The 42,344-nt window shown below is 42.6% G+C and carries 41 protein-coding genes and 4 tRNA genes; 27 read left to right on the plus strand and 18 right to left on the minus strand.

Annotated elements, in window-relative coordinates:
- Positions 1–284: 284 nt before the first annotated feature.
- Both FN961_RS22900 and FN961_RS22905 read right to left on the minus strand, forming a co-directional pair.
- Positions 285–3,404 carry an efflux RND transporter permease subunit gene (locus tag FN961_RS22900; protein WP_144042476.1) on the minus strand — a complete coding sequence of 1,040 codons (3,120 nt, stop codon included), beginning with the start codon at positions 3,402–3,404 and terminating at the stop codon, positions 285–287.
- A 25-nt stretch (positions 3,405–3,429) separates the two neighbouring features.
- The gene (locus FN961_RS22905) at positions 3,430–4,593 is read right to left on the minus strand and encodes an efflux RND transporter periplasmic adaptor subunit (protein WP_144042477.1); all 1,164 of its coding nucleotides are present in this window, start codon (positions 4,591–4,593) and stop codon (positions 3,430–3,432) included.
- A gap of 393 nt (positions 4,594–4,986) precedes the next feature.
- Here FN961_RS22905 and FN961_RS22910 point away from each other — a divergent pair, with 393 nt between their 5' ends.
- Together FN961_RS22910 and FN961_RS22915 are read left to right on the plus strand one after the other, a co-directional pair.
- Positions 4,987–5,355 (plus strand): cytoplasmic protein, encoded by a 369-nt coding sequence (locus FN961_RS22910; protein WP_144042478.1) that lies wholly within the window; start codon positions 4,987–4,989, stop codon positions 5,353–5,355.
- Positions 5,356–5,548: 193 nt separating this feature from the next.
- Entirely contained in the window at positions 5,549–5,764 is a 216-nt protein-coding gene (locus tag FN961_RS22915) for a hypothetical protein (protein WP_144042515.1), read from the plus strand.
- A gap of 49 nt (positions 5,765–5,813) precedes the next feature.
- On the opposite strand, the gene FN961_RS22920 is transcribed toward FN961_RS22915, so the two are convergent.
- Positions 5,814–6,182 carry an acyl-CoA thioesterase gene (locus tag FN961_RS22920; protein ID WP_144042479.1) on the minus strand — a complete coding sequence of 123 codons (369 nt, stop codon included), beginning with the start codon at positions 6,180–6,182 and terminating at the stop codon, positions 5,814–5,816.
- Between the two features lie 348 nt (positions 6,183–6,530).
- Between FN961_RS22920 and FN961_RS22925 the strand changes: the two genes are divergently transcribed.
- Positions 6,531–7,334, plus strand: coding sequence for a phosphate/phosphite/phosphonate ABC transporter substrate-binding protein (locus tag FN961_RS22925; protein ID WP_144042480.1), 804 nt, complete (start codon positions 6,531–6,533; stop codon positions 7,332–7,334).
- A gap of 14 nt (positions 7,335–7,348) precedes the next feature.
- On the opposite strand, the gene FN961_RS22930 is transcribed toward FN961_RS22925, so the two are convergent.
- Positions 7,349–8,893 carry a BCCT family transporter gene (locus FN961_RS22930; protein ID WP_144042481.1) on the minus strand — a complete coding sequence of 515 codons (1,545 nt, stop codon included), beginning with the start codon at positions 8,891–8,893 and terminating at the stop codon, positions 7,349–7,351.
- Positions 8,894–9,277: 384 nt separating this feature from the next.
- Between FN961_RS22930 and FN961_RS22935 the strand changes: the two genes are divergently transcribed.
- The 4 genes from FN961_RS22935 (at position 9,278) to FN961_RS22950 (ending at position 14,581) form a co-directional block, all read left to right on the plus strand.
- Positions 9,278–10,270, plus strand: coding sequence for a catalase family peroxidase (locus tag FN961_RS22935; RefSeq protein WP_144042482.1), 993 nt, complete (start codon positions 9,278–9,280; stop codon positions 10,268–10,270).
- Positions 10,271–10,493: 223 nt separating this feature from the next.
- Positions 10,494–12,011, plus strand: a complete 1,518-nt coding sequence (locus tag FN961_RS22940) for an alkaline phosphatase family protein (protein ID WP_144042483.1) — start codon at positions 10,494–10,496, stop codon at positions 12,009–12,011.
- Between the two features lie 30 nt (positions 12,012–12,041).
- Positions 12,042–13,697, plus strand: a complete 1,656-nt coding sequence (locus FN961_RS22945) for an alkaline phosphatase (protein ID WP_144042484.1) — start codon at positions 12,042–12,044, stop codon at positions 13,695–13,697.
- A 107-nt stretch (positions 13,698–13,804) separates the two neighbouring features.
- The gene (locus FN961_RS22950; protein WP_144042485.1) at positions 13,805–14,581 is read left to right on the plus strand and encodes a hypothetical protein; all 777 of its coding nucleotides are present in this window, start codon (positions 13,805–13,807) and stop codon (positions 14,579–14,581) included.
- 64 nt (positions 14,582–14,645) lie between these two features.
- Here FN961_RS22950 and ltaE read toward each other — a convergent pair whose 3' ends face one another.
- Positions 14,646–15,659 (minus strand): low-specificity L-threonine aldolase, encoded by a 1,014-nt coding sequence (gene ltaE / locus FN961_RS22955; protein WP_144042486.1) that lies wholly within the window; start codon positions 15,657–15,659, stop codon positions 14,646–14,648.
- A gap of 346 nt (positions 15,660–16,005) precedes the next feature.
- On the opposite strand from ltaE, the gene FN961_RS22960 reads away from it, so the two are divergent.
- The gene (locus FN961_RS22960) at positions 16,006–16,653 is read left to right on the plus strand and encodes a trimeric intracellular cation channel family protein (RefSeq protein ID WP_144042487.1); all 648 of its coding nucleotides are present in this window, start codon (positions 16,006–16,008) and stop codon (positions 16,651–16,653) included.
- A 56-nt stretch (positions 16,654–16,709) separates the two neighbouring features.
- On the opposite strand, the gene FN961_RS22965 is transcribed toward FN961_RS22960, so the two are convergent.
- The 3 genes from FN961_RS22965 to FN961_RS22975 form a co-directional block, all read right to left on the minus strand.
- A complete protein-coding gene (locus tag FN961_RS22965) occupies positions 16,710–17,534 on the minus strand; it encodes a mechanosensitive ion channel family protein (protein WP_144042488.1) in 825 nt (274 codons plus the stop codon).
- Between the two features lie 123 nt (positions 17,535–17,657).
- The gene (locus FN961_RS22970) at positions 17,658–18,233 is read right to left on the minus strand and encodes an OmpA family protein (protein WP_144042489.1); all 576 of its coding nucleotides are present in this window, start codon (positions 18,231–18,233) and stop codon (positions 17,658–17,660) included.
- Between the two features lie 213 nt (positions 18,234–18,446).
- On the minus strand, positions 18,447–18,857 hold the full coding sequence (locus tag FN961_RS22975; RefSeq protein ID WP_144042490.1) for a PACE efflux transporter: 411 nt from the start codon (positions 18,855–18,857) through the stop codon (positions 18,447–18,449).
- An 84-nt stretch (positions 18,858–18,941) separates the two neighbouring features.
- On the opposite strand from FN961_RS22975, the gene FN961_RS22980 reads away from it, so the two are divergent.
- Complete coding sequence (locus FN961_RS22980; protein WP_144042491.1) at positions 18,942–19,820, plus strand: LysR family transcriptional regulator; 879 nt, start codon at positions 18,942–18,944, stop codon at positions 19,818–19,820.
- Positions 19,821–19,873: 53 nt separating this feature from the next.
- On the opposite strand, the gene FN961_RS22985 is transcribed toward FN961_RS22980, so the two are convergent.
- Together FN961_RS22985 and FN961_RS22990 are read right to left on the minus strand one after the other, a co-directional pair.
- Complete coding sequence (locus tag FN961_RS22985) at positions 19,874–20,326, minus strand: DUF924 family protein (protein WP_144042492.1); 453 nt, start codon at positions 20,324–20,326, stop codon at positions 19,874–19,876.
- Positions 20,327–20,564: 238 nt separating this feature from the next.
- Positions 20,565–21,158 (minus strand): DUF4136 domain-containing protein, encoded by a 594-nt coding sequence (locus FN961_RS22990; protein ID WP_144042493.1) that lies wholly within the window; start codon positions 21,156–21,158, stop codon positions 20,565–20,567.
- 169 nt (positions 21,159–21,327) lie between these two features.
- Between FN961_RS22990 and FN961_RS22995 the strand changes: the two genes are divergently transcribed.
- From FN961_RS22995 to ruvX, 4 genes are all read left to right on the plus strand, one after another.
- A complete protein-coding gene (locus FN961_RS22995) occupies positions 21,328–21,642 on the plus strand; it encodes a hypothetical protein (RefSeq protein ID WP_144042494.1) in 315 nt (104 codons plus the stop codon).
- 164 nt (positions 21,643–21,806) lie between these two features.
- Complete coding sequence (gene yciH, locus FN961_RS23000; RefSeq protein WP_144042495.1) at positions 21,807–22,136, plus strand: stress response translation initiation inhibitor YciH; 330 nt, start codon at positions 21,807–21,809, stop codon at positions 22,134–22,136.
- Between the two features lie 33 nt (positions 22,137–22,169).
- Positions 22,170–22,730 (plus strand): YqgE/AlgH family protein, encoded by a 561-nt coding sequence (locus tag FN961_RS23005; RefSeq protein WP_144042496.1) that lies wholly within the window; start codon positions 22,170–22,172, stop codon positions 22,728–22,730.
- Between the two features lie 39 nt (positions 22,731–22,769).
- Positions 22,770–23,189 (plus strand): Holliday junction resolvase RuvX, encoded by a 420-nt coding sequence (gene ruvX, locus FN961_RS23010; RefSeq protein WP_144042497.1) that lies wholly within the window; start codon positions 22,770–22,772, stop codon positions 23,187–23,189.
- 76 nt (positions 23,190–23,265) lie between these two features.
- Here the strand turns inward: ruvX and hemH are convergent, their stop codons facing one another.
- From hemH to FN961_RS23025, 3 genes are all read right to left on the minus strand, one after another.
- Positions 23,266–24,294 carry a ferrochelatase gene (gene hemH / locus FN961_RS23015; protein WP_144042498.1) on the minus strand — a complete coding sequence of 343 codons (1,029 nt, stop codon included), beginning with the start codon at positions 24,292–24,294 and terminating at the stop codon, positions 23,266–23,268.
- Positions 24,295–24,536: 242 nt separating this feature from the next.
- On the minus strand, positions 24,537–25,649 hold the full coding sequence (locus FN961_RS23020) for a PilT/PilU family type 4a pilus ATPase (protein WP_144042499.1): 1,113 nt from the start codon (positions 25,647–25,649) through the stop codon (positions 24,537–24,539).
- A gap of 28 nt (positions 25,650–25,677) precedes the next feature.
- Positions 25,678–26,715 (minus strand): type IV pilus twitching motility protein PilT, encoded by a 1,038-nt coding sequence (locus FN961_RS23025; protein ID WP_144042500.1) that lies wholly within the window; start codon positions 26,713–26,715, stop codon positions 25,678–25,680.
- A gap of 36 nt (positions 26,716–26,751) precedes the next feature.
- Between FN961_RS23025 and FN961_RS23030 the strand changes: the two genes are divergently transcribed.
- The 8 genes from FN961_RS23030 (at position 26,752) to FN961_RS23065 (ending at position 33,702) form a co-directional block, all read left to right on the plus strand.
- The gene (locus tag FN961_RS23030; protein WP_144042516.1) at positions 26,752–27,453 is read left to right on the plus strand and encodes a YggS family pyridoxal phosphate-dependent enzyme; all 702 of its coding nucleotides are present in this window, start codon (positions 26,752–26,754) and stop codon (positions 27,451–27,453) included.
- Positions 27,454–27,593: 140 nt separating this feature from the next.
- Complete coding sequence (gene proC / locus FN961_RS23035) at positions 27,594–28,412, plus strand: pyrroline-5-carboxylate reductase (RefSeq protein ID WP_144042501.1); 819 nt, start codon at positions 27,594–27,596, stop codon at positions 28,410–28,412.
- A gap of 58 nt (positions 28,413–28,470) precedes the next feature.
- Positions 28,471–29,019: a YggT family protein gene (locus FN961_RS23040; protein ID WP_144042502.1), complete on the plus strand. Its 549-nt coding sequence runs from the start codon at positions 28,471–28,473 to the stop codon at positions 29,017–29,019.
- A complete protein-coding gene (gene yggU / locus FN961_RS23045) occupies positions 29,019–29,306 on the plus strand; it encodes a DUF167 family protein YggU (protein WP_144042503.1) in 288 nt (95 codons plus the stop codon). Before FN961_RS23040 ends, yggU begins: the two co-directional genes overlap by 1 nt.
- 73 nt (positions 29,307–29,379) lie before the next feature.
- Positions 29,380–29,814, plus strand: a complete 435-nt coding sequence (locus FN961_RS23050; protein WP_144042504.1) for a DUF4426 domain-containing protein — start codon at positions 29,380–29,382, stop codon at positions 29,812–29,814.
- A 140-nt stretch (positions 29,815–29,954) separates the two neighbouring features.
- Entirely contained in the window at positions 29,955–30,557 is a 603-nt protein-coding gene (rdgB, locus tag FN961_RS23055) for an RdgB/HAM1 family non-canonical purine NTP pyrophosphatase (protein ID WP_144042505.1), read from the plus strand.
- Positions 30,557–31,693, plus strand: a complete 1,137-nt coding sequence (gene hemW / locus FN961_RS23060; protein WP_144042506.1) for a radical SAM family heme chaperone HemW — start codon at positions 30,557–30,559, stop codon at positions 31,691–31,693. Before rdgB ends, hemW begins: the two co-directional genes overlap by 1 nt.
- Before the next feature lie 161 nt (positions 31,694–31,854).
- On the plus strand, positions 31,855–33,702 hold the full coding sequence (locus FN961_RS23065; RefSeq protein WP_144042507.1) for a DUF885 domain-containing protein: 1,848 nt from the start codon (positions 31,855–31,857) through the stop codon (positions 33,700–33,702).
- 789 nt (positions 33,703–34,491) lie between these two features.
- Here the strand turns inward: FN961_RS23065 and FN961_RS23070 are convergent.
- From FN961_RS23070 to trmB, 5 genes are all read right to left on the minus strand, one after another.
- On the minus strand, positions 34,492–35,433 hold the full coding sequence (locus tag FN961_RS23070; RefSeq protein ID WP_144042508.1) for a LysR family transcriptional regulator: 942 nt from the start codon (positions 35,431–35,433) through the stop codon (positions 34,492–34,494).
- A 349-nt stretch (positions 35,434–35,782) separates the two neighbouring features.
- Positions 35,783–36,607 (minus strand): YggN family protein, encoded by an 825-nt coding sequence (locus FN961_RS23075; RefSeq protein WP_144042509.1) that lies wholly within the window; start codon positions 36,605–36,607, stop codon positions 35,783–35,785.
- A gap of 247 nt (positions 36,608–36,854) precedes the next feature.
- A complete protein-coding gene (gene glsB, locus FN961_RS23080) occupies positions 36,855–37,769 on the minus strand; it encodes a glutaminase B (protein WP_144042510.1) in 915 nt (304 codons plus the stop codon).
- Positions 37,769–38,092 (minus strand): 50S ribosome-binding protein YggL, encoded by a 324-nt coding sequence (locus FN961_RS23085; RefSeq protein ID WP_144042511.1) that lies wholly within the window; start codon positions 38,090–38,092, stop codon positions 37,769–37,771. The genes glsB and FN961_RS23085 overlap by 1 nt, the downstream gene beginning before the upstream one ends.
- 45 nt (positions 38,093–38,137) lie before the next feature.
- Positions 38,138–38,854 carry a tRNA (guanosine(46)-N7)-methyltransferase TrmB gene (gene trmB / locus FN961_RS23090; RefSeq protein WP_144042512.1) on the minus strand — a complete coding sequence of 239 codons (717 nt, stop codon included), beginning with the start codon at positions 38,852–38,854 and terminating at the stop codon, positions 38,138–38,140.
- Between the two features lie 232 nt (positions 38,855–39,086).
- On the opposite strand from trmB, the gene mutY reads away from it, so the two are divergent.
- The 6 genes from mutY (at position 39,087) to FN961_RS23120 (ending at position 41,785) form a co-directional block, all read left to right on the plus strand.
- Positions 39,087–40,172 carry an A/G-specific adenine glycosylase gene (gene mutY, locus FN961_RS23095; RefSeq protein ID WP_144042513.1) on the plus strand — a complete coding sequence of 362 codons (1,086 nt, stop codon included), beginning with the start codon at positions 39,087–39,089 and terminating at the stop codon, positions 40,170–40,172.
- Positions 40,173–40,174: 2 nt separating this feature from the next.
- Positions 40,175–40,453, plus strand: a complete 279-nt coding sequence (locus FN961_RS23100) for an oxidative damage protection protein (protein ID WP_144042514.1) — start codon at positions 40,175–40,177, stop codon at positions 40,451–40,453.
- Positions 40,454–40,747: 294 nt separating this feature from the next.
- Positions 40,748–40,823, plus strand: a tRNA-Phe gene (locus FN961_RS23105).
- 121 nt (positions 40,824–40,944) lie between these two features.
- Positions 40,945–41,020: transfer RNA gene (locus FN961_RS23110), tRNA-Thr, on the plus strand.
- A 492-nt stretch (positions 41,021–41,512) separates the two neighbouring features.
- Positions 41,513–41,588: transfer RNA gene (locus tag FN961_RS23115), tRNA-Phe, on the plus strand.
- A 121-nt stretch (positions 41,589–41,709) separates the two neighbouring features.
- A tRNA-Thr gene (locus FN961_RS23120) sits at positions 41,710–41,785 on the plus strand.
- Positions 41,786–42,344 lie beyond the last annotated feature (559 nt).

Here is a 42,344-nt window from a genome sequence, read left to right on the forward strand (position 1 = left end):
TTATGAGTTCATTCAACGTAGAAGTAGGCAGCCAAAAACACTCCTTACAGGCGAGTTTTAGCGGTTCTGATCCTGTGTTAACGAGCTTAACCGTAGAATAACTATGCTCTTCACTCGTTGCCTTGCTTCAGGACCGCTAAACTCTCGCTGAGCGATCAAATCTTTATACTGATTGGTATTATGCAACTGTATCCTCTCCTTTTTCTATTAGCCTTACACATAAAAAAAGCCCGCCGACTAGGCGAGCTTTTCACTAAATAATCAAACAAATCAGTTTAATAGAATTACTCCGCCTTAGGCTGCCCCTTAAACTTCTCTCTCATCGTCTGCATCATCACGTAGAACACTGGCACTAACAGAGTCCCCACTATGGTTGCTGCTAACATACCGCCAAATACAGAGTAACCAAGCGCGCGGCGACTGCCTGCACCAGCACCGGTTGCAAGCACCAGTGGCAGAACTCCCAATAGGAAGGAGAATGCCGTCATCAATACAGCACGGAAACGCAGTCTTGCAGCAGTTTCTCCCGCATCGAGAATACTCTTGCCCTCCTCTCTTAACTGCTTAGCAAACTCCACAATCAAGATGGCATTCTTACAAGCAAGACCAATCAAGAGCACTAAACCAATTTGCGCATACAAGTTCAGATCTGAGCCCACCAGCAAGATATTCAAAAATGCACCCAATACCGCAATCGGTACAGCCAAAATAACCGCAAATGGGATGGTCCAACTCTCATACTGAGCCACTAGGAATAGATACGTAAAGATGAGCGCTAATCCGAAAATTAACGGCGCTAAGTTACCCGCCTTAATTTCCTGATAGGTCTGTCCAGTCCATTCGAAGGTGTAACCGCTAGGAAGCGTCTCGTTTGCCGCTCTTTCCATCGCAGTAATCGCGTCTCCAGAGCTAAAGCCTTCAGCCGGAAATCCATTAATGGTCGTTGAGTTGAACATGTTGTAAGAGTTCATCACATCAGGACCTAGAATTGGCGTCACCTTAACTAACGTACTTAGCGGCACCATCTCTCCAGTGTTGGAACGCACATAGAACTTAGAGATATCTTGATCAGAATTACGGAACTCCCCTTCAGCTTGTAAAATAACCCTGAACACTTTACCAAAGCGATTGAAGTCGTTGACATACATAGACCCCAACATCGTCTGCATCGTCGTAAATATCTCATTAAGTGATATCCCCATCGCTTTAGCTTTATCCCTGTCGACATCCACATACATCTGTGGAACATCGGCGCGGAAGTTACTAAATGCCATGGCAATCTCAGGCTGCTCATTGGCCTTCATAATCAAAGCACGCATCACTGAAGCAAGCTCTTGAGGTGTTCGCCCTTGTGTATCTTGCAACACAAATTCAAATCCACCTACACTGCCCACACCAGGAATAGGCGGCAGTGAAAAAGCCATAGCCTTCACTGAAGGGTTCGCCGAGTATTTGGCCTGTAACTTAGCCACAATGGCAGCTTCAACCATGTCAGGCGAGTCTCGCTCATCCCATGAGGAGAGAGAAACAATCATCAAGCCACCATTAGAGGAGACTGAACCAGATAAGATACTAAAACCACTGGCATGAATCACGTTCTCAACGCCCGGCTCCGCTAACGTAAGTTCAACCAGATCCTTCATCACCGCTTCTGTACGGTTCAAAGAGGCGCCATCAGGAAGCTGAATATCAACCATGAAGGCTTTCTTATCTTCCATAGGCACAAAGCCCGATGGCAAGATTTTCGCAATACCTCCAGTAGCCGCAATCAAACAAGCATAAACAACTAAGACTAAACCAAGCTTACGAGTCAGTGATGAAACCAACCACATATACTTGCCAGTCACACGTTCAAAGTACTTGTTAAAGCCCGCATGGAAACCTTTAGTGTGCTTCTTTGGTGGTCGTAACAGCGACGCACAAAGCGCAGGACTAAGTGTCAGTGCATTGATTGATGAGATAAGAACAGAGATACAGATGGTCACAGAGAACTGTGCGTACATCTGGCCAGTAATACCAGGCATCACCGCAGTCGGTGCAAATACCGCCAGCAGAACTAAGGTGGTCGCAATAACAGGCCCCGTCACCTCTTTCATCGCTTTAATGGTGGCATCTTTCGGTGAGAGTCCCTCATCTTGCATCAGACGAGTCACGTTCTCGACCACCACAATCGCGTCATCCACCACAATACCAATCGCTAAGATCAGTGCGAATAACGACACGGTATTGATGCTCATTCCGAAGGCGAGCAAAAAGGCAAATGTACCAATCAATGAAACAGGGATCGCAATGGCCGGAATAAGTGTGGAACGTACATCTTGCAAGAAGATAAACACCACAAAAACCACAAGTGCCACCGAAATAAACAGGGTTTGCACGACCTCATCAATTGACGTTTCAACAAACTCAGTGGTGTCGTATAACACCTCGTAGCCAAGATCTTGCGGAAAACGCTCTGCAAGTTTTGCCATCTCAGCTTTAACAGCTTTACCAACATCCAGTGCGTTAGCATCCGGAGACTGATAAATAGCGATAATCGCCGACGGCTTATTGTTCAACTTACCTTGAGCATCATAAGTCTGAGAGCCCAGTTCAACACGAGCCACATCACCCACAATCACTTTCGAGCCATCATTGTTGGCGCGGATCATGACGTTCCTAAACTCTTTAGGATCTTTCAAGCGTCCCTTGGTCTGGAGTGTGTATTGAAACTGTTGATCTGGATCCACCGGTGCGGCGCCAATACGGCCCGCTGCCACTTGGATGTTTTGCTCTTGCAGTGCACCAATCACATCTTTGGCGGTGACGCCCAAACTTGCCATCTTGTTTGGATCAAGCCAGATACGGATCGCATAATCGAGCGAACCAATCACCTGAACCTTAGAGACACCATCTTGACGGGCTAATGCGTCGGTTACATTCAACCCCGCATAGTTGGTAATAAACAGAGAATCAAAAGTCTCATCGGGGGACACTAAGTTCACCACCATCAAGATATTAGCACTCTGTTTTTCGACGTTAACGCCCTGACGCTTAACCTCTTCGGGCAGCCTTGGCATCGCCTGCTGAACACGGTTTTGTACTTTAACCTGAGCCATATCAGGATCGGTACCCACCTCAAACGTCACACTCAAAGAGTAACTGCCATCATTGGCACTCTTTGATTGCATGTAGAGCATGCCTTCAACACCGTTCACTTCAGCTTCAATCGGCTGCGCAATGGTGTCTTTAACGATATTGGCACTGGCGCCAGAATAGCTGGTCGAAACGTTAATCTGTGGTGGAGCAATCTCCGGAAATTCCGCAACAGACAAAATAGGAATGGAGATAAGACCTACAATTGTCAGCACAATGGCAATGACAAAAGCAAACTTAGGTCTTTTAATAAAGAATTCACTAATCATGACGTAACCTTATCTTGATAGATGACTATTGAGGAGCTGATACAGACTCTTTAAAAGGGATGATCTCTTGCTCAACCGCTTTCACCTGAATGCCTGGACGAATTTTCTGTAACCCATCTACCACGAGTCGCTCACCGTCTTTAAGGCCACTTAATACACGCCAATCAATACCGAATCGCTCACCTAACTCAACAATACGTTTCTCAACTTCATCTTTATCATTTAGCACCATCACAAAACGGCCCTGTTGATCTTCTTGAACCGCAGACTGAGGGATAAGTAACGCATTCTCTTTAACGGGAGATTCGATGATTAACGTCACAAACATGCCAGGCAACATAAACTTATCTTCATTTTTGAACGTCGCGCGAATAGGCAAAGTTCCCGTTGCTGCATCAACTCGGTTACTGACAAAATCCACATAACCTGTTTCAGAAAAAAGACTGCCGTTAGGGAGACGTAAGCTAATGACGATATCGGAGATATCTATCTCTTTTTTCGCCGCTTTAGCAAAGTTTTGACGAGCATTTATCAAGGCTTTTTCAGCGACTTGAAAATTAACCCACATAGGTTGTAGTTGAACTAGACTGGCCATCTCAGAGTTAGAGCTGATGATGTCACCCGTACTCACTTTAGCGTTACTAATACGACCCGAGATTGGCGCATAAATTTTGGTGTAACTCAGTTGTAATTCAGCGCCTTGAACCGCGGCCTCTGCTTGAACAACACCCGCTGCAGTGGTGAGTTTACGTGTTGTCAGCTCATCCATGTCCTGAGCGCTTATCATGCCATCAGGCAGTAATCGACGACCACGTTCCCAGTTCATAACAGCTACATCACGTGAAGCGAATGCTTGTTTTAATACAGCCTTATGTTGAGCCAGTTCAGCAGCATAAGTGGCAGGGTCTATCTCGAACAACAGATCACCTTTGTTGATATCGTCACCTTCAACAAAAGCGCGATTTAATAACTGTCCCTGTATTTGAGATTTTATCATCACATCTTCAGAAGCATGAGTACGGCCCACTATCTCCGTTTTAGATTGTATCTCTTCTGTTTTAGCCGTATTAACAATCACACTCGGCAGCATCGCTTGCTGAGGTGCAGAGGCTTCACCACAGGCCGTTAACTGCAATCCCAAAACGAGAAAGACGCACCACTTTAATTTTGAAACGGTTTGAGCAACCATTTAGGCCTCCGGTAGATAGGGTAAACTTATAATTAATCTAGAAATTATACTCAGATAAGCTGTTATTTAACACCGATTTACAAACTTATTTCACAAAAACAACAGATTGGCACCATAACTAAAGCCAAACACTGCCGCAGTGACTTGTATGATCAAACTAAAGGCTTTCATTAGTTGTTGCTTTATTAACCAAGCAAAAAACAATAATCTAAAATGAGATCTAGCACATAGTTATCGCCAATTAACTCATGCTAAAAATAGAAATAGAGAAGCTTATAGATGATGTCTTAACAAGTTATTTTTTAAATAAGTAAAGACGAATTAAGAGTTGACCGAATACAAAAGCAATGTCTATGATGGCATTAGTATCCGCATATAGAAGGTAGGTAGCATATGACAGCAATTTCTCATGTTTACAACTATACAGTTCGATGCCCGCACATAAAGGATCCGTCTCACCCAACCACTTGGCAAAATCATGTTGAATTCAATCAATCATGTGAAATCGGCTTAAATAGACTGACTAAATGGCATGGTCGTTCTGGTCACCGAGTACTTGAAGTTGATGGTTTTGTGGTTCGAGAAGCTGACACTGAAAGCGCCTATTTCGCGATGCAAACCAGCCGACTCAAAGGTGACGGCCATGCAATTGTGACGTTTAAAATCTTTATGGGTGATGAAACAAAAGACACATCAGTTCAAGAGATCATGCAATATCTTATCGAAGATTATGGTAAGAAAATCGCTGATATTCAACTTTAGTTCCTATTACTGCATTCATTGATTTCTTAAGGTTATAATACCGTCTCTTCATTGAGGCGGTTTCCCTTTTCTCCTGCAATATCTTGCGCCTTAATTTTTCAACCTCTATTCCTTTAAAATATACCCACGCTCTTTTTATTTTCCCCAAAAGGGATAATATCAATACCACGAACCACCCACTGATATAAACATGATGTCAAAAACATTGAATCTAGCACTCATACTCGCAGTTCTCATTAGCTTGTCCGCCTGTGCGGAGTTAAAAGAGACTGGCAGATCTATAGGTCAAAGCACCAAGGAAGTCACCACCGAAATTGGCCATGCCACCCGAGATGCGACTAAGGCTATCGGTCACGCTTCGCGCGATGCGGTAAAATCTGTCAATGATGATCTCAGCAAGAAAGACTGAGACTCATGACATGATATCGCTCGCACTCATCCGAGCGATATCATTAACATTAAGCCGCGTTAGCCCTAATCCCATGTGGCGTCGGTAACCCTTTTTCATCGACATTAACAAATACCATTTTATTGATGCTCACAATGGGTAAATGCGACACTTTACTCCTGACTTCGCACCTAACCGTAATAGAGCTGCTTCCGGCACTGATTAATTCAAGCCCAAACTCAATCACATCACCTTGTTTCGACGGCGTCATGAAATTGATCTCAGAAATCAACTTAGTCACCAACTGTTGACTCTTCATCTGACAGCCAGCAAAAATTGCAGCCTCCTCATCAATCCAGCTCAATAGTTGTCCACCGAAAAGTGAATTCGCCGGGTTTAAGTGTTCAGGTTTAATAAATCTGCGACTGTAATATTTCATATCATGCCCCTTTGTGAATAAGTCGCCACTTCAAAAGTGACAAAGAGTTAACCATTAACCTTCAATACTAAGATCAAGATTAATACTCACAAATAGGTAGCAAGTTAAGTACCAACTAATAAACTAAACAAATACAAGGCATTATAAATTCCTCAATTAAAATCAATGCACCAAACTTGCACAGTTCTCAATAATACAGTGCAACTTGTATCAAAATTTTGCTGTCATTAGGCTAAAAGTGGTAAAATCGATGCGTTAAATTTACTGCTCTCCTTTAGTAAACTAACCAATCACTTTATGACTCTTCTTGAGCGCCATAGCCTCTTTTTACCAACGAAAACTAAGCTGATGAATACTTTGAAATTGACCTCTTGCATGGCGGGCAACGCCGATCCTTTTGTTAACGCGTTAACAGAGTACCTCTCTGAGAAGTTACAACGTTCAATAGAGCCAATCCTCGATATCAGCTGGCAAGAAAGGGAGCTGAGATTCGATAGTGGAGAGATAGATATCTGCTGGATCTGTGGTCTCCCCTACGCTTGGAAAGCTGATAAACCTGATAGTACAATCGAGCTGTTGACCACCCCTGTACTTAAAGCAAGTCGTTATCAAAACCTTGCGGTTTATTACTCCGACATTGTGGTTCCCGTTGACAGCCACATTCAGACCTTTGCCGATCTCAAAGGAGCAAGCTGGGCCTACAACGAGCCAAACTCACACTCAGGCAGCTATTTGATGAGAAGTCATTTGGCCAAACTCGGGCTAGATAGCAGTTATTTAGGCAAGGTTACCGAATCTGGCGCCCACCAGCAGTCAATTGTCATGCTGCTTAATGGTCTAGTGGATGCGTCAGCCATCGACAGCTGGGTTTTAGAGTTGGAGCTAGCACGAGATCCTTCGTTAAAATCAAAGATTCGAATTATCGATACCTTAGGACCTAGCGGTTTTCCGCCATTTATTGTCTCAAAGCATGTTCCGCAAGCATTACGTCAAGCACTGAGGCAAGCCATGTTAACCATGGATCAAGACCCATTGGGTCGTAAGATATTAGACTCAGTGCAGATATCTCACTTCACCCAAAATGAAGACAAAGATTACGACTCTATTCGCCACATGGCACAACAAGCGCAACGAATAGAGTGGACACAGTAATACAATTAGTCTGACTAACTTGTGCCTTTATGAGTTATCACTTCTTTAATCAAAATACAGGTCTGTGCCAGTAAAATAAGCGTGAATGGTACAGCGCCTAGTATGGCGATCTGCTTGTTCAAGTTGATATCATTTTTCAATATTAATGCAGTGGTGATCGCCACTAACGTCAAACTCCACATCAGTTTTGATCTCAACTTGCTACTGCCCGTCAACATACCACTGACGAAGATTGCAGAATCTGCGCTAGTAATAACAAACGTCACCAACAATAAAATCGCACTGAAAGCCAATATATTGCCGTAAGGAAGATACTCAAAGAAGGTAAACAGGCCATTGGTGACATCTTTATTCGTGGCAGCAATCACATCATCGAAAATACTCATCTCAAACACACTGCCACCAAAGGCACTAAACCAAACAATGGTAGTGATAGTCGGAATAAAAATAGTACAAAGTAAGTATTGGCGAACACTTCGACCTCGACTAATCCTCGCGATGAACGGGCCCACAAAAGGCGCCCAAGCTATCCACCAGACAAAATAAATAATACTCCAGCCCTCGCTCCAAGTACGAGAATCTGGATCGATAGAAAATGAGAGCGAAGGTAACAAACTTAAATAACTGGCGGTTGAGGTGATAACCGTACCTGCCACTTGAATAGGATCCACTAGGCTTATAACAGCAACGAGCATTGCAACCACAAACAGTAAGTTAAAAAGACTCATCTGCTTAATGCCCTTCTCCAGCCCTAATGTCGAAGAGACAGTAAAAGCCAAAGCAATCGCTAAAAGCAGGACTAAACGAAACATCAAACCTGCGATATCCCAAGGCACGAGATGCTGTAAACCACTTTGCACCAAAGCAATGGTATTGGCTAAGGTTCCCGCAACCCCAAAGATAACCGCAATGACTGCGAGGAAGTCAAAAACTTGAAATTTACTGCCTTTTGCCTTATCGGTAAAACTTGCCGAAATGGTCATGCTCCGAGAGCGATTAAAAGCAAACCATGCCATCACTAACCCTGAAATGGCATAAACCGCCCAAGCATGCACGCCCCAATGAAAGTAGGTCAGCGCCAAAGCGGTATCTTTTGCATTTGCGGCATTGGATAACAGTGGCGATTCAGTCACAAATGCCGGTGGGTGTGCAAAATGAACTATCGGCTCAGCCACTCCCCAAAAAATAAGACCAGAGCCCATACCCGCAGCAAACAACATCGCCGTCCAGCTGATAAATCCAAACTCAGGTTTTTCACCTTTCCCCCCTAACCTCACCTTACCAAACGGAGTACAGGCGATAACGAGTGACAAAATCACTAACAGCGAGGGAAAAACGATAAAACCTAAGCCAAACTCCTTGATCGCGTGATCAGAAATACTGGCCGCAAACGTAACCGCAGTTTCAGGAAACAGTAAAAAAACGGAGGCCAATAGCAGGCAGGAGATAAAACCAATCGCTTCTTTACTAAGAGAGCCATGATTGAACACACGAGCTTTTACAGCACTAATCTTGGATTTATTTGATAAATCATCGGGACGAGCAATCGTTTTTTTCATAGAAGTAATTGAATTTATTAGGGGAGATGAAGGCTAACGCGATAAGACAGCACGATAAGCCAGAGCTATAAAGACAAATCCAATCATAGTACTGAGCAAAAAATGAGTTGGGATTGCTGCATTGTGGCAAGCTCAAATGAAAAACGGGGCAACTCTAGCATAAAATACCGACTTTATTAACTCCCATATACCACCATTAACCTTGATTACCGATTAGGCTTAGAAGCCACTTATCGAGAGCCTGCAAGACTTTGGGAGCTAGATCACATTTCTGACGACTAAGGCCTATTGATTTAGATAAACCCATCGATGTGTGAAAGATTCGTCGCCCGTGCCCTTTCTATATCCACTCATAAATCAATTTATTTTAAGAAAGGAATTATTATGGTGCCCACTAAACTGGCAGTGCTCAGCCAAGTTTGTTTAATTTCTACCTTGTCTATCCTAGCCACGCCACTTTTTGCCAGTGAAAGGAGTATTCCAGAATTGGTTGATGCCGTGAATGGTACTCCTGATGATGCGAGCCGCGAAGCGGGTAAAAAAGTCAAATTACGTAACCATGCAAAGGGCTTTTGTACATCAGGAGAGTTTACACCTAACCCTGCTTTGCAAGACTTCCTTACTATCCCATTTTTTAATCAAGCAGAAATAGACATCACTGCCCGCTTCTCACTCGGAGGAACAAACCTGCACGCGTCAGATAAGGCCTCCGGCCGGTTTATGTCGCTCAAAATTGACAGTGATAAAGAGAGTCTTAACTTTGTCACCACGAATGCTGAACGCTTTTTTGCAAGTAATCTTGAGGATTTCTTTATCTTTCAAACCAAAGTGAAACAAGGGGCTGAGGGCAAACAGTGGTTGATTGATAACAAACCTGACGCAAGCGCTTTCTTTGATTACATAAAGCTGCTGCCACCGAGCGCCAGTTTTGCAAATAGCCGCTATTTTGGTGTGAACAGCTTTCTATTCAGTGCAAGCACTGGTGAAATAAAGCCTGGTCGTTGGATTTTTGAACCCGTATCAGGCGTTATCAATCTGTCTCAAACTGAACTGGCAAACCTTTCCGATGACTTCTTGAAAACCGAGCTGCTCACTCGCATCAAAGAAAAGCCTGCGGTATGGGATCTTTATATTCAACTCGCACAGGAAGGTGATGAGATAGATGATCCCACTGTACTGTGGCCTGAAACTCGTCAACGACTGTTAGTTGGCCAAGTGATTGTTAACGGTGATCGGGACACTGAGACATCAACTTTGCAGTGTGACAAAGGGATTTTCAATCCTTTATTACTGCCCAAAGGAATAGCACCCTCTGCCGATCCTATTTTAAATGCACGTACCGCCGCTTATGTAGAGTCCTTTATTCGACGCCTATAACCTAAAGTTCGATATCTAAATCTAGAGACACCCTTATTATTAACCTAATTAAATCACTCTACTCAGAGTGATTTATAGCAATAAAATTCAAGCATATAACCTTACCCTTCAAACCTATGTAACAAAACTGCCATCCCGTTGTCCTCTCACCGTCATATAAATACCCGACTATCGTCGCGTTAACTAACTAGGCTCAAAAATAGACCTCAATAATATAAGGGTGATGATAGTGATTAATATGAAAAATATAGCTGCGCTCGCTTCATGCAGCTTAGTGACAATGACTGTAACGATGGCAGCCAATGCTGCTGTACTGCCCTCGAATCAAACAAACAGCCAATGGTTTAAATCCAGCGCGCTTAACTTCACCGAAAAAACCCAACAAGAGAACAAAGGGAAAGCAAAAAATGTCATTCTTTTTGTGGGTGATGGCATGGGAGTGTCAACCTTAACCGCAGCACGTATCTTTCAAGGGCAGCAGGTACAAGGCAATGAGGGCGGAGAGGAGAATTTCCTAAGCTTTGAGCAGTTCGCTCATACCGCGTTAGTAAAGACTTACAACACCAATCAACAAACCCCTGATTCAGCAGGCACCATGACGGCGATAGCCACGGGCGTTAAATCGAAAGCTGGCGTCTTATCAGTCTCTGACACTAGCCTACGTGCAAACTGCTTATCATCTAAAGGAAATGAACTCATTACCTTGGTTGATCTCGCTAACGCAAAAGGCCTCTCTACTGGCGTTGTCAGCACTGCGCGTATTACCCATGCAACGCCAGCGGCTACCTACTCAAATACCCCAGAACGTAACTGGGAAGCTGACAGCAACCTGCCAGCAGAAGCCGTGGCTAATGAATGTAAGGATATCGCCTATCAGTTAGTGATGCGCGATGAAGCCAATGCACTTTCTGTTGCCCTAGGCGGTGGACGCCGTAACTTTATTCCCGATACGGTCACTGATGAAGAGAACAAAAAGGGCAGACGAAGCGATGGTGTCAATCTGACAAAGAACTGGACTGATAATTTGAGCAATGCCGCCTACGTGTGGGATAAAACAGGCTTTGATGCTATCGACACTGCCTCGACGGATCATTTACTAGGCCTGTTTAACTCTTCTCATATGGAATATGAAGCTGACAGACAGGATGATACTGCAGGTGAGCCCTCACTAACCCAGATGACCACTAAGTCTATCGACATCTTAAAAAAGAACGAGCAAGGCTACCTCTTGATTGTTGAGTCAGGTCGAATCGATCACGCTCACCATGCGGGCAATGCACATCGCGCCTTAATGGATACCGTTGAACTTTCAAATGCAGTTCAGGCTGCTGTAAACAGCACAGATCCTGATGACACCTTAATCATGGTGACCGCAGATCACAGCCATGTATTCACCATCGCGGGTTACCCTAAACGTGGTAACCCAATTTTAGGTTTAGTACACAATGTAGATGGCAATGTCGCCATTGCAGATGACGGTAAACCTTATACCACACTAGGCTACACCAATGGTCCAGGGGCTGTGATTGGCCAACGCGACGATCTCACCTCAGTCGATACCCAAGAGAAAGGCTTTATGCAACAAGCTTTAGTACCAATGGGAAGCGAAACTCATGCAGGTGAAGATATCAGCTTACATGCGACAGGTCCGGGTTCGCATCTTGTACAAGGGGTTATCGAGCAGAATGTTATCTTCCATATCATCAATCAAGCCCAGTCCCTTGGCGGCACGAAATACTAGTCAAACAGTACTCAATTTTGGAGCAAAAAAATGAATAACAAACTACTCGTACTGTCTATGGCAGCAATTTTAGGTCTAGCAGCATGTGGCGACGGTGATAACGGCACCAATGGCAATAATGGTAACGACGGGAACAATGGCGATAATGGTAACGACGGGAACAATGGCGATAACGGTGCTGATGGTAAAGACTGGACTGCTGTCAATGAGTGGTACATCGACGGTCAGCGCCGCGTCACGAAAGCAGCCGATATATCAGTCAATAATGACGCGGGGGCGGCAAAAAATGTCATCCTGTTTGTCGGTGACGGAATGGGCATATCCACAGTGACTGCCGCGCGCATTCTCGAAGGTCAATTGAAAGGCCAAACAGGTGAGGAGAACTCGCTGTCTTTTGAAACCTTACCTCATTTAGGGTTAGCCAAAACATACAATGTTGACGGACAAACACCTGACTCTGCTGGCACAATGACAGCAATGGTCACCGGCGTAAAAACCGATGTAGGCGTCCTATCTCAAGCAGAAGGTGTCACCCGAGGCAATTGCGCATCCACCTCTGGTCAGAACTTAGTGACATCTTTAGAGCTTGCCGCGATGGCAGGTCTGTCTACCGGCGTGGTATCAACTGCACGCATTACCCATGCAACGCCAGCGGCAACTTTTGCCCATGCCCCTGAACGCAATTGGGAAAGCGATGCAGACCTGCCCGCAGAAGCTGTCACCAATGGTTGCAAAGATATCGCCAGTCAACTGCTCGACTTTAGTTATGGCAATGGTATCAATGTGGTAATGGGCGGTGGACGTCGCGCCTTTATTCCCAATACTGTCACCGATGCCGAAGGCAAAAACGGTAAACGCCTAGATGGTCGTAACCTCACTGATGAGTGGACAGCTAAATACGCTAACTCAACTTATGTCGAAGACAGAGATGGCTTTTTAGCGATAGATCCAGCAACCACTGATCATGCCCTTGGTCTATTCAACTCATCTCATATGGAGTACGACTTTGACCGCACTGTCGATGGCGTAGAAGGTGAACCTTCACTGGCTGAGATGACCGCAAAAACCATTGATATTTTAAAGAAGAATGACAAAGGATTTATCCTCATTATCGAAGCGGGACGTATCGACCATGCACACCATGCGGGCAATGCAGCAAGAGCACTATACGACACTATCGCCCTGTCTGAAGCTGTGCGAGTGGCCATGGAGAAAACCTCAAGCAAAGATACTCTCTTGGTCGTCACGGCCGATCACAGTCATGTCTTTACCATTGCGGGTTATCCGACCCGAGGCAATCCAATACTTGGTTTGGTAAAAGGCAATGATGCATCGGGTCTACCGGGCGTGACAAATTCCACCGACAGTAATGGCTTACCCTACACCACCGTTGGCTACACCAATGGCCGCGGGTTTGCAAATCTAAGCACCGGTGGCGATGAACGGTACGGTTACCCAATAGAAGCTGGGCGTGTCAACCTTAACTATGTTGATCCTCAAAGCGCAGGCTTTCATCAAGAAGCACTTATTCCTTTATCGAGCGAAACACATGCTGGTGAAGACGTTGGCATATTTGCCAGTGGCCCAGGCTCGCACTTAGTACAGGGAACGGTTGAGCAAAACCATATTTTCCATGTCATTAACCATGCAGCCAACTTAGTCGTTAAAGCTGAGGCAGCTCAGTAAGCAGAGTCTCTTACTAAGCTGGGCCTCTGAGTCAATATGACTTATCCAATGATGGCCACTCAACACTGTATGAGTGGCCATCAGTTTTAAGCTCAATGGGAGTTGCTATGAAATATTCTATGCTAGGTGCTGCACTACTTACCGTAAGTCAGACAAGTATTGCTCAGTCTGACCAAGACACAAAACTGCTACAGAATAAGGGGGCACTAACATTTCAATGCGATCAACTTAACTCGACCAACATTGATGTGCGCTATGAAATAGTCCGCTCAAATGGAACAGATAGAGCGGTACCAACACAACAGATCCAGTTAATTAAGAACCAGCAACAAGTGATCTATAAACGTTCACCAATGACATTCGAAGCTTGGGATCGCAACGGCGAATATATTCGTTACTTCCCGCAGGAGCTTCGCTCTATTACTTATCGCCCAAGCGATCTTCGCTCACTCAATATGAAGTACGATCTTGCGCAGCAATTTCACTTAGTGTCGCCAAAGGTAAAGTCTCAACTGAACAGAGGTGAAGTCAGTCAAGCTTCCTGTTTCCAAGTGGTCCATTATTCAGGCCAACAAGCAGGACAAGAGGTTGAGCTAAAATGGATAGACTCACTCAACCTTCCCTTCGAATTCACGTTAACACAAGGGCAAGGAAATCTAACCTACCGTTTAATTGAAGCCAGCCCTATCAGCAATGAAGCAGTTAATGCTCTCACTCAAGGGTATAACGACTTAGATTTTGCAGATGTCGGTGATAGTGAGTCAGATCCCTTTATCGCTAAGATGATCACTCAAGGTTTTATCCAACATGGAGGTTTAGGATTCTATGACAGTAATGGCAACTCACTTTCAGACGGTAAACATCATGGTGGACATGCACATTAGCGTCAGAAGTCACAAAAAAGAAAAGTCTGCAGATGCAGACTTTTCTTTATTAAAGCCAACTTACTTATGACGTTAAGTGGCGTTTTAGCTCAGTAATAAAGGTATCAATATCTTGGCGACTGATATCAGCATGCGTCACTAAACGGATTGTTGCACTTGGACTGATGAGTATGCCATTTGCTTTCAATTTAGCGGCAAGCAGAGCAGTATCCAGCCCAGTTGCAACTTGAACATAAACCATATTGGTTTGCACTAAGGAAAGATCGACACTTAGTTCATCCAAATTTGTCAGCTGCTCAGCAAGGTATCGCGCATTATCATGATCGATAGCTAAACGCTCAACTTGATCTGTTATTGCTAAACTCGCCGCAGCAGCCAAGATCCCAGCTTGACGCATTCCGCCACCAAGCATTTTACGCCAGCGTCTGGCTTTACCAATCAAGCGTTCATCACCTAATAAAATGGAGCCTACTGGTGCACAAAGCCCTTTAGATAAACAGATAGACACGGAATCAAAATATTGGGTTATTTCACTTATCTCAATATTTTGTGCCACTGCCGCATTCGCGACACGAGCACCATCTAAATGTATTTTGAGCTTATTGTCGAAAGCTAACGTTTGCGCTTGAGCTAAATACTCTTGAGGAAGCACCTTTCCCCCAATGGTGTTCTCTAAGCTAAGAAGTCTTGTCTTAGCAAAATGAATATCATCGGGCTTTATCGCAGCTTTGATCTCGGCAAGTAAGATAGAACCATCGGCCTGATTATTCAAAGGCTGAGGTTGAACACTACCAAGTACAGCAGCTCCTCCACCTTCAAACTTATAGTTGTGGGCTTGTTGGCCACAAATATACTCATCTCCACGTTCACAGTGGGACATTAAGGCTAACAAGTTAGCTTGAGTACCTGACGAGGTAAAAAGCGCAGCATCGAAACCATACATTTCGGCTGACATCGCCTCTAAATGGTTTACCGAAGGGTCATCACCATACACATCGTCGCCAACTTCGGCATTGGCCATCGCCTTGCGCATTGCTGGCGTTGGCATGGTTACAGTATCGCTACGGAAATCTATCATAAGCTCACTTCAAAAGAGTTAAAATCGGTCAAGATTAGGCATACTAACCTTACCGCTACCAGGGCGCCAGCGTTAATCGAGCAGATAATTAACTGCTATACGATACTCATACAAATCATGACTCTGACAACAAATAAGAACAAAGTCTTCACTCACACAAATTTATAACACTTATGATTAGCATAACTATCAATCATTAACCCTGAAACCAAATAAAATAAGGGGATTAAGTAAATACAATTAATTAAACATTAGTAAATCTAATCTAAAAAATTAATAAATGTTTATTTTATTTTTGACATTTTTCATGCAAAATCCCCTCTCTTTTTTCACGATGGCTTTTCCAATGCAAGAAGTTCAATTTATCAGCCTACTCTGGCTTATCGGTATCATTGCTGAAGCTATGACTGGCGCGTTAGCTGCTGGGAAAAAACAGATGGATCTATTTGGTGTTGTCATCATTGGCTGTGCAACGGCCATTGGCGGCGGAACCTTGCGTGACATGATGTTAGGCAACTACCCATTAATCTGGGTTGAAAATGTGCATTATCTCATTGCGATTGCACTTGCATCGCTATTAACTGTGTTGATAGCGCCAGTGATGCGCTATTTATCTAAGCTATTTCTAGCAATCGATGCGCTAGGATTAGCTGTGTTCTCTATTATAGGTGCGCAGAAAACATTGATGTTAGGTTTCAGTCCTGTTGTCGCTGTCGTTATGGGGGTTGTTACAGGCGTATTTGGTGGCGTGATCCGCGATATATTATGTAACCAAGTGCCACTCATCTTTAAAAAGGAACTGTATGCCTTAGTGGCATTATTAACTGCATCTCTCTATGTCTGCCTAAAGCATTTAGAAGTGACTGAGTGGATTAATTTAGGGATATGTCTATCTTTTGGCTTCAGCTTTAGAATGTTATCAATTAAATTTCGCTGGGGAATGCCCAAATTCGACTATCAATATGAGCATGGTCACGATGGTACGTCACATTAAAAAAGGTCGGCTATTGCCGACCTTTTTTAATTCACATTACAGATAATTCAATCGAATTATACTGATGGAGTTTCCTTCACGTGAAGATCCATTTGTGGGTATGGAATACCGATGTTCGCTTCATCTAGGGCTATTTTGATCTGCTCTAACAATTCAAAATATGCAGGCCAGTAATCACTGCCCTTCACCCAAGGACGTACGACAAAGTTCACTGAAGAGTCAGCTAATTCAGAAACAGCAATAGTGTAAGCAGGATCCTTTAGGACATACTGATTACTCTCTACTATCTGTGTCAGAATCTTCTTCGTGTCAGCCAAGTTAGCATCGTAAGAAACACCAATCACCAAATCAACTCGACGCTTATCCATCGCAGAGTAATTAATAATCGTTCCATCCATCATTGCAGAGTTAGGCGCAATAATGAGTTTATTATCGGGCGTAAGTAGCTTGGTAGAAAAGATAGTGATCTCATTTACAGTTCCGGCAATACCTGCAGCCTCAACATAATCACCAACACGACAAGGACGGAATAACACCATCAAGACGCCAGAAGCAAAATTAGAGAGTGAACCTTGAAGTGCAAGGCCTACTGCTAAGCCTGCGGCACCAATTACAGCAACCAGTGATGCTGTTTGAACGCCGATCTGACCTAATGTAGCTACGATAGTGAACACAAGTACCAGTGCCCAAGCCATATTACCTACGAAAGAAGCAACAGTTTCATCGACTTTTCTCTTAAGTAGCAGCTTACACGTTATCTTTTTCGCTAATCCCGCTAAGTATTTACCGACAACGAAAATGACAATAGCTAAGAGCACTTTCATGCCATACGACACGATAAGATCAGGTGCTTGTTCAAACAAACCTTCCAAGTTTTCCATTTATTTACTCCCTAAATTAGCCAAATAGAGTTTGGCTATAAAATTTTTAACTCATTAATTAAACACAGTTAGTGAGTTAATTCAAAACAACAAATTCGAGACTATCGATAACAATCATTGACGTTACTCAAATTCGACAAACAGTTCCACCCTCCGGTTTATTGCTCTCCCTTCGGGCTGTACATTACTTGCGATTGGAGCCTTATCAGCCATACCTTTGACGATAAAACGCTCAGGTTTAAAACCGAGATCATCCACTAAAATCCGTTTAACATTCGCGGCCCGCAAATTGGATAACTCTACATTACCCGCTTCACTTCCTATGGAATCTGTATGTCCTACTAAACATAGGTTTACATCATGCTCCAAAAGGAAAGATTTAATACGCGTAAAGACCTGCCATTGAACAAACATAACGTCAGCTTTAGCAAACTCAAAGTTCAAAACCAAAGGGGTAGCTTGAGTACATGTCTCTGGATACAGCCCGTCATCCACAGTGAACAAACAGATCTTATCTTGGCCATTCATGACATGACAGCCACTAGAGTTAACTAATACCCCAACTTTTGTTCCCAAACAGGCATCTTTAACATCAGGTACACCGTCATTATCAAGATCTACCCAAGCCCAAGTTGAAGCAGCAAAGCTAAATAAAAAACCAACAGATACGATAAATCTCACGCCAGACCAATGACTCATACTTACCCACTCGCTAAAGTTTTCACTCTAGGTTTTAATCCTATATGAACCTTGTATAGCCCATGGAGGTAAAATAGACAAATCCAAGCACAGCCTCAATGAATTGCAACCATTTTATAACCTTCTGGCAAATTCGTAAACACTTAGAGCAAAACACTTAAACATTAGCTAATGACAACCAATTAAATCGAACCTTAATAGATCAACTTTAACTTAAACTGCCACCACTCGTGTCCTGATATTGTCGTAACACCAGTTAAAAGCGATGGCATAGAAAAAGAAGAAGATGAGAAAAGCAGCTTCCATCAAAAGTGCAGCACCTAAACTGATGCCTAGAAACCAGGCGACAAAGGGGACTGTGATAAAAATGATACCGGACTCAAACCCCAGAGTATGGCCAATTCTCAACAATAAACTTCTTGTTGCTCGCTCGCTACCAAACTGTTTATCAAACCAAATATTATAAAAATAATTCCAGATCACAGCATAGAAACTTAATCCAACACCAACGACCATCAAGGAGGACGCCTCTTTGTTGCTAAACATCGCAGCCGCAGGAATAACGATAGCTAAGGCTATCAGTTCAAATATAATCGCGTGAAACACTCTCTCTTTAGTTTGCATACCATAGACTCCAATAAGTAACTTGCAGCTATTATCATCTCTATATATGATGATTAATAATCACATACCATCACTTTTACTGATATTTCTACCATTGAACAACTCACGTCATTTGTCACTACCGTCGAATCTGGTTCATTTTCAGCTGCCGCCCGCAAGCTAGGTAAAGTGCAGTCAGCTGTAAGTCAAAATATCATGAACATGGAGATAGACACTGGGCTTCAGTTATTTGATAGAACGGGTCGTTACCCAACACTCACTGTTAAAGGTGAGAAGTTACTGCCGCAAGCTAGAGCTGTTATCGCTCAGCACCGCCGGCTTGCTCAACAAGTCGATGCGCTAGAGTCCGATGAGGTGAGTAAACTCACTCTGGCTATCGATGAAGGAATTCCCTATGGTAATCTTATCAAGTTGCTACCAGAGCTTGAAAAAGCCCATCCAGCTCTAGAGTTAGAGTTTCTCTGCGCTTCGAGTCAAGATGTGATCCAACTTGTGATAGATAAAAGGGCGAGCTCAGGCTTAGTCTTTAGTGACAACTTATATCCTGAGTCTATCGACTTCGAAACCCTAGGCACCGTAGAGTTCGATCTCTTAGTCAGTCCCCTGCACCCTTTAGCTCAAATGGATTCGGCTCACATTGATATCTTAAAGCTGCATAGACAGTTGGTCATCAGCTCTAAAGGCTCAAAAACAACCTGGTTCAATCAAGCTCATTCACCTGATGTCTGGCATGCTGATAACTATTATGTGTTACTGGAATTGGCTAAATCGGGGTTTGGTTGGACCTTGCTTCCTTTGCACTTAGCAAAAGACGCACTCGAGGCTAATGCACTGTGTAAAGTGCCGGTACAATTTGAACAACTCGGCTGGCAGGCAAATGTCGATGTGATACAACATAGCTCAGTGCAAGTCGCGGCTAACGATACCTTACGTACCTTACTTAGACGATTGCTGCAGATGTGAATGACAAAAGGAAAACAGGTTTGAGTTAATATAATTCAAACCTGAAATAGTATTTATGAGTTAAGCGAAGAAGCCTGTGCATACCAAGTAGACCACACTGTTTTTTCCGGCATATCAACCTGAGACTCCATCCCTTCGAGCAAACGGAGTAACAAATCTCTGTCTTTATTCACTGAAGAATAGAAAAGTGGATCATAAAAACAGCGTCGCTGTACAAGATCAAGCTGAGTATCGAAACCTAAGTCGACACCTTGTATACACAAATCTCTGGCACGTCGATTTAGTTCATTAACCTCACTATCAGCCAGCAGATGTGCAACTGGTCCCATGAGTAAGATCAACGACATCCTACCCGGTGGAGTTTTCTGCCAATCACTGAGTTTGCCTAACTTTGCGTCATCTAACAAGGCGCGCCAATGAGACTGAGTTTGAGCCGAAAGTGAATTCTTAACAACGCCTTCGCCCTTGTTGTATTCACTAAACCACTGATGTAAAAACTGATCCACAAAACCACCCTTAAATTGATATAAGTTAATAATCATGAACAGGTATCAGGATAGCTTTCTCTGAGTCTGCTTTTAAATAAGAAGCCTGAGGGTATCACTCTGTACAAGGGATTAGATGTTCGACTTTAGTCTAGACTGTCGACAACGCACACTATTTGAGTGGCTTGGATGCCAACAAACAGCCACAAAAAAGGCGACCTTACTGGTCGCCTTTATATATTTTAATGGCCCTAAGTGACTATTTCGCCTCAATCTTAGGAGGATAATCCATTAGCATGGAAGAAACGGCTTCATTCACAATTCCCACACGCTCATCTGGCGTATTTTCATTTCGAATGGTATCAGTAACGGTACCACGCCAAATTAATCTGCCAGACGCTCTATCAATCATATCTAAGATTAATGTGCCCACTTCATATTCGCGAACCGTAGTTTGCGTATTCATTGCACGGCTCATACCCCAACCATAACCATAACCGTATGGGTTGTAACCGTAACCATAGGGATTGTAACCATAGTTAGTGTTAAAGGTATCGACATTAATCTTCTTATCGACCTTAGTTAAATAATTTACCAACACATCTGCAGTTTCAGCATTAGTCAGCTTAAGGCCTTTTTGTGCGAGCTGCTTATCTACAGCAGCGCGAACACGTTGGTCCATTAACCCATCTAAGTGATAACTATTTTCCTGAGTTTGAGGTTCAACCCAAGCAAAAGTTTTAATATCGCCGAAATTAGCTGCAGGATCGTAATCCGAACTTGATCTCATTGAGCTACACGCGCTAAGGGCACTAAGTGATAGTACTGCTAAAATTAACTGAACTTTTTTCATGTTAACCTCGTAAAATCCTAGAAGTGCAATATATTAATACATATGTAGCCTGCCTAGCAATGTTATCTTCAAAAACCCAATTTTGTTGACATAACTGCCTCATTCAACTTGACTTAATTATTAATGCAAATGATAATAATTATCAATTACTGATTTTAAGAGATTAAACATGCTTTGGTTTATTGCTGCTTTTGTTATTGCTACTGGAGTGTACAAATTTGCTCCAGCAAACGTCACGACCCAAAGCATAGCCGACTCAAGCAAAGACGGCTTAGGGCATGTCGGTCTATTTATCTTACCCGGCCTTGTTTTACTTTGGTTACTCTTCACCATTTTACAAGAAGGGAGCAACAGCTATGGTGCAGCATCATTAGGATTTGTACTGACAGCCTGCTCTATCGCCATGACAAGATTTCACAAATACATGATCCCCTGCGCCTTTATCACCATCATTTCAACTATCATCGGTGCTTTGTACGCATAACTTGCCTAACATATTAGTCCCCTCCTAAATCCTAGAACTCCAATATTATTTAGAGAAAAGGCCATATCTAATGGTCTTTTTACTTCTAAAGCTCGCGATAAACTCCCACAAGTTTCAGCATTTTGTTAGACTCGAGCTAATTGTCGCTAATTAATGACTATCCCATGCAAAAAGATGCAAATGTAACACTTGTCTACAGTACTGATATTGGCCGTATAGCCCCTGAAAAAGAGGCCCTAGACGCGCCAATAGGCGATGGCATTGTTAGGATCCATAAAGACAGTAAAGGAAGGAAAGGTAAAGGGGTCTCTATCATCAAAGGGTTAGGATTAGATGAGAAAGAACTCAAAGCCTTAGCTCAAAAGCTTAAAAAGCAATGTGGCTGTGGTGGTACGGTTAAAGAGTTTACTATTGAAGTTCAAACTGACAATAGAGAACAACTCAAAACCTTACTTGAAAAACTAAATTATCAAGTAAAACTAGCCGGTGGGTAAGCTAGCCATTCGTTGAATTCATTGGAGCTAAAGATGGACAGTTTACAAAATCACTTGTTAATCGCTATGCCCTCTCTTGATGATACTTTTTTTGAACGCTCGGTGATCTACCTTTGCGAGCATGATGAAAAAGGAGCCATGGGGATTATGATTAACCAACCAATCGGTATTGATGTCAACGAACTCTTAAAGCAGATGCAGCTCGATGAAGAACCTGATTCCATCGTCTCGCTAGGTTCAACCGTGCTCGTTGGTGGACCAGTAAATCCAGATAGAGGCTTTGTGTTGCATACCCCACAACCGAACTGGAACAATAGCCAAGCTTTGACCGATGAAGTGATGCTCACCACATCCAGAGACGTGTTGACCTCTTTAGGCACAAGTGCCGCGCCCAATAACTTCATTGTAGCCCTTGGATACGCCGGTTGGAGCCGAGATCAGCTCGAACAAGAACTCGCTGATAATACTTGGCTCTCGACTCCTGCAACAAAAGAGTTGTTGTTCGATATAAGCTTTGACGATAGATGGCAACAAGCCACTGAATCACTTGGATTTGATATTTGGCAACTGTCGAGCCAGACGGGTCACGCATAGTTTTAATATTATATACGGTTAACAATTAAGAAGTTGATTATGAGTTCACAAACGGTTTTAGGTTTTGATTTTGGCACTAAGAGTATAGGTATTGCGATAGGACAATCACTTACTGGCAGCGCAGCCCCATTACAATCGATAAAAGCCGTCGATGGGATCCCTAAATGGGAAGAGATAGGATTATTGATCGAAGAATGGAAACCTGACTTAGTTGTCGTCGGCCTTCCCCTGAATATGGATGGGTCGGAGCAAGAGATGACCCAAAGAGCTAAAAAGTTCGCCAATAGAATCAATGGTCGATTCGGAGTAAAGATTGCCACACAAGATGAAAGACTGACCACAGCAGATGCTAAAACTAGACTATTTGAAATGGGTGGCTATAAAGCACTAACAAAAGGTCAGGTCGATGCCATGTCTGCAGTGTTGATCATAGAAAGCTATTTCGAGAATCAGTACTAATTTGTATTAGTACTGTAAAAAGACAAACATTAAAAAAGGGAGCTGAGCTCCCTTTAGTTATTTAGCATCACCTTACTTATAGATAAGGCCTGACTAAGTTTGCCATCATCTTAATGTGCAATTCATCATCGTTAAGTGCCGGAATGTACCGATATTCCTGGCCACCAGCTTCTTCAAAAATCAATCGATTCTCTCCAGCTATCTCCTCTAATGTCTCTAAGCAATCAGCACTAAAAGCAGGACACACGACAGCAATATCTTTAATACCTTGTCCGGGCAGTGACCCCATGGTCGCATCAGTATAAGGCGTTAACCACTTAGCCTTACCAAATCGAGACTGGAAAGTCGCAATATATTGATCTTCAGTTAACCCTAACTGCTCAACCACCAACTTAGTCGTCTTCATGCAGAAACAGTAATAAGGATCGCCAAGATGCAAGTTACGTTCAGGCATACCATGATAAGACATGACTAATTTCTGCGGCTGACCGTTTGCTTCAAAGTCACGTTTTATCGACTCAACTAATGCATGAATAAAATCAGGGTTATCATGGTAAGTATTGATAAAATGTAATGAAGGCATATACCGCCAACTGGTAAACTCTTTGGCAATGGCATCAAATACTGACCCAGTAGTGGGAGCGGCATACTGAGGATAAAGAGGCAAAACCACCATCTTATCCACTCCCTCATTGTGCATACGCTTTAACGTATCTGACACCGAAGGGTTACCATAACGCATACAAAACTCGACCGACACGTCCTGCTCAGCCTGACTGGTACCATTATCTTTAAAATAACGAGCTAGTTTCTCTGTCTGTTGACGGGTGATATCCATCAAAGGAGAACCCTTCTCAGTCCAGACTTCTTTGTACAACGCGGCAGATTTAGCTGGTCGGGTACGTAAAATAATGCCGTGTAAAATCAACATCCAAACTAACTTAGGGATCTCGACCACTCTAGGGTCTGACAGAAACTCGGCAAGATACCGTCTTACAGCCGAAGAAGTAGGTGCATCTGGCGTGCCTAGGTTAATCAAAATAACCCCAGTCTTTCCTCGTTTAGTGTGTGCTACGTCTTTCGATAAACCTGAATATTTAGCCAAGTTAGCCTCTTTAAAAATGGTGCAATTACTGCGTATTAAAGCATAATTTTAATCAATATCTTAAGCCATTTAACAGCAAAAAGTCGACCTAGGACAAACTTATACATATTTGCATAGCTGAGCGCATAAAAAAGGCTCTTGTAAGCATAACAAGAGCCTTGTTTGGCGAATAAAGTACCATACGTGAGTAACTGAAAAACGGATCACTTTTTCGTATTTAGTGATCTATTTCTAGTCTTATTTTAATTCAAATCTAACGTAACGCCTTCCATAAAGCCTGAACCACCGGTATCGGAACTTTGCAATTTAATCATCAAGCGTAAATCGTTTGGAGAGTCGGCATGATGTAAAGCATCTGCGTAGCTAATCTCGCCTTCAACATAGAGCTTTAATAATGCCTGATCGAAGGTTTGCATCCCCTGCTCATTTGACTTAGACATCGCTTCTTTAAGAGAGTGAAGCTCATTCTTCGCAATAAGGCTACCGATCCTTGGAGTATTGATTAAAATCTCAATCGCAGCCCGTCGTCCCACACCATCAGCTCTAGGCACTAATTGCTGAGCGACAATACCACGCAAGTTCAACGAAAGATCAAATAGTAACTGCTGATGCTTATTTTGAGGCACCAAGTTCATGATGCGATCCAATGCTTGGTTAGCGTTATTGGCGTGAAGCGTCGCCATACATAGATGACCCGTTTCAGCGAAGGCCAAGGCAAACTCCATTGTCTCTTGACTGCGTATCTCACCAATTAAGATCACGTCAGGTGCCTGACGCAATGAGCTTTTAAGCGCTGCATCAAAGGATTCAGTATCGATACCCACTTCTCGCTGAGTAACAATACTCTTACGATGCTCGTGAACAAATTCGACAGGATCTTCAATGGTCAAAATGTGTCCGCGTGAGTTAGCATTACGATACCCCACCAATGACGCTAACGATGTCGATTTACCGGTCCCCGTGCCTCCCACCATGATAATAAGACCACGCTTACTCATCACTAAATCTTTCAAAATCGGAGGAAGCTTCAGATCGTCTGCATCAGGTATCTCAGTTTCGATACGACGCATAACACAACCTGGCGATTCCATTTGCCAAAATGCACTAACACGAAAACGACCAAGCTCCTTTAAAGCAAAGGCAAAGTTACACTCACGCGTCTCATGAAACTCTTTTTTCTGTACATCAGTCATTAACGATTCAACAAACTCTAACGACTGCGCCGCCGAGAACGAGTTTTCACCTAAAGGTCTTAACTCACCGTCGATTTTTGCACTTGGTGGGAAGCCTGCTGTAATAAACAGATCCGACGCTTTGCGTTCCACCATTATTTTTAAAAAAGGACGAACGTCCATAGTTAAGCCTTATAATACTGAGTATGTATTAAAATGTAGTTTGCTTATTGGAGCTCTTATGCTGAGCATCCTCACGGGTGATCTGGCCACGGTTGACCAAATTTTGCAGACATTGATCTAATGTTTGCATACCGTGAGCCATACCAGTTTGAATAGCTGAATACATCTGCGCCACTTTATCTTCTCGGATCAAGTTTCGAATCGCTGGCGTGCCCATCATGATTTCATGGGCAGCCACTCGGCCGCCGCCGACCTTCTTAATCAAGGTTTGTGAAATAACTGCCTGAAGTGACTCTGATAACATGGTGCGCACCATGCCTTTTTCCCCTTCTGGGAATACATCCACTACACGGTCAATGGTTTTAGCAGCTGAGGTTGTATGCAGAGTACCAAACACTAAATGGCCCGTTTCTGCTGCAGTCATTGCCAAACGTATTGTTTCCAAATCTCGCATTTCACCCACAAGAATCACATCGGGATCTTCACGAAGTGCACTTCTAAGCGCAGCATTAAAACTATGAGTATGACGATGAACTTCTCGCTGGTTAATCAAACACTGCTTATTTTGATGCACGAATTCTATTGGATCTTCGATGGTCAGAATATGTTCATGGCGACTTTCATTGATATAATCGACCATCGCTGCAAGTGTGGTACTTTTACCTGAACCAGTAGGCCCAGTGACAAGAACTAACCCGCGAGGATATTCAGATATTTTTTTAAATATTTCAGGAGCGCCTAGTTGCTCAAGGCTCAAAATATCACTGGGAATGGTACGAAATACTGCCGCAGCCCCTCTAGATTGGTTAAAAGCGTTAACACGAAAACGGGCAAGGTTGGGGACTTCAAACGAAAAATCTATCTCTAAATGCTCTTCAAAATCTTTACGCTGCTTATCATTCATGATGTCATAAACAAGGCTATGCACCCCTTGATGATCTAAAGCAGGTAAATTGATCTTTCTGACTTCACCATCAACACGTATCATAGGAGATACACCTGCAGAGAGGTGTAGATCTGACGCCTTGTGCTTTACACTAAAGGCAAGTAACTCTGTGATTTCCATAATATGGTCTATCCATTCAATCAAAATAATTACATGATGACAACAATAGCAGACAGACTAGCTAACGCCCAGTATCGAATCATACAAGCGGCACAAATTTCATCAAGAAATCCCGATGAAATTCAATTACTCGCAGTGAGTAAAACAAAACCTAATACTGACATTATAGCCGCCTATGCTGCAGGACAGCGGCATTTTGGTGAAAACTATGTTCAGGAGGGAGAATCCAAGGTAATTGCCTTGAAATCTTCCTGTCCAGAAATCCAGTGGCACTTTATCGGTCCGCTACAATCAAACAAGACCAAGATTGTTGCAAATTTGTTCGACTGGATGCACACATTGAGTCGAGACAAGGTCGCTCAGCGTTTAAACGACCAAAGACCTGACACATTGGCGCCACTAAACGTGTGTATTCAGATCAATATAAGTGAAGAATCGAGCAAGTCTGGCGCTACAGCTGATGAGATGTTCTCTCTTGCAGAGTCGATTAAACTGTTACCGAACCTTAAGTTACGTGGTTTAATGGCAATTCCGACATCGACCCAAGATATACAACACCAGAAACGTGAATTTCAGAAATTGCAGGATTTATATCTTTCATTACAAAAGATTTATCCTGAAGTTGATACGCTATCGATGGGAATGAGTAACGACCTAGAGCAAGCAATAGAGCATGGTTCTACTATGGTTCGAATTGGTAGCGCTATTTTTGGTCAACGTGATACACCTAGCATTTAATTCGCTAGGGCTTATGGCACTGCTTTTAAACTTAGCAAAGCAGTTGATTTATCCGTATACGCCCAAATATTATAGTTATGAACACAGAAAAAATAGCCCCTATAATAAAGGTCAGCTTTAAGCTGAAAAAGAGAACAGATATGGTTGAGAAGAAGTTGTGTTTTATCGGCGCAGGCAATATGACACGCAGTATTACAAGTGGCTTGGTAAAAAGTGGTTACACGCCATCGTTGATCCATGCGACGAACCCAAGCACCGAGAAATTAGATGCGTTACAACACGATCTCAACATTAAGGTCTCTCAGGACAACCTTGCCGCAGCTAAAGATGCGGATGTGATTATCTTAAGTGTTAAACCCCATTTTATGCAGGCTGTGTGTGAACAGCTAAGTGTATTGGATTTAACTGATAAACTTATTATCACTATCGCAGCAGGAATAACTGCAAGCAGATATCAAGATTACTTTGCTCAAGAGATTACACTTATTCGTGCAATGCCTAACACGCCCACTCAAATAGGTGTGGGAATGACAGGACTGTTTGCTGATGGCAAGATTTCACAAGATCAGAAGAGTATTTGTGAGCAGTTAATGTTGAGCGGCGGTGAAGTGCTTTGGGTAGACACAGAAGCTGAGTTAAATCAGGTCATCGCCCTTGCCGGTAGCTCCCCAGCTTATTTTTTCCTATTTATGGAAGCGATGCTGGACACAGCAAAAGAGTCTGGAATGGATGAAACTAAAGCGCGTCAGCTAGTACAGCAAGCGGCTTTAGGCGCAGCGCAAATGGTGATACAAAATCCTCAACTAAGTACGGCTCAATTACGAGAAAATGTCACCTCTAAAGGAGGCACTACAGCGCAAGCCATAAATGCGTTTGAATCTGGTAATATTAGAGGATTAGTTAAGCAAGCTATGGATGACTGTGTCGCACGAGCCCAAGAGATGGCAAAGCAATATTAAGTTTTCACCGACCAATACCAATTGGTATAAAATTGAAATAACAACATAGAGAGTTCAGATGAATGCATTAAGTTTTTTAGTCAGTACCTTTTTCGACCTATACCTTATGGTGGTTATTCTTCGCATATGGCTTCAACTTGCTAAAGCAGATTTCTACAATCCATTTAGCCAGTTTATCGTCAAAGCGACTCATCCAATAGTAGCTCCTATGCGCAGAGTGCTTCCTTCTGTAGGCGCTTTCGATACTGCATCCGTAGTATTAGCTCTGTTGGTTGTCACTGCAAAATTTGTAGTGTTAAGCCTAATTGCAGGTGCGGCAATCGATATCCTAACCATACTGCTTATCTCTGTCGTTTCTGTATTCAAGCAAGCAGGCGTTTTACTATTTTGGATGCTTATCATCAGAGCGGTTCTTAGCTGGGTAAGCCAAGGGAACAATCCTATCGAAATGGTTATGGGCCAGCTAACAGAGCCACTGCTTTCCCCTATCCGTCGTATGCTGCCTTCTATGGGAGGATTAGATCTTTCTCTACTCGTGATGATGATCTTACTTAACTTCCTCAACATTCTATTGGCTCAATACGTACCTTTCTGGGCCAATGTTTAATGGCACCAGTTATTAAGCTGCAGAGTGATCTGCTGCTTAACCTTTATATACAGCCAAAAGCCAGCCGAGATCAGATAGTGGGTGTTCATGGTGAGGAGCTAAAAATTGCAATTACAGCTCCGCCAATTGATGGCAAAGCCAACGCACATCTAACTAAGTTCCTCTCCAAGGTATTTAAAGTCCCTAAAGGAGATATAAAAATCCTTAAGGGTGAACAGGGAAGACACAAACAAGTTAAGATTATCTCCCCCAGAATCATACCTGAAAATATAATTTCACTGCTCTAACGCACTAACCACATAATCGTACTTTAGAGACGTATCGGTATATACTCATAAAATGATCAACAGGAGGCTAACCATGTTAAAAGCCATATTATCAGCACTAATCCTAAGCCTTGCCTTTGTAGGCAATGCGTCAGCAGAGCAAAAAGAGAAAATTGGCAATTTTGATATCCATTATGTTGCATTAAGCAGTACTTTTCTCACTCCTAGCATTGCCAAATCCTATGGTATTAAGCGCAGTAGTTATACCGGATTAGTCAATATATCAGTACTCGATACTAGCCAAGAAGGCAGCCCTGCAGTAGCTGTCGAAATTTCAGGAGTCGCTAATAACTTATTGGATGCGCGGCTTGAACTTAAGTTTAGAGAGATCCGTGAAGGTAATGCTATTTATTATATTGCAGAAGTGCCCTATCGCGATGATCAAGAAATTAATTTCCGCATTGCCATTAAGTACGGCAATAAACTCAATACTCAACTGAAATTTAAACAGAAGTTTTACGTAGAGTAATGATTTAAACCAGCGCTGTATTTTCAAACATGTCAGCGCTCGTTAAACTCCTTCAATTCTCCTCAATCTCCGCTATCGTTTCCTCGCTTCCTTCGTTATCATTGCGCCCAAATAATTCCCATTTTAGTTCAAGGTAGCTCATGGATAAGTTCGTACTCGCCAGTGGTAATAAAGGCAAATTAAAAGAGTTTTCAGAGATCTTCTCTCAATATGGAGTCGAAGTTTTTCCTCAAAGCCAATTTAATGTCGTCGAAGTACCAGAAACAGGTACTACCTTTGTTGAGAATGCCATCATCAAGGCTCGTCACGCCGCTGAAGTCACTGGCATGGCAGCGATTGCAGATGACTCAGGCTTAGAGGTTGATCTGTTAGACGGAGCCCCTGGGATCTATTCTGCTCGCTACGCGGGTGAAAATGCAGGCGAGACCAATAACTACATTAAGTTACTCGATGCGCTAAAAGATAACCAAGATGGCCGAAGCGCACGCTTCCAGTGCATTCTGGTTTACATGCGTCACGCAAAAGATCCAACCCCAATTATTGCTCAAGCATCTTGGGAAGGTCATATAGGTTTTGAAGCTAAAGGCGATAATGGCCACGGTTATGACCCTGTTTTTATTCCAAGTGAACACAGCTGCTCAGCGGCTGAACTTAACAGTGAGGAGAAAAACCGCTTAAGCCATAGAGGCAAAGCAATGGAACTCTTAATTGCCGCAATGCAGAAAAAGGGCTTATTAGTTTAATGCTAACCTTACCTCCCCTGAGTTTATATGTTCATATTCCGTGGTGCGTACAAAAATGTCCCTATTGCGACTTTAATTCTCATGGTCAGAATGGAGAGTTGCCACAGCAGGAATATGTTGATGCACTCATCGCTGATTTAAATCATGACTTAAAGTATGTTCAAGGCCGTAAGCTACATTCGATATTTATCGGTGGTGGTACGCCATCGCTATTTGATGCTGCACAGATAAAAAGGTTGTTGAACCATGTATCTCAAGTTATCCCGTTTAAGGAGAATATTGAGATAACCATGGAAGCCAACCCTGGCACGTTAGAGCATGATGATTTTGAAGCTTACTGCCACGCAGGTATCACACGTTTATCAATCGGCGTGCAGAGTTTTTCCAGTGACAAGCTTAATCTACTTGGCCGGATCCACGATGAAGATGAAGCAAAAGTCGCTGCACAAAAAGCCCTCAACGCAGGTTATCAGAGTTTTAACTTAGATCTGATGCATGGATTACCCAATCAAAGTTTTGCTGAAGCGATGGCCGACATTGATACAGCAGCAGCCCTGTCTCCTCCCCACCTTTCTTGGTATCAGCTAACCATAGAGCAGAACACGCTGTTTCACTCAAGACCACCTCAGCTACCTGATGATGAAGCGCTTTGGGAAATCTATGAACAAGGCCAGAAAAAACTTGCAGCCTTAGGTTACGAGCAATACGAGATATCCGCCTACGCTAAACCTGGATTTCAGTGCCAACACAATATTAATTACTGGCAGTTCGGTGACTACTTAGGCATAGGCTGTGGTGCACACGGTAAAGTCACTTTACTCGGTGAAAATAAGATACTGAGAACGGTAAAAATTAAACACCCTAAGGGCTATCTTGCAGCCGAAGACTATAACTTCGAGACAACTGAAGTCATTATGGAAGATCGCGCTCTTGAATACTTAATGAATCGTTTCAGATTAATGTCACCGATCCCCAAGACTGAGTTTGAACAGAGAACAGGACTATCAAGGGATGTGTTAATTACCGGAATTAACAGTGCTAAAGAGAAGTTACTGCTCACTGAGAGTGTTGATCATTGGGAACTTACACCCAAAGGGAAATTATTTGTTAACGAACTTCTCTCTCAATTCTGTTAAGCCTAATAAACCTAAAGTCATACCTCTCTTTCAAGAGGCTAAACTCCACAATTTAGCCTCTTGAAACATTTACTAACACTAAGATCAAAACATTAACGATTAGCTTCTTTAGGATTAGCACTTGCGTTCCATTAATTCTAAAAAAATAAGACTAATTAATCATGCCTATAAAAACAAAAACGAGCCTAATAGCCTTAGCGTTAACAACTTTGATAGGGGGATGTGGCGCCTCATCAACCTCCTCTCCTTCGGTAAGTCAAACTCCAGCAACCGTCCAAGCAGCCATAAGTGAATCAGAAAGAGCCAATACCCTTTTTGAGACCCTGTTTATGGAAAATGTGATGGCAAGTCCAACTTCTCAAACCGAGCTTGGGATAAAGAAAGATTACGGGAAATGGGATGAACGTGGCGAAGCTGCTGATGCAGAAGATTTGGCCCGCACTCAGCGTCATTTAGAGCAGCTAATGTTGATAGATGAAAGTAAACTTGATAGCCAAACCCACCTAAGTTACAGCTTGCTAAAACAGAAACTCGAAAACAACATCAAAGACAACCAATGGCGACATTATACCTACCCAGTTAATCAAATGTACGGTGGGCACTCTATGCTAGCCTCATTTCTAATTAACCAACATCAAGTCGGCAGTGTTGAAGATGCAAATGCCTACATCAGTCGCTTAAATGGGATACCGAAATATCTTGAGCAACTTGAAGCAGACTTAGACATTCGAGCGCAGAAAGGGATCATAGCGCCAAAATTTGTCTTTCCCCATGTCCTTTCTGATAGTAAAAATATCATAAGCGGTGCCCCTTTTGACTCAGGTGCAGACAGCGCCTTATGGGCAGATATCAAAGGCAAGGTAAATTCATTAGCCGTCAGTGACAGCAAAAAGGAAGCACTTTTAACTGATGCTAAACAGGCCTTAATCACTCAGGTACAGCCAGCTTACAATAAGCTAATTGCCTTTATCACTCAGCTTGAGACTAAAGCGGATACCCGTGATGGAGTGTGGAAACTGCCTCAGGGTGAGCAGTTTTATAATAGAAAACTTGCTACGACCACAACAACAAATATGACTGCAGAGCAGATCCATGAACTTGGTTTAGCTGAAGTTGCCCGTATTCATCAAGAGATGCGCGGGATCATGAACAAAGTAGGCTTTAAGGGAGATCTTCCAGCTTTCTTGAAGTTTATGCGTGAAGATAAGCAATTCTATTACCCTGCAACCGATGAGGGTCGTGATGCATACCTTAATGATGCTACCGCGCTTATCGATACCATGTCATCGCGACTTGATAAAGTGTTTAATGTAAAACCTAAAGCCCCAATGATTGTTAAACGTGTTGAAGCATTTAGGGAGAAGTCAGCGGGTAAAGCCTTTTACAATCAACCAACACCCGATGGCAGTCGCCCAGGAACTTACTACGCCAATCTATACGACATGGATGCCATGCCTAAGTATCAGATGGAAGCGCTCGCGTACCATGAAGGTACACCAGGGCATCATATGCAGATAGCCATAGCACAAGAGCTTGAAGGCATACCTAAATTCCGTAAATTTGGTGGATATACCGCTTATATTGAAGGCTGGGGACTCTACAGTGAATTTTTCCCGAAAGAGATGGGTCTCTACTCAGATCCATATTCAGATTTCGGGCGCTTGGCTATGGAACTGTGGCGTTCTTGCCGTTTAGTTGTCGATACTGGGATCCATGCTAAAAAATGGACTCGCGAAGAGTCGATTAACTATTATGTTGAAAATACACCAAACGCCAAGTCTGATGCAGTTAAAATGGTAGAAAGACACATTGTGATGCCATCACAAGCCACAGCTTACAAAATCGGAATGCTTAAAATTCTTGAGCTTAGAGAAAAGGCCAAAGATGCGCTAGGCAGTAAGTTTGACATCAGAGAGTTCCACACTCTGATACTAGAAAACGGTCCTCTACCATTAGACGTACTTGAAACTCAGGTAGATGAATGGGTGGACGGTATAAGAAGTAGTTAAACAAACTTGGCTGGCAATTAATGTCAGCCAGTTCTTAAAAAGACATTAAAAAAGCCACATCAATGTGGCTTTTTTAATGTCTTCAGTACGTATTGGGATTCTACTTATACTAGTAATAATACCAACTGTAGGGTACAGAAGACTCTAGCTAGTTCTAGAAAAATCACCCCAGTATAAAATACTGGGGCAAACCAAACTAGGATGATGGTTTTAAAGGCTGACAATTGTTTTAGTTCTACAAACTCAGTCAGCATCAATACAAGACTGCTATTTAAGCCGATCTGTATACATTAAATAAGAGGGGTCATTCTTAGTTAATGTATAGGGGTCAGATCATCCTGAATCAATAGTTTAATTGTATTTATTTGAGAACAAAGCACAACCCCTATTCACAAATATCATTGTAAGCCTCTAATAGTTACATATTATTACAGCCAAAAAAAACAACCGTAAGAAACTGAATTACAAGAAAATATAAATAAAAGCAAAAAGCCACCCCACCACAGTCCACATTAGAGAACAATGTTTCCTTCAAAGCCACCAAACATATGCTCTTTAAGCATATGTTATTCACCATAGAGTACACACTCAGTGTCTAATCAAATGCAGGGAATTTATCCCGGATAAGTGCAGTAGAGTGGTAAGTGACACGTGAGCTAACTGATTGTTGTAATCAGCTTACCTTTAGCCTGACGCGCGTTATCCTGAGTTAGAATTAAGGAAACAAAAAAGCCCGAAGTGATGAACTTCGGGCTCTGGAAACTTAATTATGTTAGGTGAATATAAGCGTTATTTACGTTTAGCGTAAAGCTCTGCACATGGCGCGTCCCAATATGGCGGTGCACCAATATGTCCCTTAATAAAATCGATAAAGGCACTTACCTTAGGTGCCAAATGCTTTCTTCTTGGGTATACAGCTTGAAGTGGAAGGTGGTGAGTTAACTGCCAATCTTCCAATAGCGGGACCAAGGTACCTTTTGCTATCTCGCCTTCAAGTAGATAGCTAGCCAAATAAACTACACCAAGACCACTGACGGCTGCTGATTTCAATGCTGGGGCATTATCGACTCTAAAATTACCAGAAACCCCTATTTCACAGTAATCATCGCCCTTCTTAAACTGCCAAACACTATGTTCATGCCACTCACCTTGGTACACCAAACAGTTATGATCAACTAACTGCTCAGGGCGATCAGGCTGACCGTGCTTTGCTACATATTCTGGTGAAGCTACAAGCAGAAATTGACACTTCATTAATGGACGAGCAACCATACCTAGCGGTAACTGTTCAGACATGGTTAATAGTAAATCTAAGCCTTCACTCACAACATCGACTTTATGGTCTAATAAGCTCACCTGTAGCTCTAATTCTGGATGAGTCGCCATAAACTCAGGTAAAGCTGGAATGATGTGCATGGTGCCAAATGACTGGGAAATCCCAACCTTTAATACTCCACGAGTCGCATCGTTAAGGTTATGCACGCTAGCAACGGCTTGCTCTGCATCTCTGAGCAACTCTTCACCTTGGGTGTAAAGTAGCTGACCAGCCTCAGTTAGACTTAAACTTCGAGTTGTACGTTGAATAAGCTGAACACCGAGCTTATGCTCGAGATCTGCAACTTGAGTACTCACTTTAGACTTAGAAATTCCCAACTTCCTTGCTGCGGCACTAAAACTGCCAGCACGAGCAACATGAGTGAAAATTGCGATTGGTTCCAATAGTTCTAACATGTAAATCGCCTTAAGGTGTTTACGACACTATTTAATGCATTCAATAGACATATAAAGCAGAACAAAAAAGCGTAAAAACAACACTTTTAATACTGCTAATTAGATTAATGAAGCACGCTGAAGTAGAGTCAGACACATGACTGAGTCAATAAGATCTCGCCAGTGTTCTTATTATTTTGATTAGTATACCAAAGATTTGTACTTTCTAACGGCTATTTTATTTAGTGTATTCAATCAGGTTTACACAAAATATCTCTTTAAACGAAAAAACCCTGTATTCAAGTAAAATACAGGGCGGTTGCGAACAAGGGGCAACAGGGGTCCAAGGAGTAAAATAAATCTATAACGGTTACTCGAGTAACTGTCTTTCTGGAGCGTCAATTAAAGGATATTGGGCAAGTTCTGGTACTTGAACCCTTAACTTTTGTTCCAATTCAACTAGGTACATAAAACGCTCACACATTTTATCAGCTCTACTTTCTAAGTCTTTGGCCTGACTATCCATCTGCAGTTCAATATCCTGACCTACATTTTCCATTTTCATTGCGAACGCTTCCATACTCTGCTCGAAGGATTCACCATCACCAGATAACATCTGGCTACCTAAATTAATCATCATGCTGCCAATTGAGTTTTTAACTAACTGCTCTAATTCTTGCTCAAACTCTTCTCCAAAAGTGTCTTCAAGTGATGATTGAGTTGCGCCAAGATAGAATTTGTCTCCATTTTGATAGGCCACCTTCTCAACTCTCTCTTCAAGGCCATCCATCATCTCATCAAGCTTTGCACCGGCAGCATCTCCCAGTAATGGAGTTAATGCCATGCTTGCTGCTGAAGAAGCGATCTCTACAGCATCATGTACCAGACCAATCACCTCTGGAACTTGAGTTGATAACTCATCCGAATACTGTGTTAGCAGTTTTTTCTGAGCCTTGTTAAGTGGTACTGATTCACCTTCAATAAATAACTGATCGACCTCTATTCGATAAACTTCGGTGTCGCCAGTAGTCACTGTCAACATCTTAGGCTCAACTGAAATGTCATAATTTAGTGTCGCTTCACACTGGTTATTATCAGAATAGGAATTACCCTGCTCATGGGCTTGTGTCGTGCTTACGGCGCTGGCAGCGAATATTACAGCGCTGATCCCTATTGAAGTCGTCAGTTTTCTCATTGAATTTATCCTTAAATTATCTGGTTATTGTTATCTTGATAAATCATCTTATGTATCACAAACGCATTTTATCAAAACCTCATATATCAGAAGATAAAGCACAAGCCATGCCAAACATGCAAGACATTGATTATTAGTAACTTAATTTATAAAGGGATTAACATAACGAGTGAGAAAGTAGTGAATATAACCAGCAATTGGCAAATTCACTACTTTATAAAGCAGATATTTAATTGGATTGGTATAGCTAAAAAATCGAACGCCCTAATCGTTGACAAAACTCTTCAAGCGCTGCGGTTCCAGCAAGGGAATTACCATTAAGGTCAAGCTCTGGTGACCAGACACAGACTGACATATCTCCAGGAATAACCGCTATAATTCCGCCACCTACGCCACTTTTACCTGGCATACCAACACGATAAGCAAACTCTCCAGCACCATCATAGAGTCCTGAAGTGGCCAAAAGTGCATTCATCTGGCGTGTTTGCACAGGAGTTATCAACTGAGAACCAGCTAAACTCTTGCCTCGATTGGCAAGATATAACATGGCTTTTGAGAGATCTGCACAGCTCATGCGCATGGCACAATAGTGAAAGTAGCTCTGAAGCACAGTATCGACGTCATTATTAAAATTGCCAAATGACTTCATTAGATAAGCGATAGCTGCATTTCTGGCACTGTGTTCGTATTCAGATGATGCAACAACTTTATCGTACATAATACTAGGGTTATCGCTTAACTCACGAACAACCTCTAACATTCTATGCTTAGGTGCGCCTAATCTAGCTTGGAGCAAATCGGCAATAATTAAAGCACCGGCATTAATGAAAGGGTTTCTTGGCAGTCCCTTCTCTAACTCAACTTGAACCAAAGAGTTAAATGATTGACCAGAAGGTTCCTTTCCCACCCGAGACCAGATCTCACTCTCTTCATATAAAGTGAGCGCTAATGTAAGGCTAAATACTTTTGAGATGCTCTGAATAGAAAAGGGCTCGAGATAATCTCCAGCCCCAATTGTCGTACCATCGATTGTGGTCACAGCAATCCCAAGTTTATTGGGATCTACATTTGCCAGTGCCGGTATATAATCGGCGACCTTTCCCTGTCCAAGCAAAGGTCGAACTTTCTCGACCACTTGCTCTAACAATGCCTGTTCGGGCATTAGCTCCACCAGATGTCGTATAACTCACTTACAACAAGATCAGAAGCTTCTTGTCCTTTCCAAAAATCAGTCACTGCTGTACGATCTTCTTCTGAACATTTACCAATTTCTTGAGTAGCAATAATCCCTTCCCACTCTTTATGACCACCACCGTGGAAACCTAAATTACGTGGCTCAATAACGTCATCAATAAATTGATCAACGATAGTATCGATCTGTTCTTCTGTTACTGACTCATTAAATGTCCAGCTAATGTCAAAGCCAAACTCTTGAAACTCATCAACGCGTAATTTTTTGCGTAAACGACGGCTACGTGCTGCCATAATAATGCCCACCTTAAGTTAAAGTAATTTTATATAAAGAATTGATTAGTCAATACGTTCGAACATGATGTCCCAGACACCGTGACCTAATCTGTGGCCTCGAGCCTCAAACTTAGTCAATGGACGATGATCTGGACGTGCAACAACATCACCTGTTGCTGAAAGGTTCTTGTAACCAGGCGCAGCAGTCATCACTTCAAGCATGTGCTCGCTATAGTTTTCCCAATCCGTAGCTAGGTGGAATACACCACCTATCTTTAAAGAGTTACGTATGGTTTCAACAAATGCAGGTTGAACGATACGGCGCTTATGGTGACGCGCTTTATGCCAAGGATCTGGGAAGAATAGTTGAACACGAGACAATGAACCAGCAACAATACTGTTCTCTAAGACTTCGATAGCATCGTGGTGGAACACACGTAAATTAGTCACACCAGCTTCAGCTGCAACACTTAAACATGAACCAACGCCAGGCTTATGAACTTCAATACCAATAAAGTTAAGTTCTGGTGATGCTTTGGCCATTTCAACCAAAGATGCGCCCATACCAAATCCAATCTCTAAAACAGTATCTGCTTCTCGTCCAAAAATCTTAACAAGATCTAATGGCTCTGGAGAGTAATCAAGACCCATTGATGGCCATTGCTGCTCAATAGCAGTTGCTTGGCCTTTAGTTAAGCGGCCTTCTCTTAATACAAAGCTTCTCACTTTGCGAAGGTACTTACCTTCTTCATTAAACTCGGCCGTTGTTACGTCGCTCATTGTCGCCCTCAATCTGGCATGGTAAATAGAAAAATAGAGCATTATCCAAAGTTCAATGAACTGTGCAAGCCCTAGAACCCAAATAGCTTGGGAATTTAGTGGGGGGAAGTATACCAATTTTATCTACTGGTGCGAATCATCCAGTTTTGATAACCAAACATAACTTGTCTCTAATGCCTATGATGGATAGACTGCGCCTACAAAAACTCTTCGAACTGTTAACGACTCTACTATGCCTGTAACTGAATTAGCCCAAGTAACCCCTGATCTATTTTCATCTAGGATCATTGCCTGGTATGACAAATTCGGTCGAAAACACCTTCCTTGGCAGGAAAAGAAGACACCTTATAAAGTCTGGGTCTCAGAAATAATGCTGCAACAGACTCAAGTAAGCACTGTTATTCCTTACTATCTAAAGTTTATGGAAAGGTTTCCCTCTATTGAAGCCCTAGCCGATGCGCCACAAGATGAGGTGTTGCATTACTGGACCGGACTTGGTTATTACGCACGAGCCAGAAACCTGCACAAATCGGCGCAGACGATCAGAGATGACTTTAAAGGTGAGTTTCCTACCGACTTTGATGATGTACTCGCCCTTCCAGGTATTGGCCGCTCAACTGCAGGCGCAATTTTATCTCTCTCTTTAGGTCAACACCATTCCATACTCGATGGCAACGTCAAACGTGTACTCGCAAGACACGGTGCTATTAATGGTTGGCCAGGGCAAAAAGTCGTTGAGAACCAACTATGGGAGTTAACCGACAGATTAACGCCTAAACAAGATGTGCAAAAATATAATCAAGCAATGATGGATATGGGGGCGACTATTTGTACTCGCTCAAAACCAGCCTGTCCTCAATGCCCAGTAGCCATTGACTGTGAAGCTCAACTTATGGGGCGCCAAACAGAATTCCCAGGGAAAAAGCCTAAAAAAGTCACTCCAGAGAGAACTGCTTGGATGTTAGTCATCGCAAAAGATGATGAAGTCATACTCGAAAAGCGCCCACCAAGCGGCATATGGGGTGGTTTATGGTGTTTTCCTGAATTTTCAAGCCGCGAAGAGCTTGATGAATATATACAAGTAAAAGGCATCAAAGTTTCACGAGAGGAGTTATTGCCCGGATTTAGGCATACATTCAGCCATTTCCATCTGGACATAACGCCTGTTCTTATCAATTTCGATCATTGGATCGATAACCAGATCATGGAAGATAAACCATCAGTCTGGTATAACTTACCCAATCCACCTAAAGTTGGTCTGGCTGCGGCAACTGAACGCATCTTGGCAGGTTTAGGTTCAGTATTTAATAAGGAGTAATCATGGCTCGCACTGTAAATTGCGTCTATCTGAACAAAGAGTCTGAAGGACTTGGATTCCAACTCTACCCAGGTCCACTAGGTAAACGTATATTTGATAACGTCAGCAAAGAAGCTTGGAGCTTATGGCAAGCTAAGCAAACCATGCTTATCAATGAGAAAAAACTCAACATGATGAATGTCGAGGACAGAGGCTTTTTGGAAGTTCAAATGGTTAATTTCTTGTTCGAAGGCAAAGACGTAGAAATTGAAGGTTATGTTCCGCAAAAAGACGATGAGTAAATTGGGTATACACTCTATTCTTTAATTAACGATAGAGAAGCAGCCAGAACGATTGCAAACAAAGATCTCGTATAAAAAAGCGCCTTTAATAGGCGTTTTTTTATACCTGATGAAAGCAAATTGAAGCATTTTCACCATTTTGAACACTAACTAACCGAACAGTTGCGGAATGACAAAAAAGCGGTTGCAGGAAGAATCACACCGCTATATTATACGCGCACTCCAAACGAGACGGGTCATTAACCACCTAGTTGTTATCTGGTTTAGAGTAGTTAACTAACGCTTAGTTTAGTTGCCCGAATAGCTCAGTCGGTAGAGCAGAGGATTGAAAATCCTCGTGTCCCTGGTTCGATTCCGGGTTCGGGCACCAACATTTATTTGATTGATTAGTAAGTTAATCGATTAAAAAGATAAGCCGGCATAGCTCAGTTGTTTGAGTTGTGACTGGTAATCAAATAGATTACTCCCGAGTTTTCCATTTGAATAGATAAGCCGGCATAGCTCAGTTGGTAGAGCAACTGACTTGTAATCAGTAGGTCCCGAGTTCGACTCTTGGTGCCGGCACCATATTCTTCTTAATGAAGAGCAATAAGCCACTTTAATTAGTGGCTTTTTTGTATCTATAATTTATGACAACTCCAATCCAACCGCTCTTTATGCCTCCCCTACTGGCATAACCCTATTTTTGACAAAAACTGAAGACCTGCTGTTCATTTAGAACACAAAAATAGTCTTCTCTTCTCAGGGTGGCATCTTTCTTCCACATTTAGATAGAAATCACCCCTTTCATTTGGAATAAAGGTGCCTAAAAAGAATGCTCAATAGCACACCTAACAGAACTAATGCTTGTACACCGTGCATTAAAACAACGTTTCCGGTTCACATCTGATGTAAATAAAGCCTGATCGTTCAGTTTTTAATAAGTTGAACATCTTTGATAAAAAACTGCTTGCACGTATCAGGTCATCGCTATATTATACGCGCACTCCAAACGAGACGGGTCATTAACCACCTAGTTGTTATCTGGTTTAGAGTAGTTAACTAACACTTAGTTTAGTTGCCCGAATAGCTCAGTCGGTAGAGCAGAGGATTGAAAATCCTCGTGTCCCTGGTTCGATTCCGGGTTCGGGCACCAACATTTATTTGATTGATTAGTAAGTTAATCGATTAAAAAGATAAGCCGGCATAGCTCAGTTGTTTGAGTTGTGACTGGTAATCAAATAGATTACTCCCGAGTTTTCCATTTGAATAGATAAGCCGGCATAGCTCAGTTGGTAGAGCAACTGACTTGTAATCAGTAGGTCCCGAGTTCGACTCTTGGTGCCGGCACCACATAAGATAGCCCTGACATTGTTCAGGGCTTTTTTATATCTAAAATTCACCTAATCTGTAGGTCGCTATAACAAGAGTTTCGATTCTTAGAACCATCACTGAATCCTTCTTAATGAAGAGCAATAAGCCACTTTAATTAGTGGCTTAAAATTCATATGAAAAATTAAAAATCAGTAGTGCACTGTAATAAGAGTATCTACTCTCTGTGCCTGCACCATATTCTCACCCCTTAGGCCAGTAAGGCTCTCCACTGATACATACTCAATAGTACAAGTAAGCTCGTGACAGCGTTTAATACAGTATTGATAGACAACCTCAATAATTCTGCTATAGCTGGTTTAAAGGTTCATAGAGTTCAATTTCTTAGAGCTCACTCCCCTCTTGTTCAATAAAACATTCTATGAGCAATCTTAAGACTAAAAAAGAGCCTTAAGGCTCTAATGCCGGTAAGTTAAGCTTACTGGCATTTTTTATTCCTGGCGTATCTCTGAGGTCTTCGTTTAACCGTCCTAGGAAATGATCTCGTTCGTCGAGGCTCTAAAATTAGGCTTTCTGCCAT

Source organism: Shewanella hanedai (assembly GCF_007197645.1).
Lineage (GTDB): Bacteria > Pseudomonadota > Gammaproteobacteria > Enterobacterales > Shewanellaceae > Shewanella > Shewanella hanedai.

Bases quoted from the DNA above. Each gene is read 5' to 3' on its own strand.
- FN961_RS22905 (WP_144042477.1), bottom strand. From the start codon at position 4,593: ATGGTTGCTCAAACCGTTTCAAAATTAAAGTGGTGCGTCTTTCTCGTT.
- FN961_RS22945 (WP_144042484.1), top strand. From the start codon at position 12,042: ATGAATAACAAACTACTCGTACTGTCTATGGCAGCAATTTTAGGTCTA.
- FN961_RS22995 (WP_144042494.1), top strand. From the start codon at position 21,328: ATGCTTTGGTTTATTGCTGCTTTTGTTATTGCTACTGGAGTGTACAAA.
- FN961_RS22970 (WP_144042489.1), bottom strand. From the start codon at position 18,233: ATGAGTCATTGGTCTGGCGTGAGATTTATCGTATCTGTTGGTTTTTTA.
- ruvX (WP_144042497.1), top strand. From the start codon at position 22,770: ATGAGTTCACAAACGGTTTTAGGTTTTGATTTTGGCACTAAGAGTATA.
- FN961_RS22915 (WP_144042515.1), top strand. From the start codon at position 5,549: ATGTCAAAAACATTGAATCTAGCACTCATACTCGCAGTTCTCATTAGC.
- FN961_RS22900 (WP_144042476.1), bottom strand. From the start codon at position 3,404: ATGATTAGTGAATTCTTTATTAAAAGACCTAAGTTTGCTTTTGTCATT.
- FN961_RS23020 (WP_144042499.1), bottom strand. From the start codon at position 25,649: ATGGACGTTCGTCCTTTTTTAAAAATAATGGTGGAACGCAAAGCGTCG.
- yciH (WP_144042495.1), top strand. From the start codon at position 21,807: ATGCAAAAAGATGCAAATGTAACACTTGTCTACAGTACTGATATTGGC.
- ltaE (WP_144042486.1), bottom strand. From the start codon at position 15,659: ATGATAGATTTCCGTAGCGATACTGTAACCATGCCAACGCCAGCAATG.
- trmB (WP_144042512.1), bottom strand. From the start codon at position 38,854: ATGAGCGACGTAACAACGGCCGAGTTTAATGAAGAAGGTAAGTACCTT.
- FN961_RS22950 (WP_144042485.1), top strand. From the start codon at position 13,805: ATGAAATATTCTATGCTAGGTGCTGCACTACTTACCGTAAGTCAGACA.
- FN961_RS23065 (WP_144042507.1), top strand. From the start codon at position 31,855: ATGCCTATAAAAACAAAAACGAGCCTAATAGCCTTAGCGTTAACAACT.
- FN961_RS22935 (WP_144042482.1), top strand. From the start codon at position 9,278: ATGGTGCCCACTAAACTGGCAGTGCTCAGCCAAGTTTGTTTAATTTCT.
- FN961_RS23030 (WP_144042516.1), top strand. From the start codon at position 26,752: ATGACAACAATAGCAGACAGACTAGCTAACGCCCAGTATCGAATCATA.
- FN961_RS22910 (WP_144042478.1), top strand. From the start codon at position 4,987: ATGACAGCAATTTCTCATGTTTACAACTATACAGTTCGATGCCCGCAC.
- proC (WP_144042501.1), top strand. From the start codon at position 27,594: ATGGTTGAGAAGAAGTTGTGTTTTATCGGCGCAGGCAATATGACACGC.
- FN961_RS23070 (WP_144042508.1), bottom strand. From the start codon at position 35,433: ATGTTAGAACTATTGGAACCAATCGCAATTTTCACTCATGTTGCTCGT.
- FN961_RS23005 (WP_144042496.1), top strand. From the start codon at position 22,170: ATGGACAGTTTACAAAATCACTTGTTAATCGCTATGCCCTCTCTTGAT.
- FN961_RS22940 (WP_144042483.1), top strand. From the start codon at position 10,494: ATGATAGTGATTAATATGAAAAATATAGCTGCGCTCGCTTCATGCAGC.
- FN961_RS22990 (WP_144042493.1), bottom strand. From the start codon at position 21,158: ATGAAAAAAGTTCAGTTAATTTTAGCAGTACTATCACTTAGTGCCCTT.
- FN961_RS22960 (WP_144042487.1), top strand. From the start codon at position 16,006: ATGCAAGAAGTTCAATTTATCAGCCTACTCTGGCTTATCGGTATCATT.
- FN961_RS22930 (WP_144042481.1), bottom strand. From the start codon at position 8,893: ATGAAAAAAACGATTGCTCGTCCCGATGATTTATCAAATAAATCCAAG.
- FN961_RS22925 (WP_144042480.1), top strand. From the start codon at position 6,531: ATGAATACTTTGAAATTGACCTCTTGCATGGCGGGCAACGCCGATCCT.
- FN961_RS22965 (WP_144042488.1), bottom strand. From the start codon at position 17,534: ATGGAAAACTTGGAAGGTTTGTTTGAACAAGCACCTGATCTTATCGTG.
- FN961_RS23085 (WP_144042511.1), bottom strand. From the start codon at position 38,092: ATGGCAGCACGTAGCCGTCGTTTACGCAAAAAATTACGCGTTGATGAG.
- FN961_RS23050 (WP_144042504.1), top strand. From the start codon at position 29,380: ATGTTAAAAGCCATATTATCAGCACTAATCCTAAGCCTTGCCTTTGTA.
- FN961_RS23025 (WP_144042500.1), bottom strand. From the start codon at position 26,715: ATGGAAATCACAGAGTTACTTGCCTTTAGTGTAAAGCACAAGGCGTCA.
- hemW (WP_144042506.1), top strand. From the start codon at position 30,557: ATGCTAACCTTACCTCCCCTGAGTTTATATGTTCATATTCCGTGGTGC.
- FN961_RS22920 (WP_144042479.1), bottom strand. From the start codon at position 6,182: ATGAAATATTACAGTCGCAGATTTATTAAACCTGAACACTTAAACCCG.
- glsB (WP_144042510.1), bottom strand. From the start codon at position 37,769: ATGCCCGAACAGGCATTGTTAGAGCAAGTGGTCGAGAAAGTTCGACCT.
- rdgB (WP_144042505.1), top strand. From the start codon at position 29,955: ATGGATAAGTTCGTACTCGCCAGTGGTAATAAAGGCAAATTAAAAGAG.
- FN961_RS23040 (WP_144042502.1), top strand. From the start codon at position 28,471: ATGAATGCATTAAGTTTTTTAGTCAGTACCTTTTTCGACCTATACCTT.
- FN961_RS23075 (WP_144042509.1), bottom strand. From the start codon at position 36,607: ATGAGAAAACTGACGACTTCAATAGGGATCAGCGCTGTAATATTCGCT.
- FN961_RS23100 (WP_144042514.1), top strand. From the start codon at position 40,175: ATGGCTCGCACTGTAAATTGCGTCTATCTGAACAAAGAGTCTGAAGGA.
- FN961_RS22975 (WP_144042490.1), bottom strand. From the start codon at position 18,857: ATGCAAACTAAAGAGAGAGTGTTTCACGCGATTATATTTGAACTGATA.
- mutY (WP_144042513.1), top strand. From the start codon at position 39,087: ATGCCTGTAACTGAATTAGCCCAAGTAACCCCTGATCTATTTTCATCT.
- yggU (WP_144042503.1), top strand. From the start codon at position 29,019: ATGGCACCAGTTATTAAGCTGCAGAGTGATCTGCTGCTTAACCTTTAT.